The sequence below is a fragment of the Acidimicrobiia bacterium genome, assembly GCA_035471805.1.
Taxonomy (GTDB): Bacteria; Actinomycetota; Acidimicrobiia; order Spongiisociales; family JAHEDJ01; genus JAHEDJ01.
This window is the reverse complement of record DATIPS010000008.1, coordinates 57,672-114,907: the sequence shown is the minus strand read 5'-3', so window position 1 is coordinate 114,907 and position 57,236 is coordinate 57,672. Positions and strand designations below refer to the sequence as shown.

Here is a 57,236-nt window from a genome sequence, read left to right as displayed (position 1 = left end):
AAACCGACGGTTCGAACAGGAATCCGATCTCGTTGCCGGTTGAGTTCGAAGCTGTGATCGTTGCGTTGGTCGTCCCGTTGACGAGGTAGAAGCCGATTCGGCTGTCCGTCACTTCAACATTCTCGACCACCGCCCCGTTCGTTCCGCTGAGCCCGACACCCGTGTTGAACCCGGAGACGAAACAGTTGCGGACCGTTGAGTCGTCGGCCATGGCGACGCCCACTAGTGAGGAGTTACCTCGGATCGCATGACCGTCGCAGTCAAGAACTGCACCCGGTGCCATCAGCACGGCGCCGTCCACGTCGGCATCGAGGGTCACAACCCCCACAACCAATCCTGCAACGCCTTCGGGGAGATCAACACCCGGGACCACCCTCTGCAATGCGGCGGGACCGTCGCCGGCGGCGGCCCCCACTGAGACAGCCAGTGCCGAAGCCTCTTCTGCGGTTAGGCATGACGTTGAACGGGCGGGATTGGCGTACATATCGAAACCTTCGCGGAAACTGATGAGTTCCGGCGGGGGCGACGCAGAACGCGATTCCAGAGCCTCTTCTATCTCCGACACGCTCGCATCGTTGAGGACGTCGACGTAGCCACCACTCCTCAGGCCGGATTCAATACAGTTCCACGCCTCGTCGGAGATACCGCCGGCAGTCATTTCCGCTTCCAAGGAGTCAAGTACTTGTTCGCCCGTCGGGTCACCTAGAAGATCGGCGGCGAACCCGCCGCGGGCGAAGACAAAGATCGCGACTGCAGCCACCCAAACCAATCTGCGAATCCCGGCCCCTTTCAGCCTGGATCCCTTCGCGACGGGTTGCCCCGGCACTTCTGTCCCACCGCCGGGTGGCGGCGAGGCGTCGTAGTGGATCGGAACGGTCCGTGCCAATGGCTCGGCCTCGGACTCACTTTCGAATCCCCCGGCGGAACCCTCATCCGCCCTTGTCTGGCCGGCGGCCAACTCGACGGAACGGAGGTACTCCCCGACGTCGAAGTCACCGGCACCATCAGACTCTGACTCTGGTTCGTCAGGACCTCCGGCGTTCGAATCATCGGAGCCGACCCACTTCCACGCATCGCTCACACGATCTCTACTAGACCGCGGCCTGTCCTTGTCGTCAGCCATGGCTGCCACACCTCCGCAAGAGACTCACGCCGAAACCCACCGACGAGGGAGAGATCCGGGCCACACCTGAAACGCAACGGCACCTCGGAAAGATGCCGGCTCGAGGCCAACCACGTTCAGCCGAACGGGTGGAAGACTCACAAATCCTCCCATCACCGTGAGGGCTTCAACCCTACGCCTATCGAGCATTGCTGTGAAGCCTTGGGGGGCGGGATCCTGGAGAAAGGTACCGAGGCACGCCCGTTCCGGCTCCCGGGCAGACGCTTCGGCGACTGGATTGCGACCTTTTTCGATGGGCGATGGCGGGCCATCGAGGCGACCGGGCGGACGCGTCGTTGGATCGACGCTGGAGTTTGCGCATCGTGGAGCGCACGAACTGAAGGTGCTCATGGCGAGTGGACACTTTCGGCGGTCGCGCGATCCGGCCGCGTGAACGAGGGTCCTCCCGCGTATCGGCGGGATCCTTTCCGGGTCGGCGAAGGAACCCCCGGACGGGACTCACCCTCTGGTTGCGGTTCGATTGGAGAGCGGCGCGGCTCGCAACAACTGTGCCGGTCGAAGACCAGATCCAGGTCCTTCTCGGGCAGCCCGGCGCCCTAGCCCGACGGTTGACCGCAGTCGGTGAACCAGTAGATCTGGTCATCGACGGGACGGACGTGCATGGGGACCTGTTGCCTGGTTCCTCCCAGCGTCACATCTATGAGCAGATTCCACGCATCGGGGACGTTCGTCGAGACCCCGTCGGTGAGGTAGTCCCATGGTTCGGCACCGGCGCTCACCAGCGTCGGATCGGCGAAGCTCCCCGCCACCTGCTCCACGTATGCTCGACACTGATCAGAGCCGTAGCGATCGATGGTGGCTTGATCCAATGATCCCAGAAGAGCATCGACATCGCCCGACTGGTGGGCGATGTCGAGACTGTCGAGAAATACCTGGAAATCCGGGGTGTCATCGTCGTCGGTGGGTTCATCGGGTGTTGAGAGCGGCCCATCACCGAACCAGAGTTCACCGCCGAACCCGCCTGCCAAACCTCTGCCGGAAGCCAGCGCCTCAGCGGGAGGTTCGCAATCGCCGACCGAACCCTCGGAGGAGTCCACGATTACGGGTTCGATCAGGAACTGGACCTCGATGGGTCCATCAGGCCCTTCGGCGGTGATCGACGTCACCGGGTAGGAGCCGTAGCGGTCGATCGGGATCGGCACGTCGGCCAGATACCCTCTGATCGGTGCGCTGTTGGGTGCAAGTCCGCCGGCATCGACCGTCAGGGTGGTCCCTTCGGGGATGATTCCATCGACACCGCCGACAAGCATCGAGAGCATGAAATAGCTGAGTGAGTTGGAGAACCCGACGAGCGAAGAATGGATCACCTCGGCACAGGAGTACGGGATTCCGATGCTCGTCGCCACGGCGGGGGAAGTGGATTGGAGGGCCTTGTCGTCGGTACCGGTCACGTCAGCGCCATCCGCCGGAATGACGACGGACGCACTGGTCGGCGTCTCAACTGCGACCGCGGAGGTTTCCTCCGTCGACTGGGTCGTTGGAGAGATTGCGACAACGGGTGTCGAGACGTCATCCCGGCTCACCAGGAACAGGACCACGAGACCGATTGCGATGAGGGCCGCAATGGCTGCGAGGGCGGGAATGCCAAAGCGCGCTTCGGGCCGCCGACTCTGGGCGCCGGACAGTCCGCGCAGAAGTCCCGGGGCACCATTCGGCAGGTAGTCCAGTCCCAGCCGCCGATAGACCCGGCGCAGGAATGCCTCTTCCACCGCAGCCCGACCCTTCCGGTCACCGGGAAGCCCGACCTCGAGGCCGCTTCCCTCGAGTTGGGAGCGGACCCGAGTGCGAATGATGGTGGCCAGGGCTTCGAGAGCATCGTTCAGTTCCTGCTGGACGGCAGCCTTCTGCGCCTCGAGGTCACGCAACTCACCCATGATCCGGGCACCGACCGCGATCGCTGCCCCTCCGGCAGCATTCGGACCGCCGCCCTGGGCAGTCTGGCCGTCGAGGACACCCCTGGCTTCATCCAACCGGGCGTTCAAACCGTCGATCCGGCTTTGGACGGCGTCGAGCCTGTCCTGTATGCCGTCGATCTTCTCGCCGGCCCGTTCGATCCCTTCGAGTTCGGCATCGGTGAATCCGTCGGGACCTCCGGCTTCTGCCCATGCCTTGTCGGCCTGGGCAGCGGTCAGCTCGTGGTCGAGACGGTCGACCCGAGCGCGCCACTCGAGCTGTTCCTGCAAGTCCTCCGCCGTACCGCCGACGACCTTGCCGTCCTCCATCCGCACACCCGGATGCGGCGGGTTGTCTCGGAGTTGCCCCAGTTGATGCTCGAGTTGATCGATCGTCGATTCGCCCGGATCGGGCGCCCTGAGAGGTGGCTCGCTGGGGGCCGAAGAGGCATCGCCACCGGAGGGAGAATCCGTGGGTGGCCGATCGCCACCCGGGGTGCGGCCGGTCTCCTCGATGGAACGCTGCACCTGATTGCGACGGTTGATGGCGTCGTCGAGCTTGTTCCAGTCGTAGTCGTCACTTCCCGAGTCACGCAGTTCGTTCTGACGCCGGATCGTCCGTGTCAGTTCGTCGTACTCGGTCTGGAGATCGTCGATGTCGGGCATAGGATCCTTCCCGAAGTCGCTCTTGGCCGGCGGCAACCGTCCCCGTCCACCCGAATATGATCGGGCAATGCCCGTCGGAACTTGAGCAAACACCTCCACCGGCAGATCCGGAAGCCTTCGCCCACCGATCCACCCGACAGCCGACCCGGCGGCACGACGAGCCACCTCCGGTGTCGGTACGAAGACGGCCCCGGCGGCAACTCCATCCATGTCGCCCGGTCGAACTTGATCGCATTCGGAGATGCCCGGGCCCGATGGATGGACGTTGCCCGCCGGACGTCTGCGTCCGGGGAATCCGGGCCGACGCGTATCACCCCGGGCCCTGTGAAGGAGCGGCCCGGGGTGATCGGTGGGAGACAACTCGCTCGTTACGGCTAGCCGCTGTTGTCGGAACGGACCCTGACGCGAACCTCACCGTCTTCGAGCTGGGCATTGAACTGGATGCGTCGGGTGCCGTTGCGGAAGTCGGCTTCGACCTCGACACCCGAGGAAACCTCGATCTCGAACGACCACCCGGGCGCCGGGTCGACCGAAGTGATGGTGAGGCTCGAACCGTTCGAAGCGATCGTCACAGTGCCACCGTCCCCGGCGTTGAACGTCGCCGAGGATGCACCGTCGTCGGCGGCCGGCGGGACCGTCGTCGACGGGCTACCCGAATCATCCGGGACCGTCGTCGACGTGCTACCCGAATCATCCGGAGTCGTCGTCGACGTGCTACCCGAATCATCCGGGACCGTCGTCGACGTGCTTCCGTTTCCCACACTGTCATCGGCGACCCCGGTTTCGACACCGCCGGTGACGGAGGGTGCAGTCGACGAGGTGATCGAGGTCGTCGACGTCGAGTCGTCGGTTGCCGGGCCGATTGCTGCATTCGCGATTCCGACCGCCATGAGCCCCGCCACGACGGTGGCGAGGAGTGCTGCAATTCGTCTGGACATTCTTCAGTCTCCTTCATAGAGCGGATGCTGGAGTCAGAATGCCCGAGCCGGTGTTTGAGGGTCCTCCGCGGTTGGTTAGGAAAACCTCTTTTCTGGACAGGGGTTGGAGGGACCCGGCTAGCGGAGTGGAGCCGGGCTGCTGCCGGCCTCCGGCAGGACAACGCGCACCAGCGTCCCGGCGGGATCGCCCGACTCCCAGTGGGCCTTGCCACCGGCTGCCTCTGCCGTTCCGCGGACGATGTCAACTCCCAGGCCGGTCGACCGGCCCCCGCTCGCCCCTCGTTCCAGCAACCCTTCGTCGGCAATCCCGGGCCCCTGGTCGGCGACCACCAGCTCAACCAAACCGCGCTCCGGCTCGCGCAGAATGATGCGATATCCGGTGCCGGCCGGGGTATGGGCAAAGACATTGCCCAGCAAAGCGTCCAGCATCGCCTCGAAATCACCGGAATGCCCGTTCACCGAAGCCCGCCGGACCTCGATGTCGAGGATCCATCGACGGTCCTGATCGGCTGCCAGCCAGCCCCAGTACTCCGCCCGTTCGGCGACGATCTCGACCAGATCGGCAACCACGCCTACGCCTTCCCGCACCGATCGGCGGGCTTCGTTGATGACGTGGCTCACGACTCGCTCGAGTTCGTCCACGTCGTGGTGAAGCCGGCTCACGTCAACGTGCTTGCCCAACGCCTCTATATCGAGCTTGAGAGCAGTGAGCGGCGTCCGAAGCCGGTGCGAGATATCGGCAGCAGTCTCCCTTTCCCGATCCATCAGCGTGCTCACCCGCCCCGTCAGCGTATTGAAGGCCGCTCCGACTTCTGCCAGTTCGCTCGGGCCACCAGGATCCACCGCCACCGTCAGCTCACCCTTGCCCAATCGATGGGTCGCTTCAACGAGGTCTCTGATCGGCTTGACGACGGCCCTGCCCATCCGATCGGCGACGACGAACGCCAATCCGATCAGTCCCAACCCGAGCGCGCCGAGCACCAGCCACGCCGACGCCACGCCCTCGGTGAGAGACGCGGAGGGAACGGCAATGACAATGACCCAAGGAGCACCGGCTCCCCGCAACACCGGCACCACCACCGCTTCGCTCTCGTCGAGTGACTGCCGGTAGGCCTGGCCCAACTCCCGGGCCGCTGCCAGATCGACACCGGCCGGCAGGGATGCCCCCAGCACGGTCCCGTCGGAGAGCATCACCGAGGTGCCGGGTGCAGCCGCCAGCGTATTCTCGAGCGCCGCGATCGATTCCGGCGAGTCATCGATGGTCGACGCGAAGCGAGCCACGGTCTGAGCCTCACGCTCGGCGGCATTCATCGCCCGATCCACAGCCAGATCACGGATCAGCACGGCCAGCGGCACCAGGAAGGCGATGATCACGATCGACGTGATCGACAACGCGTACAGGGAGAGCCAGCGCCTCACGAATCAGGGTTCACGAGCTTGATGCCGACACCGTGAACGGTCTGAAGGTAGCGCGGCTCGGCCGCACTCTCCCCCAACTTGCGACGCAAGACCGACAGATGGACGTCTACCGTTTTATCCGCACCGCCGTACGGCTGCCTCCACACTTCAGCCAGGAGCTCGCGCTTGGAAACGACGACTCCGGCCCGTTCGGCGAGATAAGCAAGGAAGTCGAACTCTTTCCTCGTCAGGTCGAGGAGGTCACCGTCGAGAGTCGCAACCCGCTGCCCGACATCAACCGTGAGTTCGCCCACGATCATCGGCCCGCGAACAGTCCCGCTCTCGACCCGTCGCATGACGGCCTCGATTCGGGCTTGCAGTTGAGCACCCGAGAAAGGCTTGACGACGTAATCGTCGGCGCCGTCACGGAGGATACGGACGATCTCGCCTTCCTCGTCGCGGGCGGTCGCAACGATGACGGGAACGGCGCTGATCGATCTGATCATCTTGAGTGCTTGACCCCCGTCGATATCGGGCAGCCCGAGGTCGAGAATCACCACATCCAGTCCGCCCTCAGCAGTGCGCTGAACACCTTCCATTCCCGAGGACAGCGACTCGACCGAGTGGCCCTCGCCGGCCAGGAACTTGGCAAGGCCTTGCCTGATCGATTGGTCATCTTCGATAATCAGGATCGACGACATAAAAGCATCCTATTGCCGAATCGCGACCCACAACCATGTGATCCGGCCGAATTGAGATTTCCCTAACGCTTCTCGGAGAGAGCCCTAACGGGAGACCTGCGATAGTTGTGTCATGCCGAAGTGGATGAAGCTCGCAGCGGGTTGGGCACTGGCCGTCACGATTGCCCTTGCTTTCTCCTGGGGAGCGGTTGCCCGGGTGCGCAACACGGTAATCCAGCCCAGCGTTGAGATCCCGACGGCTGCGGCCTCTACCTCCAGTGCGGCTCCGGTGAATCCGACGAGCGCTTCGGTCGTCGGACCCGAATCAGAAGTCACCGGTTCGTCGACCTCGACCACAGGGACGACCCCGGGCACTACCCAAACGACCGCATTTCAGTCATCATCTACCACCACTACCGCGCCGGCTGCCTCGTCGACGGCTCCACCCCCGGCACCGGCGGAAACGGCCAGCTACACGCTGGTCGGCGGCGTGGTCACCATCAGCTACTCGCCGGGCGTGGTCACGTTCGTGTCTGCAATCCCTCAACCCGGGTACAGCACCGACCGCAGAGCCACAGGACCCGTCGAGGTCAGAATCCGATTCGACAGCGAGAGTCACACCTCCGACTTCCGGGCCAGGTGGGAAGGCGGCGCCCTCCAGATCTTTCAGGACGAATCCGGTGGAGACTGATCGGGCCCGTTCGCCATCGGAGACGAGTCGTGCAAAGCCGGTGGCGCTCCCTGCTGCCCGGCGGCACGGGCTCTTCGAGGAGATCGACTTCCAGGCCGGCACGAATCCGGCATGGGGCAAAAGCACCCGCTGCTCCTGATCCGGCAGGAGATCTGCTCTACCGGCTCCGATGCCGCCAAGTAGCTTTCGTGGTGTCATGGTCGCTTCCCAAGGACCGGAGGAAACCGAGCAGGCGCCGGCGCAAGCACGGCTGGCATGGATCGACAACCTCCGTGTTACGGTGATCGCCGGCGTGATCGCCGCCCATGTCGGAACCGCCTACGTCGTGGACATCGACTGGTACTACATGGAACGAACCGACAGCGAGTTCGTCCAGATGGTCGGATGGGCGGTGCTGGGAATGGGGCTGCTGTTCGGCATGGGGCTCCTGTTCCTGGTAGCCGGCCTCTTCACCCCTGCTTCGTTTCAACGCAAGGGCCCCGGCCGTTTCGTTCTCGATCGGTTGTTGCGTCTGGGGCTGCCGGTGGTGCTGTTCGTGGCCGTCGTCGACCCGGTCACCGATTACCTCGGATACCGGGGGATGGGCGAGGGAAGCGAAGGATTTGTCGGCTACCTCGATAGATGGTGGCGCGAAGATGCCGATCTCGGACCGGCATGGTTCATCGCCACCCTCCTCGCGTTCTCTCTCATGTACGCGGCATGGAGACACCGGTCGGGTGGGCGTCACCCGGGCGACGGTCTGAGCCGGCGCCATCTTGCAGCCGTCGGCACGTTCATCGCACTGGCGACCTATCTCGTTCGTCTCGTGTGGCCCTTCGCTTCGAACGCCGTATTCGGGATGAACTTGTGGGAAACACCGCAGATGGTCGCCCTCTTCGCCCTGGGCACGGTCGCAGGAGAGCGAGGCTGGTTCGCCGCAGGGGTGCCCGAGCGCTTGCGACGAGCCTGCGGCGGGATGACGATCGCGGGTGTCGTGATGATGCTCGGTGTGCTCGCCGCGATCGACCCTACGGACCCTGACCTGGCTTTCACGGGCGGGCTCACGGCCAAAGCGGCGCTCCTGCCGATCATCGAGGCGGTCATCGCGGTCGGCATGTCGCTCTGGATGATGGAGTGGTTCCGGCGGCGATGGAACCGTGCCGGCCCGCTGGCCGCGTCGCTCGCCCGGGCCTCCTATGCCGCCTATCTGATCCACCCGCCCGTTGTCGTCCTGTTGAGCGTGGCGATGCGATCGCTCAACTTCTCGCCTGAGTGGAAGTTCGCCATCGTTGCCTCGCTCGGAATCGCCGCATCTTTCGCGTTGGGCCGGTTGGCCACCCGCCTCCGGCTGCTGGCCCGCATACTCTGAACGTCACCGACGTTCCGGGCGTGCGGCATCCGGTCGCCTTGCTCTCCGATGTGGTCGGCACCGGCTGGACGGGAGAATCGCCACCACCACGGCCACACTCCAGAGAACCGGCCGAGAACGGGGCTTCTCAACCCGCACAACGCAGAAGCGCTGCTACCGCCCTCTCGACGTCCGACTCATCTGTTGCCCAGTCGGCCACGGAGATCCGCATGTGCCGCTTCCCGTTCCATGTCGTACCGCTGAAGAACGCCGTGCCGTCGGCCTGGACCCGGGCGAGCAGGCTGTCGGTGAACGCATCCTGATCGCCGTCGGGCGCAAGCCAGCGAATGAGAACCTGGTTGAAGACCACATCGTTGACGACCTCGACCAGACCACTCGCCGACAGGCGATCGGCGAACAATCGCGCCAGCCGCCAGGTTCGACTGATCATGTCGTCAACACCGGACCGGCCGAGAGATCGCAACGCGGCATAGACTCCGAGCCCTCGTGCACGCCTCGAGAAGTCCGGGTTCCAATCCATCTGGTCCCTCACCTCGCCGTCGGCCTGGATGAGGTACGCGGCGTGCACGCTCATGGCGGCCCGGTGGGCTGCCGAGTGTCTACAGATGGCCAGCCCCGAGTCGTACCCGACATTCAGCATCTTGTGGGCATCAGTCGACCAGGAATCCAGCCGTTCCAACCCGTCGGTGAGATGTATGAGAGCAGTGGATGCGCGCGCCCACAACCCAAACGCTCCGTCTACGTGAACCCAGCTCGGGTTGCCCCGCGCGCGGTGCCGGTCGGCGATGTCTGCCACCGCCTGAAAGTCGTCGAAGGACCCATGATTGACGTTGCCGGCCTCGACACAGACAATCGTCGGTCCCTCCAGGTCCAATAGTGTTCGCTCCAGAGCTTCTGGGTCTATTCGGGCCTGTGAGTCCGAAGGTACCTCGATGGCGGTCGAGTCGCCCAAACCCAGGTGGCGCAAAGCTCGAGGCACCGTCGAGTGCCGCTCGGTCTTGACAACGACGTTGACTTTGGGCGCTCCCTGGAGTCCATCAGCTTCGACGTCCCATCCGATCTCGCGGAGTACATGGTGGCGGGCGGCCGCCAGACATGTGAAGGTGGCCATCTGTCCTCCGGTCACAAACCCAACCGAGGCGCTGCTGGGGAGATTGAGGGCATCAAGAATCCAGCCCTCCGCTACCTCTTCGGCGATTGCCACCCCCGGGGCGACGGCATACAACCCGGCATTCTGGTCCCAGGTGGAGGCGAGCAGTTCGGCGCCGTAGGCTGCCGGGTGAAGGCCGCCGATCACGAAGCCGAAGTAGCGACCCGACGAGTGGGCACTCAAATAGGGTTCGAGGTCACGGGCAAGCGCCGCGACCACTTGCTCGGGGTCCGTCCCGTCCTCAGGTAGAGGACCCGCGAGTAGTGCTCGTATCTCTTCGGGATCGGTGGGTCGATACACCGGACGGTCGGGCAGTGAAGCGAGGTAGCTCGCGGCCGGAACCATGGCGGCTCGGATTACAGCTTCCCAGTCTGAATATCGCACGGTTCCCCAGTCTTGCCGCGATCGTGGCCACTGACTCTACGTGCCGCGCGGCGTGGACGCGGGAGCCACCTCCAGACGCCGCAACACCAGGACGGATCCCCTTCCTCCGACCTCTCCGGACGAGGCTCGACACGACTTGGGCGGTGGACCCCGACGGGGCAACCCGCAGCCCCCATTCTGCGCCGTCTTCCGCCAGCCGACATCCGGGGCGCTACCGGCGATAGCATGCAATCCCAGCCGGCGGACGGGGTGTATGGAGAACAACCTGGAGGATCACAAGACCGGCCTATTGCGCCTGTACCGGACCGAGTTGGGTCTCGGCGCTCGCGAAACGGCTGTGCTGGCCGCGACGATCTTCGTCGCGGCCGTGATGCCGCTTGACGTGGTACTCGGCTCGCCCGATGCGGTTTGGATCACAGCGGCGTCTCTCATCACTGCGCTGCTCTTCGCCGGTGATGTGGCGGTGCGGTTCTCAAAGCCGATTCTGGTGGAGGGCATCACGGTCACGGAACCGGCATTGATCCGTCGCCGCTACCTGCGCACCTGGTTCGTGGTCGACGTGCTGGCCGCAATCCCGTTCGACGTCATCGCGGTGGCCCCCGGGATCGCCGGGGGTTCGACGGCGCAGGTGTTTCGGCTGCTCGGGCTGTTGCGGGTCCTCCGAGTAGCTCGCATCCTCTTGTTGCAGCGGGAGTGGCGGGTTCGCACGTCGTTCAATCCGGCGCTGCTGCGCCTGGCTTCCTTCTGCTTCTGGATAGTCCTGATCTCCCACTGGATAGCCTGCGGGTGGATAGCTCTCGATGGTCTCGAAGCCGGGCACGCGGAACTGCATCCGTACCAGCAGGCCCTCTACTGGACGATCACCACGCTGACCACGGTGGGATACGGCGACATCGCCCCGGTCGGCGGACCACAGGTCTTCTACGCGATGGTCGTCATGGGCCTGGGCGTGGCGATGTACGGCTACATCATCGGCAACGTCGCCAGCCTGCTGGCCAATATCGATGTACTGCGCTCGCAGCACCTGGGCCGGATCGAAAAGATCAACCACTTCCTGCGTGACCGCGACGTGCCCCGTGAGCTCCAAGGCCGGGTGCGGGACTACTACAACTACCTCTGGGAGAGCCGGATGGGGAACCAGACGGAGATTCTCGACGATCTCCCCAGTTCGCTACATATCGAGATAGCGCTGCATCTGCACCGCAGGGTGCTGCGCAAGGTGCCGCTCTTCGAGAGCGCCAGCGACACCTTCCTGCGCGAGCTCGTATTGCACCTTGCCCCGCAGGTCTGCATTCCGGGAGAGACGATTCTGCGCCGCGGACAGATCGGCCATCAGATCTACTTCATCAACAAAGGGTCGGTAGAAGTCCTGGGCCCCGATGAGGAGACGGTGATCGCCACCCTCAGAGATGGGGCATTCTTCGGGGAGATGGCTCTGCTCACCAGCCAACCGCGCGCCAACACCGTCATCGCCGTCGACTACTGCACTCTCTACACGCTGGAACGTGAGAGGTTCGACCAGGTTCTGAGAGACTTCCCGGAGTTCGCCGCCCAGGTACGCAGCATCGCCGAGCTCCGCCGGAATGAGGCGCAGCCCGACCCGTGATCGTCCCCGCACACGCCCATCCTGCGGGCGTGTGCGAGCACGATGCTGGGGTCACCGGCGCCGGTTCAGGCTGATGCGACCGAGTTCCCCACCAACACACCGTCGACGAGGTCGCCGGACAGCTGAACCGGCTGCTCTGTCCACGACGATATCGGGATCTCACCGTCGACGGAACCCTCGACGAGGGGAAGTTGCATCAGGTCGACTCCCTCGACCGGGATCTGCGCTCCGGCGGGTTGAGGTGGATACGACTCGGCGATTCCGTCGGCGATAACGACGCTTCCGTCGGTGCCGACGAACACGTACCCGTTGACCAGGAACGGGCCGTCGACCGTAGCAGCAAGCAGTTCGGCGACGCTGATGCCGGGGCCCATCCCCTCGGCCATCGTCCCACCCGCATCGCCGGCGAGCGGAGTGTCGCCTCCCGTTTGGGGAGGTTGGGTGGTGGGAGCATGGTCGACATTCGGCTGTTCGGTGCCGGCGTCGCCCTCGCCGCAGGCGGCCAGAACCAGTAGGGCGGCTGCGAGCAGGACGGTGATTCGTTTCATGATTCCTTGCCTTTCCTTGATTCCCCTGTCAGACGTCGCGCGACCATGCCCTGGTTCCCGCGCTCCTGCCGCGGGGCCGGGGCGGTCCTCGAGATACGGGTGTCTGGTTCCGCCGGCAACCTGCGAAGAAGTCACCTGATCGGTACAAAGCCGCCGGGCGGCTTCTCCGAGCAACTCGATCGGCAGCCGGTCGCGGATGCCTTCTCGGTTCCCACGTCCCGTCCGCCGACAGGCTCTACCTGCCTACTCCCGAATGATCTCGCCCAGCCTCTCGAGCAGGGCGGTCTCCTCGGAATAGATCTCGTCCAAGGCGCCGACCAGCATCGGATTGAGCGCAGTGCCGCCGCGTAGGAAGTCCGTAGAAAGGCCGATCATTACGCGACTCTGATTCCGGTGAAGACGGTCGGCGTAGGCGAGGCCCATCTCCACGGCCATCCCCTCATCCGGCACGCGTCCGTCGAGGATGCACAGCAGCACATCACACGCCAGAACCTGGCCCTTGTCGAGCTGGAATATCTCCTGAGCCACCTCAGTTCGTCTGATTACCTCAGGGTCTTTGGGGCCCTCGTACCCGTCTCGCTGCGGAAGGAAGACGTCGAAGCCGAGCGCTTCGATCGAGGCCGCCAGACGCATGTTGAACTCACGCTCCTGGACGCTGAACAGGGGGCCGGCGAAGTAGAGCCTCATCTGCTACCTCTCTGCCAACCGATGCTACCCCAACCCTGCCGGGAGTACTCGGCCGGATGTCGATGAGATCCCTCGGGCAGGCATGTCCACTCCGGCCTTCGCCTGGGGAGGTGTTGGAGACCGGTCGTCAGGACCCTGTCGGACCTATCGCGGTATCGGAGTTGTTGACCACTGCGATCTCACCGTAGGCGTTGTCGACGCACTCGGCGGCGAGTGCCGACGCCTGCGATCCGGCGATACGTTCAACATCCTCGACGTAGAGATATCCGCCGCCTCCGTATACCTCGTCTCCGACCCCCATCGACTCACCCTGGGGCGGGACCACTACCTGGGCGTCGGCGTCCCATCGGGTACCGGCGGGCCACACGACCGGGTAGCGTTCACCGACCTCGTCGAGCGCCACATAGAGACACTCACCGTCGAGTTCCAGAACACCGCGCACCTCCGCAGCCATCCCCTCCTGACTGCTGGATCGCTCGGGATATCGCATCACCGGCCCATCGACTCCGGGACTGCCGGAGGATCCGCATCCGGCCAAGAGCATCACAAGAGCGATGCGGCCCAGAACGGAAGACGGGCGGACAACTCGAAAACCGCCATCCTCGTCAAAGGGTTTGAGGGCACGAATCTTCATGGGATTGAGACGCTCAGTGAACCCAGCCGGTTCCCGCTCATTCAACCGGACCCTCCCCAAGAACGCCCATCGTCCGTGTGAGTCGTCCGGCGGGAGCGGACTCATCGGGTTGATGATCCGGATGATCCCCTTGATCCGACTTCCGACCGGAGGGGCCACTCGCGCCACTGCTTCTGTGGGGGCTGAGGTGGCAATCGCTCAAAACTCAGCCGCACCGACCGTCGGCGGATGGTTCGGTCAGATCCTCGGCGGCCCCGCCAGCACCCGCTCGCGAAGCTTCTCGGTATTCCATGGTTCGGTGAAGCCCTCGTCATAGCGGTAAGGGGCGATCGGCTCGAGCCACCACGTTGCGCCGACATCCGCGAAAGACCCGACGATCTCAGCCGCTCTCGTCGGATCGTCCCCGGGCGTGACGCCCGAGTACACGACATCGAAGGGGTCCCCCGTTTCCCGGTGCGACGAGATGTAGGTGACACAGGCTCGCAGGGCCTCCGTCTCGCTCTGGCCCTCATCGAGCCGCAGCAACGGCATCACACCGTCCCAGCGAGCGGCTCTCCGCATCGGCCTCGTGTAGGGCCAGACGCCTCCGACCCAGATGGGGATACGCGGACTCTGAACAGGGGCCGGCCGGAACCTGGCACCTTCGACCGTGTAGTACGTGCCGCGATGAGTCACGCGCTCGCCGGTCCAGAGTTGTGTGATCACGTCGAGCGCCTCGTCCAGCATCGCACCGCGCTCCCTATGGACGGTGTTCTCGCCCATGTTGTCGAACTCCGGCGCACCCTCACCGCTTCCAACCCCGAACACGAACCGACCTCCGGACAGGCGGTCGACGCTTGTGCATTCCCGTGCGAGCTTCTGCGGACGCCTCCTGGGCACGGGCGTAACGGTCGTCCCGATGGTGATGGTGGTGGTTGCCTGTGCGACGGCACCGAGCGCGACCCAGGGGTCGACCATCGTGTTCTCGAATCCCCCGATGTGGTCCCAGATGAAGAAACCGTCCCAGCCGCTCTCCTCCGCCTCGATCGCCAACGACACCATGGCGGTCGGATCGCCCCACGAGCCGAAGTTGGGGAGGTAAAGCCCTGAGTTCATCCCCTCACCCTAAGTGTCAAGGTTCCAGGAACCTTCCCCGCACGCCTGGTAAGGCCAAATCGAAGACATGCTTGCCAGCAATGCTGCAGACCAGCGCGCCTCCCGGTTCTCCCGCATGACAATCCACACCAGCAGCTCGCCGTCGACGGAGGGGGCATCTTCGGAGGACATCTCCGCCTCCACACACCAGGTCTCCATCGACGGGCCGCTCGGGCCGTCAACCTCTTCCGGTGTCTCTCCGGGCCAGACCCTGACAATCCGATTCTCGACTCCGGAATGAGACGGGAGTGATTCCCAATAGGCTTCCAGCGCCTCCCTTGCGCCCTCTGGGAGTTCCTCCGGCTCCGAACACGCGGAAAGGCCGAGGCTCGCTCCAAGAACAGCAAGAACCACAATCCTGGCCGACACCTCGGCCCAACGGCCATTGAACATCCGCAAACGCCCCTTGCTCGAAGCCGGAAGACTGTCTCTAACAAACTATCAGCAGCGAGCCGGCCGAGCGGCGAGTTCACCAACGGCACAAGGGTGTTTAAGCCCTGGACAATGACCGTTCTTTCTCATATACTTTGCATTGCAAAGTACTTTTCACAGGAGTTTGCAATGACCACGCTGAACGATCTGGAGAGACGCACCTTCCGTGCCGCCAGAGATGATGGCCTTTTCGATGTCATGATGGCGGCCTTCCTCTCGATGTTCGCTCTGGCTCCGCTGCTGAGCGACAGCCTCGGAGACTTCTGGAGTTCGGCCATCTTCGGCCCGATCTGGTATGTCACATACCTGGTCATGCGCTTCACGCGCGAGCGAGTCGTCGCTCCGCGGCTCGGGACCATCGAACCGGGCGGCGATCGCAAAGCCCGCCTGCGCCGGGTCAACCTGATCCTTCTTGGAGTCAACTCATTGGCTCTGGCAGTCGGCATCGCCGCAAGCGCAGGATGGCTGTCGAACCGAGTCGACCTTGCCGGCCTCACATACCCCATCACTCTGGGGTTCGCCGGATTGGTGATCTTCTCACTGGTCGCCTACTCCACCAGCACCGGGCGCTACGCGGTGTACGGGCTGTTGGTGGCGCTTGCCCCCCTCGCCGGAGAGTTGCTGTGGCAGAACGACAAGGCCACGCATCACGGGTTCCCGATAGCGTTCGGTTCCGTGTCGACGATCATATTCTCCGTCGGGATTCTCAGGTTTGTCACTCTGATTCGCCGCCATCCTCTGCCCGACCAGACTGCCGCGGTCTGAGTCGATGACGGCCGACAGCCCTGCTGATCCCTTCGCCGCGATCGACCCTGTCATCCATGCACCGGCGAGGCTTCGGCTGATTGCCCAGCTGAGCGTCGTTGACGCCGCTGATGCCACGTTTCTGGTGAATGCCACAGGCCTCACCTGGGGCAACCTGGCGACCCATCTGAGAAAGCTCGAGGACCACGGTTACGTGAGCATCGACAAGGGCTACCGCGGCCGTAAGCCCCACACGGCCGTGAGCCTGACCGAGCAAGGTCGTGAGGCATTTCAAACCTACCGGACGCTCATCATCGAGGCCCTCAACGACATAACCGAATAGAGCCCCGGACGGAGCTCTGGCGCCTTCCTACTCGATCAGTCGTCGACGTAGTAGGCAAGTCCCAACAACCCGGGCCCGGTGTGGGCACCCATGACCGGTGTCAACTCGGAAACATAGAGCTCCGCACAGTTGAAACCGCCGGCCACGCGGGCCCTCAACTCCTCGGCGTCGTCGGCTGCATCGGCTTGCACCACAGCAGCATGGACCGGACGGTCACCGACCTCCCCTGCCATGATGTCCAGGAGGGTTTCGGTCGCTTTGCGTCTCGTACGAGGTTTCGCATGGGGCTCGATCATCCCGTCGACGATGTGAATGACCGGCTTGAACTGCAACAAGCTTCCCATGAAGGCGGCCGCTCCCTTGATCCGGCCTCCCCGGTGGAGATACTCCAGGGTCTCGAGGAAGCCGTAGAAGCGGACTCTCGATGCCATCTCGGTGGCTCGTTCGGCCACGGCATCCAGGCCGTCACCGAGCGCGGCCGCCCGGGCCGCTTCTATGACCACGAAGCCCTCGGCCATCGTCGCCGTACGGGAATCGACGACGCGGACCGGCACCCCGAGCGATCGGCCGGCCAGCACCGCTGTTTCGTAGGTGGCACTGAGCCGTGAGCTCAGGTGAATGCCGACCACCCCGCTCGCTCCACGCGCCGCAGCCTCATAGACCTCGATGATGTCGCCTACCGATGGGGTCGAGGTAACCGGAGGCTCCTCGCTCGAACGCAGCAGCCGGAAGAACTGAGTCGGGGTGAGGTCTTCTCCATCCCGGTATGAACGGCCTCCATGGTTGAGGATTATGGGCACGACGGAGATGCCGAGTTCGCCGATCAGTTCCTCAGGAACCGTTGCGACGGAGTCGGTCACTACGGCGATCTTGGTCACAACCCCGGGTATAGCAGATCGGCAATCGTCGCCGGCTCTCGGCGGCGGACTTCGCCCTAGCCCGACCCGGTCGACTCGTCTGGGGGCCATGACCCGGAAAGCAACTGGAGGCGCCGGGCTCGGGTCGCCGGCTGGTCCTTGCGGCAAGAGTCTTTTGACTCTGGTTGAGACCGGTCCGGCTATGGAGGATTCGAATCGCGGCTTCGGTGGCTGATTCAGGGAGGTCAGAGTTGCAGCGGCCCCTATTGCTCTCTCTATTCTGCGCGCTTGTGATGCTCGGCTGTTCCCCGGTTGCCGACGTAACCGCATCCGAACTGTCGGCCGTGGTGCAACGAGACGGTATTCCCTTCGAAGGCGCCGCCATCCCCGAAGAAGTCGTCGACCTCCTGGGGGACCACAAGGTCGTCCTCCTCGGGGAAACGCATCACCTGCGTGAACACTGGGCCTTTGTGGCCGACCTACTCGGCGAACTCCACTCCCGGGGCTTCCGGCAGTTGCTGATCGAAGCACCGCAGATGGTCGGCTGGCTTCTGGACGACTACGTCCAGGGTGGACAGCTCGTTCCCGAGTGGGTTCCACCACGGTTCTATGAAAGAAAGATGTCTGCGATCCGCGCATACAACGAGACGCTCCCACCCGATGAGCGAATCCACGTTCACGGGATCGATGTGAACGAGGAGTGGTACGGAGGAGCCCGGAGTTTCCAATCCATTCTCGACTATCTCCTCCTCAGCCTGCCGGCGCCCGGGCCGGAAGGCGCGTCGATCGGAGCCGACTACTCCACCGCCGCACCGGACGTCCAGACGGAGACGATCGAGACGCTGCTCGCCTCGCTGGAGGCCGGCCGTGCGGCGTTGACCGCGTCATGGGGCTCCGGCTGGTACGAGGAGGTAGTCGAGATGGCTGAGGTGGAGTTGGAAAGCATCGACATCAGGTCCGAGGACGGCGATGCCGCGTCAAGGGCACGAGAAGAGGTCATCAAACGCCTCACCGACAAGCGGGTTGCCGCGTGCTCGTGCAACACCGTGATCAACGTCGGCGGCCATCACGCCCAGAAGTCGCATCTCAAGGGTACCGAACAGCAGTGGATGGGCGACTACCTTGCCCACGAGAGCACGGTGGTCGGGCGTTCGATCATCGTGGTTGGCTTGAGTTCGGCCCGGACCGTGTTGGAGACGGGAGCGGGCGGCACTCCCTGGGACATTCTGCAGAGCGCCTCACCCGACAACGAGTTGCTGAGGCTGATGGCAGAAGCATGGCCCGGGAAGACCGTCTTCCTACCGCTCGACGACCCCCTCTTCAGCGAGCGACGAGTTGCCTACAACTCGGAAGACATCATCTACGCGACAGCTCTCAAAGAACAATACGACGCCATCATCCAATACGGCCTGGCAAACCGGATGCCCGAAAACTGAGCGCGCACCGGACTCAGCTCGTTTCGATCGAACAAGCATCGACTCGTCTCCGAGATCGTGCCGCAACCCGGCCGTTCACGTTCTCCACCTCCACCGAGACGGACACAGCCTGCAGACCGACGGACGTCTAGGCGGTATCGGCAGCCGCCGTTTCGAGGAGCGCGAACGGCTCGGCGTACAGGTCGAGCAGGGTTCTCAATCCTGCCTTCTCCCAGTTGGCGCGGACCACACCCGCCCATTCCCGTGCCCTGGGATGATCACCGCCGAGGTAGAGCGGCGTCGACGCCCGCACCATCCCCCCGTAGATGGGACCCCAGATGCCGTCGCCGATCTCGATAGCCGCCTCGAATCGGGCCTCGGCCTCGGCAATGTCTCCCGCCAGCGCGGCGAGTGCTCCCTCGAGACAGTGCTCACGGAGGTTGGCAACCGGTAGTCGGGGCAAATCCGCTTCCGCGCCTCTCACCAACTGAAGCTTCTCAGCGTCCATCATCCGGAGCGCGAATATCGTCGCCCAGTTGTACTGGTGACCGATCGGTGATCGATGGTTGCTCCCCAGGGCAAGCTCGACGCCGGACGCCGGGTCGCCCCGATAGAAAGCGTGTACGGCCCTGGAGACCTCGCGATTGGACTGGATCTGCTGATCGCCCGTTCCGTGTCGCTCCCAGCGCTCTTCATCGGAGGCGATCGCACTCTCCACTTCACCGCGCAGGAGGCTGACGCCGGACCGCAGTTCCTCGACCTGGTCGGCCATTGCCGCATCCATGGGCAAGGCCATCACCTCCGCCATCGTCTCGAAGTGCTCGTCCATGTCGAGGGTTACGTGCCAGCGGCCGGCCTTGTCGATGAGCGCTTCGAGGAGGAGGCGCTGGTCGCCTATGCGGCGGGCGTCCTCGATACGCTCCTCGACGAACGGATCGAGAGCACTCCCGGAGATGTAGTTGATGTTGGCGGTCACTCGGCGCTTGGTGGCACTCAGCTGATGTTCGCGAGAGAGATCGAGCGCAGCCATGAGGATGACACGCGCCTCGCGCAGGCGCCCGGACGTGCCGAGGCCGGCCCCCTTTGTCGCCCACAGCTCGGCGATGGTGGGAACCATGTCGAGTTCCTCGGCAAGCGCCAGGGCCCGCTCAGTCCACTCCATTCCCTGGGGCTGACCGTCGAGCATGAAGGCACGGGCCAGCTCTGCCATCGCCACCACGTGGTCGGGTGTCTCGCCGGGATCGGCCTCGAGTGCCTCCAGCAGCGCCGGCCAGGCATCATTCGACTCCCCCACGTCGTCCAGGAGCTTTGCATAAACGGCCGCCGCTTTCACGCGGCCGAGCGGGCTGCCGGCTGTGTCGAACTCAGTCACCGCTCGCTGGGCGAGATCCCGCGCCCGTTCGTCGAGGGCGGAGTGGGCGGCGCGTGCCGCCCTGGTGAGTAGCTCGCCCCTCGAGGCCGGATCACCGGCAAGGTCGACGCCGCGCAGACAAAGATTGACTACTTGGCCGTAGGAGCCGAGGAGGTCGGCCCGGTCTGCGGCATTCAACAGGCTGGCGATGACGCGCGAGAGAAGCTCTTCTGCATCGGGACCATCCCCGGCGGCTTCGAGGGCATCGAGATAGTGGCTGGCGATGATCCCGGTGAGTTCGGGCTCGTTCCGGGACTCGTAGAAGGCGGCCACCTGCTGGTGCAGGCGAACCCTATCGGCGCGGCTCACCCGGTCATGAGCGACCTCGCGGATGATCGACTGCACGAACTGGTACTGGCCCTGTTCGGGCGAGCGCGGGTCGCGGTTGAGGCTGAGGATCTCCTTGCGAACGAGTTCGGCCAGCCTCTCCTGAAGCGCCTCCTCCGGCTCATCGCGAAGCGACGCCAGCGCCGCGGCCCGGAATGACTGTCCCAGGATGGCGGCATCGGCGATGAGCGCCCTCGCGCTCGATCCGAACTGGTCGAGACGGGCACCCACGAGGCCGTGCAGAGAGTCGGGGATCTCCACGTCTCCCACCTCGCCCACCATCTCATAGCGAAGATCATCGAGAGGGCGGATGAGTTCGCGGGCGATGAGCATGCGGATCATCTCGACGGCGTAGAGAGGGATTCCACCCGAACGATCGACGAGCTGGTCGACGAGACTCGCCGGTGCGTCGGGGACGACTCCCCGCAACAGTTCCTCAATCGTCGGCGGAGCAAGGGGTGCGAGGTGGAGACTGACGCTGCTGGCCCTTCCCGATCCCCACCCGACTCGCCGCTCGAGGAGCGACGGGCGGGCTAGCGATATGACCAGGATCGGTTCCTCTCCGGCAATGTCGGCAAGATCCTCGATGAAGTCCAGCATGCCGTCGTCGGCGAGGTGAAGATCCTCGAACGCCATAACGACGGGGCCCAGGACGGCGATGTTGGTGAAGAGCATTCGCCACGCAGCGAAGAGCTCTGCCCGTTCCGCCACGGCCTCGGAGATCCCGAGAAGGTTCTCCAGCTTGGGCTCCATCCACGCCCGGTCATCGCCGTCGGGAACCAGTTCGGCGAGAGCAGTACGCAGACGGGTCCGCGTTTTGTGCTCGTCATCTCCCTCAGTTATGCCGCACCGTTGACGAACCATCTCACCGATCGCCCAGAATCCGGCGTTCTCGCCGAACGGGAGCGAACGGCCGTGGTGCCAGTAGACGTCATCGGTGAGACCGTCTACGTAGCTCCACAACTCATCGAGCAGCCGGCTCTTCCCGATTCCGCCCTGTCCGACGATCGAGACCAGGCGCAGCCGGCGGTCCCGCTGCACGGCGTGCAGGTTGTCCTTGAGGAGGCGTAGCTCATCCGTCCGTCCCACGAACGGAGGGACGAGGCCGGCCATCCGACGCGTCCCGCCTATCCCGGCGACGACACGCACGGCTTTGAACGCCTCGACCGGTACTTCCTTCCCTTTGAGTTCGAGCGAGCCGACCGACTCGAAATCGATCGATCTGCTGGCGAGGTCCCTGGTCGATCGTCCAACGAGAACTTCGCCGGCTGCAGCGGAAGACTGGATACGCGAGGCGGTGTTGATGGTGTCGCCGACGATGAGGCCCGTTGTTGCGTTGCCGTCACCACCGACGACGGCCTCGCCCGAGACCACGCCGGCCCGGGCGCGCAGATCGGGAAGATCGAGCTGCTCCCCCACCGCCTGGACTGCATCGATGAGCTCGAGAGCGGCCCGCACGGCTCGCTCGGCGTCGTCCTCGTGCGCTGTCTGTGCTCCCCACACGGCCATCACCGCGTCGCCGATGTACTTCTCGATCACTCCGCCGAAGCGGTCGACGACCTCCCTGGCCCGGTCGAAGTAGACGGTGAGCATGTGCCGCACTTCTTCGGAATCACGGGCTTCGGTGAGCGGGGTGAACCCGACGAGGTCTACAAAGAGCGCCGAGATGAACCTGCGCTCCTCGGATTGCGCGGCATCCGGGGCGATTTCCCGAGCCGGAGAGACGGTCGCCGGGGAGTCTCCGCCGGTCGGGGTTCCGCACTCTGAGCAGAAGCTATCCGACGGGTCCAGGGGCGACTGGCACGACGTGCACGCCAGTGACTGCGGTGTGCCGCACCTGGAACAGAACTTGGCTCCGGGGCGATTCTCCGCTCCACAGCTCCTACAGGTCATATCCCCTCATGACGGGCACGCTAGTGGGCGAAGCAACTGGTGTCACTCCCCGGGGAGCGAAGAGCACGGTTTTCAAACCACAGGCATCAACACCTTCCGCAGCCCGCGCCCCTGATCACTTCCGGCGGCCGGCGGCTTCGAGCACGCGAAGGGCACGAATGGTCACCCAGGGGTTCGTGCGGGTCTTCCCACCAGGACCCCATCCGGCGAAGGTGCAGTTGCTGCAGATCTCACCTGCCGTGCGGGCCCGTCTCACCTCCATCGGGAACCCACCGTCGGGGGTCCGCTTGGAGAGCAGCAGATCGAGAGCGCGCTCACAGCGCGGGTCGTCGAGGCGGTCGATGTCGGCCATTAGCTCCAGGACGAGGAGAACATCGAAGAAACGGATGGGGAATCCGATTCGGTCGGGTGGAGGTCCCCAGTTCGGCACGATCAGGTCGCCGTTGCGATGAAGAAGCAGTTGGTGTTCCAACAGAAGCCCGACCCCGCGTTCTAGGGTCCGGCCGGCGCTCGCGTCGCCCGTCGCATGCACCCATGCCGCCAGCCCCCGCAGGCCCAGCACCGTCTCCACAAAGGACGACCGCCGCGCTTGCGGGCGCACATCACAGTTCCAGCCCCCATCCGGCCACTGCATCTCCCCGAGCCGATCCGCCAGCGCCCGGAGCCGGTCGTCGATCAGGCCCAGCTGCAGGCTGGCCCAAAGCACGTTGCCCTCCATCGAGGCACAGCGCCTGACCCGATCGTGCTGTCCTTCGACATGCAGGGTCCAGTTCGGCTTCAAGAACGCCGGCGACAGGATCCATGAGAACACGATCTCTTGGATCTGTTCGAGGCGTGGATCCCCACCGGGATGCCCCCGTTCGGCCAGCTGCACGAGGACCCAGTGAGCACCTTGCCACTTGCGGTACGGGTGGCGCGGGTCCACAAAACCGCCCTCGATTACCGCCCTGCAGTCCCGACTGGCGCGGATCTCTTCGGCCAGGGTACGCATATCGGCGGTGTCCGGTTCGAGCCCGTCCAACACGAGCCGGGCCTGATAGCGAACCGCCGGGTCGTCCCACGTACGGAGACGGTCGACCAGTGTCTCCATGTTGAGATCATAGGGGCGGCCGAAGGCCGGCACGGTCGTGGATTGACCCAGTCGGGGCGTCATCCGCGGACCGACCCCCGCTATCCTTTCCAAATGGCAGTAGACAAGCGGTCTCTCAAGGGCAAACTGCTCCTCCAGGCAAAGCGATTCGGTGGGGCGGCTCACGGGGCAATGTATCGCCGGTCGGGAGGCCGGATGGGTGGCACCCTGCGGGGCGTCCCGGTCCTCCTCCTGACGACAACCGGCCGAAAGAGTGGACTTGAACGGACGGTGCCTCTCGTCTACGACGAACAAGACGGTTCTTTCGTTGTCGCAAGTTCCAACGCCGGACACTGGGAGCCGGCATGGCTGCTCAATCTTCGCGACGATCCCCGGGTGACCTTCGATGTGGGCCGCAGACGATTTCAGGGCACTGCCGAGATCGTCGACGGCGAGCGCGGGAAGGCCATGTGGGCCCGGTACGAGCAGCTACATCCCACCTATCCCAAATACAGAGAGAGCCGCGGCGTCGACTTCCCGATGGTGGTATTGCACCCCGACACGGCCGGCTCTTCCTGACAACCGCGCTCGAGGAACCTGCACCCGATGATGCTTCGAGCATCCGGGACGCAACGCTTTGAACAGGCATCGCTCCTGGATCGGAGGCCCACTACCCAGCACTGTCTCTTACACCGGCCGGCAGGACGCCATATGATGGATCATCGGATGAAAGGGGGACCACCGTGAGCGAAGCTCCGGTCGAAATGGTGGCTCTCAACGCAGACATTGTTGGGTACAGCAGGCTCCTTGCCGACGACCTCGAGGCCACGACGGCGACCATGGAGGACTACAAAGACCTGGTCGAGGATAGAGTCGGCGAGAGCGGGGGCACCCTGGTCAACTTCGTCGGCGACAACTTCATGGCGGTCTTCGATGATGCGACGGATGCAGTGCGCACCGCCATCGCGATCGCCAACGAGATCGAATCCAAGAACGCCGATCGCGCTCGAACCGGCCAGATACGCTTTCGCATGGGAATGGACCAGGGTGGAGTCGCCGTCTCCGACGGTCGGTATTTTGGCGATGCCCTGAACATCGCCGCACGGATTCAAGCCATAGCCCCTCCCGGAGGGCTCAGTGTGTCCGGGAGGGTCTACCAAGCCCTGGACGAGCCGGCCCTGCGATTCAAGCCGCTCGGCAAGCGCCGGCTGAAGAACATTCCGGAGGAAGTGGACGTCTATGAGTTCGCCGACCTCCCCGCCGATGGTCGCTCCGGATCGGCACAAAGACCGCTGGCACTCGAGTCGCCGACGGTCGCGGTTCTCCCCATCCATGCCGATATGGTGGACGAATCTGTGCGGGCAACAGCGGGCATACTCCGGATGGACCTGATCCATCGTCTGACCAGAGTCCCTCAATTGAGCGTGATCGACGCCAAGGCCGAACTGGGCAGTAGCGGCGCACCGGGAACCGCCCGTTACATGATCGAGACCGGAATCCATCAGGCCGGCGACAACGTCAGGATCTACGCAACGCTCTTCGACGTCACATCCATGAACGTCGTCAAGTCACACAAGTGGACGACGACGGTGGCCGGCCTGTTCGCCCTATCGGAGCAGCTGGCGGATGAGGTGGCTCGGGCGATAGAAGTTGACCTGGTGGTGGGAGAACCTGCCGGCCTCTACGCGGATCTGGACGATCCGGAAGCGATAGAGCAGGTCTATCTCGGTTGGTACCACCTGACGAGCGGCACAGTCGAGGGATGGTCTCGGGCTGTGGATCTATTCGGCCGGGTCGCCGACTCGCATCCAGACCAGCCCTACGGGCACGTGCTTTCCGCCTTTGCGAACTGGACGGGCGCAGCCAACGGCTGGTCCCGGGAGCCCGAGCAGATGTTGCTCAAGGCGCGAGACCAGGCTCGGATTGCACTCGGGCTGGGCGATCCGACCGGTATGGCGCGGACGGTCGAGGCCGCCGTTCTGATGTCTCAGGGTCGCGCCGAGGAAGCTTTGGAGGCCATAGAGAACGTCGAAATCATCAGACCCACCTGCGACGTCACCTTCGGCCTGGAGGGCAGCGTCCGGCGATACCTCGGGCAATGGGAGAAAGCGATTGATCTCACCGATGTTGCCATGCGCCTGACGGGGGTCAACAAGCCGTGGTATCCGACGGTCAAGGCATGTTCGCTGTACATGGGGGGCAGAGTCGAGGAGGCGGCGTTCGTGGCCGAGATGGTTCTCGAGCACCAACCACACAACCTGGAGGCTCTGCTCGTCCTGACCGCGGCCCAGGTCGAGTTGGGGCTCGATCGACGGGCCCGGGCGACTGCCGAACTGATTCGGGAACGCTACCCCGCGGTGGACGTAGCGCAATGGATCGAAGCCAACCCCTATCAGGGTCGGGATATGGTCGAACGGTGGAAAGCAGACCTCGTTGCCGCCGGAGCGATCGACCTCGATCGGGAAAACGGCACCGGCACATAGCCGGCTTGGCCCGCCCGCCTCCGCCCGCAGTCGACATCGGATGCGGTGCCTCCGGACTCGACGGTAGTTCCGGGTGAAGACGGGGCCGGGTCTTCTTCGCAGCCGCCGTTGCGGCGGCACCACGGCCGGCACACGCTCCGGCGAGGCAGGGCCCGGTGCGCGGCAGGCAGAACCACCGCCGGCCGGTCACTCATCGAGAAGCTCGATCACCGGGCCAATGGCATCCAGGCTCTCCTCGGTTCCCGGCCACGGGACCAGCTCCACCCTCGTCACACCGATCTCGCCGAACCGGGCAATAGTCTCGGCAATCTCGGCCGGCGACCCCGAAATCGGCACTCCGAGCCCGGTTGCTTCCGCGCTGTGATCGTCGGTCGGCTCGACGAAAACTCCAATCGAGCGCCCCAGCGTGGCCGGGTCGCGATCCACGCTGACGCACGCTTCCTCCAGCCGGTCGAGCATCGGGGCGAACCACTCAGGCAGGCTGCTCTCGGTGGCGAATGCGCTCCAGATGTCCGCATGCCGTGCCGCCAGTCTCATCGTGCGCGGCCCGTGCGCACCCAGCATGAGAGGGATGACGCCCGGACGAGGACCGCGCGGACGGATCTCCAGCTGTTGGGCGTGGTGGTAGCGGCCCTCGCTTGAAACGATCTCGCCGCGCAGCGCCGGAACAACGATCTCGAGGGCTTCCTCATAACGCGAGACCGTCTTGTCCGGCGGGTAGCCAAAGGTTGCTCCCTGATCGCCCGCGTGACCGGCGCCCAGACCCAGGATGAAACGGCCGCCGCTTATCTCGTCGAGCGTCTCGGCGACCTTGACCGTCAGACCCGGATTTCGATGCAGTGCCGAGAGCACCCAGGTCCCGACACCGACCGTCGAGGTGCTGGCTGCCACCGCTCCGGCCATCGACACGCATTCCCACCATCCGCGCGGACCGGGCCAATCCGGGATACGCCACAAGAGTTCATCAGCCACCCACACGGTGTCGAAACCGAGAGCTTCGGCGTGCTTCGCCATATTCCTGATCTCGGGCCACGAAGGCTTCTCACCCGACAGGGGCTTCTCGAGCATCGGCAGCACCAGACCGACTCCTGAACGACCTACCGACACCGCAAACTCCCTTCGCTTTGAAAGCCGAAGCCGACTGCGGCGACTCTACATGGGCCGCCCGTTCGGTACCCGCGGCCGATCGCCGCCGGCAACGGTCATCGGCAACATGACCGAGTGCGGAGGAATCCGCGCCCAGGCAGATGCCGTGGCGATGGGTCTGCTTGACTGGCTACCCAGACAAGAGGCTCCACCTTGGTCTAGAGCGATGGGGAGCCCGACCGCATGAGGAGGGACCAATGGCAGCTGTCACGGCCGCCCGCAGCGGCTTGCCGGAGAGACGGGTTCTGGCCGCCTTCGGCTTGTTCGTACTGGCCGGCGGCGGCGCCTCCGTCGCCATCCGCATCACCTACGAGGAGATGGCCCCGTTCTGGGTCGGAACAGCGCGATTCGGGTTGGCAGCACTGGCATTCTGGGCACTGTCCGTCTCCAAGAAGCTGTCATTGCCCCGAGGGCGAGCACTCTTCGGCGCGGTGCTCTTCGGAACGCTCACCGTTGGATTGGCTTTCGCCCTGATCGGTTGGGGCCTCATCGAAACACCGGCGAGCACCTTTCAGACCCTGATGGCACTCATCCCGCTCGGAACGCTGTTCCTTTCTTCATTTCAAGGCCTGGAGGCGATAACCCGGCGCGGGATTGCCGGTTCCTTTCTTGCAGTCGCCGGTATCGCCGTCACCGTTGCAGGCACCGGCGGATCGGGGACTTCGATCCCGCACATCATCGCGATAATCGTGGCATCGGTATTCGTCGCCGAGGGCGGTGTATTGATCAAGAAGTTCCCTCCGAATCCTCCTGTCATGACCAATGCAATTGCCATGACGACCGGCGCGCTCATCCTCGGCGCCGTGTCACTGGCCCGGGGTGAGTCGTGGACCGTCCCCTCCCAGGCGGATACGTGGGTCGCCCTCGTCTACCTGGTGGTGTTCGTGACGATCATCGCCTTCCTGCTCTACATGTTCGTTCTGGAGAAATGGACGGCATCGGGAGCGTCCTATGGATTCGTGCTCGTTCCTCTGGTAACCATCGTGGTTGCAGCAACAGTGGCCGGCGAGGCGATCACGGCGGGGTTTCTCGCAGGCGCGGCTCTGGTGCTGGCCGGGGTCTACGTGGGAGCCTTGATGCCCACCAAGACGAAACAGGAGGAACTCCGGAAGTGCCAAGATCAATCCGTGGGGGTCCTTCATCGTTGCGCTTGACACGTCACGGCACCAACTCGAGAAGCTTCTCCCCCGATACGTCCGGAACCAACACACCGGTCTCACAGCACGACCGCATGGCGGAAGTCAAGGAACGTCCCTCGGATTTGGCTTGTCGGCGTCGGTAGCAGGCCGGCGGCCGGCTGCGGGCGTCAGGATGCGTCGATCGACCGGCCAAGCAATGCAAGCGCCTCGCCCTCGACACCGGCCGCGAGCTTGGTGAGGATCCTGCGGAGGTCTGCCATCTCATCGGACGTGAGGTGTGATCCGACGTGTTCGTCGATGCCGCGGAGATGCATTCGTCCAGCCTTCTTGAACGTCTCTTCACCTTGCGCGGTCAGGGCAACGAAGGTCCCGCGTCGATCTGATCCGCAGGACCGGCGCTCCACCAGGCCGCCGCGCTCGAGGCGGTCGATGAGCCGTGTGGTCCCGCTGCGGCTGAGACCGATCTGATCGGCGACATCCGAGGCTCGCATAGCGCCTCCTTCGGCTTGGGAGAGCATGAGCAGGATGCCGTACCACTCGAGCGACACGTCGGTCTCGGCGTCCATTTCCTCGGCGAGCACTGCGTTGACGCGGGTGAACGCAGTCATCACCGCGCGCCAGGTCTCGGAAGCCTCGGTGGTCTTGAGTTTCACTGCCATAAGAGGAGCGTACAGAAAATAGTTGCGCAACGCAATCAATCTGATATAGTTGCAATACGCAATCATTGATAAGTGCAACAAAAGGAGACCCCAATGACCGCCGCAGCTCATGCGCTCACCCGCACCACCGACGGGAGCAAAATCGTCCCAACCGAGGGCACCTGGCAGATCGACCCCGCTCACTCGTCCGTTGAGTTCCTTGCCCGTCACCTCATGGTCACGAAGGTACGCGGCTCGTTCCCGGACGTCACCGGCACGATCGACGTCGCCGGGAACCCTCTCGACAGTTCCGTTTCTGTGACGATCGCGACAGGCTCGGTGTCGACCGGCGCCCCCGACCGCGACGGACATCTCACTTCGCCCGACTTCTTCGACGTCGCGGCGTACCCGGAGATGAAGTTCGTCTCCACCGGTATTGTCGCCAGCGGCGACGCCTGGGTCCTCAACGGAGACCTGACCATCAAGGGGATCACCAAGCCCGTGGCGATCGACTTCCGGTTCGAGGGCCTCGTGGACGATCCGTGGGGCAACTCCAAGGCAGCCTTCTCGGGAAGGACCGAGATCCTGCGAGAGGAGTGGGGACTGACCTGGAACGTCGCGCTCGAATCCGGCGGGGTGCTCGTTTCCAAGAGAATCACAATCGAGATCGAGGTTCAAGCCACGCCGGCCTAACGGCGACACATCGCACCCCGAGTGCCGATACGAGCCATATAGTTGGGCCACGCAACTAGTTGCCAGAAAGAGTACCCATGCCAGCCATAACCGTTGAAGACCTCTCCAGCCTTGCTCGAGTCGCTCCGGCTTCCATCGACAGCGTGATCGAGCGCCCGGTTCAGTCGATCACGACTGCTCCGCAGGGCTTCGAGGGAGAAGGATTCCCGGTCCGCCGCGCCTTCGCCGGAGTCGACCTCTCGGTGCTCGACCCATTCGTGCACCTCGATCAGATGGGTGAGGTCGAGTATGCCCCCGGAGAGCCAAAGGGCACGCCGTGGCATCCGCACCGCGGTTTCGAGACGGTCACCTACATGATCGACGGCGAACTCCGCCACCAGGACTCCCACGGCGGGGGCGGCAAGATCACCGACGGGGACACCCAGTGGATGACTGCCGGCTCGGGGATCCTCCACATCGAGACCCCGCCGGAGGAACTCGTCGTGTCGGGCGGGCTGTTCCACGGATTCCAGCTGTGGGTCAATCTCCCGTCGCGGGACAAGTGGCTTCCCCCCAAGTACCAGGATCTACGCGCCGGCGACGTCGGCCTGCTCACCAGTCCCGATGGCGATGTGCTGCTCCGCCTGATTGCCGGCGATCTCGGCGGGGTTTCCGGACCCGGCTCGACTCATACGCCGATCACCATGGTGCACGCCACCCTGTACCCCGGGGCACGCCTGAGCCTTCCATGGAGGAGAGACTTCAACGCGCTGGTATACGTCTTGAACGGCAACGCTCGATTCGGAACGGACGGACGGCCGGCCGGCATGGGTCAGTTGGTGGCGTTCGGGCGAGGAGACTCCATCACCATCTCAGCAGACGAACTGCAGGAGTCACGCAGCCCCAACGTGGATGTGCTGATTCTGGGCGGCAGGCCGATCGGCGAGCCCGTCGCCTGGTACGGACCGTTCGTCATGAACAACCGGGCCGAACTGGTGCAAGCATTCGAAGACTACGAATCGGGCAAGCTCGGAACGATCCCCGCCGACCGGATCGACCGCCACCCGCACGATTTCGCATGACAATCGCGACGCGCGGCATCAACCATCCCGCTCTGGTAGGGCGCAACTACGAAGAGACGATCCACTTCTACACGGAAGTGCTCGGGATGCGGCTCGTTCTCGAACAGCCGAACCTCGACGACCAGAGTCAGGTTCACTTGTTCTTCGAGGCAGGCCCCGGACAGTTCGTTGCCTATTTCGTGCCCGAGCAGGGTTCGCTTCCGGAGACCCCGCCGCGCCGGCAGCTGGGCGGCATGCTGCACCTGGCTCTGAACCTGTCTGTGCCGATCGAAGAGGCCATGGCGACACTCGATGCGCACGGGGTGAAGTACCGGGGTCCGGTGGATCGGGGCTACGAGCGATCGATCTACTTTCGCGATCCGAATGGCGCGGTCATCGAGCTCCTCACGTGGATCAACCCGGTGCCCGACGGTATCGACGAGGGCGACCTCATCGTCGCCGCCCAGCAGCACCGCAAGGCACGAGGGGGCGATTTCATCGAACTCGAGGACGTAACCGCCGCCCTCGATGGGATGTAACGGCCGGTCCCGGAACGGTCGAGATCACTCGAGGTCCTCGACCCGCCAACAGCCTGTAAACGGAACGCCTCCATCGCCTGCGCCACGCCTATGCAGCCAAACTCGATCGACAACACTGCTGGGTGCCTCCATCGGCGACAATGGCGGCATGCGTTACCTTGAAGCCGCCGGCGAAAACCTCTCGAAGATCGGCCTGGGCACGTGGCAGTTCGGCTCCAGGGAATGGGGCTACGGCGAGGACTACGCAAACCGCGAAGCGCACTCCGTCGTCGAGCGCGCTCTGGAAATGGGTATCAATTTCTTCGACACGGCCGAGGTCTATGCAAGGGGCCGCTCGGAGGAGATACTCGGTCGTGCGCTCGACGGGCAGCGTGTTTTCGTAGCCACCAAGTTTCTGCCGATCGTTCCACTCCCGGGTCGAATCGAACGAAGGGCACAAGCGAGCCGGCGCCGTCTCCAAGTCGAACAGATCGATCTCTACCAGATGCACTGGCCCAACCCGGCTTTCCCGGCCCGTCTCGGCATGGAAGGAATGCGCAGGGTGCAGTCGGCCGGCATCACGCGTCATGTCGGCGTCAGCAACTACTCGTTGAGCCGGTGGAAGCAAGCCGACGAACTTCTGGGATCCCCGATTCGCTCCAACCAGGTTCTCTTCAACCTCGTCCGCCGCCAACCCATCCGGAAACTCATTCCGTTTGCGGCTTCGAACGACCGGATCATCATCGCCTACAGCCCGCTGGCTCAGGGCTTTCTCTCCGGGAAGTACAGCCCCGGCAACCGGCCTGAGGGTATGCGCCGCAGGAATCTGCTCAATCCGCTCGCCTCGTCGACCAACCTGGCGCGGGCAACGCCCCTGATCGATGCACTTCGCCGGATCGGCTCGACTCATGGGGCTACTCCTGCCCAGGTGGCCCTGTCCTGGGTGTTGTCGCACCCGAACACGGTGGCGATTCCAGGAGCCAGCAGCGCCGCACAGGTCACGCAGAACGCAGAGGCAGCCGACCTGATCCTTGCCGAGGACGAGATCATCCGGCTCAACGACATCGCCGGGAGTCTGGACCTCAAAGGCGGAATCAGGGGAGCAATCGAAGCGATGCGCCGCTGAGGAGCCGGGCCCGGGTGCCCGGAGGGCGGAGGGCGGCAACGGTCTGAGACGTTGCGCCCCGATCCTGCTGTGTAGGTTGGGTATCGACCGACACACCCGGGGAGGAAGAAATGCCGGTTAGGGACCACGCGGTGCCGCGCACGGCCCTTGTCCTCTGTTGTCTGCTCGTGTTGGGAGCATGCACCGGTGGGAATGAGCCGGACCCCACGCAGCCATCCGTGTCATCGACCAATCCGACAACCTCGACAACCACGGCGACCGTGCCCACCACAACGACGGTTGCACCTGCACTGTCGCTCACCGAATACCTCGTCGCCACCATCGAAGGCGCCCGGGAGGCCGGCCTGACCGAAGCAGCCGCCGCCGTCCTCCAATCGCCCACCGAACAGGGCGCACGGGACATGTTCGCCGCACTCGACCGCCACATCGCGACCCTCAGGACCCTGAATCCTCCTGACGAGGCGGCCGACCACCACGAGAAACTCCTCGACAGCCAGATCGCCTGGCTCGAATGGTATTCGGATCTTGCTGATGCTGTGCGCGACGGCGATCAGGATGCACTTGTGCTTTTGCAGGCAGAGAGCCAGGAGCTCACCTTCGCCGAGATCGAAGCCGGCGACTTGCAGCGACAGCTCGTCGGCTCGGTACTCGCCGAACGAAGCGACCCCCTCGCCCGATACGTGTTCGAAGCCTCGGTGGTGGCAACCCAGTTCTCCGGCGATGTGCAAGAGGTGCTGGCCGGCATGCAGGTGCTGCTGTCGGCGAGTGACGCCGATCTTGACGGCCTCCTCGCCTTACTCGACGAGGAAGCCTCATTGTTCACCTCCGCCCGGGCAGTCTGGGGAGCCCTGGAACCGCCCGGCCCGGCTCTCACGTACCACACACACCAGGGGCACTTGATGTCATCAGCGGCTGCGGGCCTGGAGGGCATGGCCGCTGCCATTCGCGCCGAGAACTCGGAGTCATTTCAGAGATCTTTCTTCGAAGTCCTTGCTTCGGTGAACGGAGCGCTGGAAGTCTCCGCGCTCCAGTCCGACATGCTGCTCGCGGCGCTGAAGGGAGAACCCGACAATCCCTCCTCGTCAACAGCCTGGTCGTGGGTCAGAGTTCCCGACCAGATCGCCATCTCGGGTGACCTGGGATTGCCCGCCCGGATCATGGCAGCTGCAGCAGGTGGACCCGGTTTCGTGGCAGTCGGCTCGACGGTGCTGGCCTCCGCGGATGGGATCACCTGGTTGCGTCCCGTGGCAGAGGGCGCGTTCGACGTGAGCCTCATAAGGGAACGGAAGCAGATTGAGGATGTAGTCGTCGGTGGACCCGGGTTGGTGGCGGTGGGGTCGGTATTCGAGGAAGCTGGCAGCAGGCCCGCAGTATGGACCTCAGTCGATGGCGAGTCATGGGTCCGGGTTCAGCACAACGACGCTGTTTTCGGCGGATCAGAAGATCTGACCATTCGTCGTGTCGCCCAGGCCGATACCGGTTTGGTCGCTTTCGGCACAGAAGGCGATGTTCTCGCCGGTGAGTTCGGGGTTGCCTCATGGATCTCACCAGACGGCATCTCGTGGTCGCGGGTTACGCTCGATAGCGACGTGTTCGGCGAAGATGTCGTCGATGGGCTCTTCGCCGGCGGCCCCGGGATGGTGGCTATCGGTACAGCACTGTGGACGTCATCCGACGGTCGTGCCTGGACCAGGTTCGAGGAGGAGGCCGTTCTCGGAGGAGTCGACGCACACCTGAACGATGTGGTGACAACAGCTTCCGGACTCGTGGGCGTAGGGATGGACCGGGCGGACGGCGAAGGCGACGCGGCGGTGTGGACCTCGACCAACGGCGCGACCTGGAGCAGGGTACCCCACGACGCGGCGGTGTTCGGCTCAGACGGACACCAGCTCATGAGCGAAGTCACAGCCGGCGATTTCGGCCTGCTGGCAGCAGGCCGTGATGCCTCCCAGCCTTTGTTCTGGGTATCGGCGGACGGTTCGTCGTGGACTCGGATCGACGGGCCTCCGCTGCCGGCGGGCGAGTCCTGGCATGTCTACGACCTTGTGGCCGGGGAATCGAGAGTTCTGGTCTATGGGGCGAACTCAACGGATTTCAAGCAGGAAATGTGGGTCGGATTCCCACCGGACAATGACGAGCAGACATCTCTCGACCTGAGAGGAGTGTGGCACCGGGACAACTACGGAGAAACGCACGAGATGCTGATCTGCTGGGGACCTGAGCAGACTCTGGAATGCTCGTTCTTCGGGGATGTCGATGCTTCTCGCGCCGTTCGTGGGTCGTTCTTTGGCAGCCTGCAGGCGGGATGCGACGTCTTCGATTCCGAGGCCTGTGACGGTGCAATCGCAGTGATGCTGGGCGAAATGTTGCTCCAGGCGCCGGACGGGACCACCACAGGCACCGTCTCCGAACAGATCATCCTCAACGTGGACGGCTCGATGACCCTTGTATGGGTGGAAACCGACGGCGGTCTTTCAAGCGCTCCCGTTCCATTCCACTGCCCCTGGTACCGGACCTGGTCGGAAGCGCAGGCGAGTCCGCCCGACTGCGTATTCGAGCGGCCGTAGGGCAGAGAAGCGATCGTGTCTCCGGCCAACGCCCATCGTTTCCAATGGGTGTACCGAGCCCCAGATCGTATGTCTCGACCAACCAGCGCGCCGGACTAGCCGCCGACAGCCGCAGCTCGACCGAGAGCTTCATCCGGAGACTCATCCGGTTCGATTAGGCGGCCTCGTCCGGCCCAAACGACGAACCCGACGGCGGCTACGCCGCATCCGAAGAATCCCAGGGCGAGAGGAAGAACCGTCCCGTCGAAAGCGCTATCGAGCAGCGCTCCCAATCCCGCCCCCAGGGACATCGAGATCGTCCCGATCACGGCAGCTGCAGTGCCGGCCAGCTTTCCCATCGGGTTCATCGCCATGGCGTTGAAGTTGGGGATGAGCAGCGCGTGCATGCTCAGCATGATCGCCAGGCCGGAAAGAAAGACCCAGAAACCGGGGGTTCCGTTGGTGGCGACGGCCAGGGCGGATATCGACGCCGAAGCCGCCACGTAGCCAACCAGCACGATGTGCACCATGCGGTCGAGACCCACACGGGAAACGATGGCAGCGTTGACCAGCATCGCGGTACCCATCACGCCCGCCAGGCCACCGAAGATGAAGGGGAACTGCCCGGCACGGTCGAATACGTCCGAGATGATCAGTTCCGAACTCGCCAGATAGGAGAAGAAGACGCCGAAGAGGAGGGTCATAGCCAGCGTGTAGCCGATCGTCTGCCGGTTGGTCACGACGGTCTTTCCTGCCGCCACGATCGAATCGAACCGCAAGGGAAGACGCCTCTCCGGTTTGAGGGTCTCCGGCAGTCGCAGGGTCCAGACCGCCAGCGATGTCGCGATGATTGCACACGCTCCGAACACCCAGCGCCACGAAGCAAGGCTCAGGATCAGTGCTCCCAGGCTGGGAGCGACGACGGGCACCAGAACGAATATCGACATGATGATCGACATCGTTCGGGCCATCGCCTCCCCAGAGTAGGTGTCCCTCACGACGGAGAGGGCGACCACCCGGGGGGCGGCAGCGCCGACACCCCAGACGAACCGGCTGATGAGCACCATCTCCAAGGTCGGCGCCAACGCCGCCGCCAGAGCACTCACGATGTACAGAATCAGTCCTGCATAGAGGACGGGTTTGCGCCCGTAGCGATCCGCCAGAGGCCCGAAGAACACCTGCGCTGAAGCCAATCCCAGGAAGAAGAAGGTCACGATGGCCGCCGGCTGAGTTGAATCGGCTGCCAGTCCGTATTCGGTTCGCACCGCACCGAAGGTTGGCAGCATGATATCGATGGCCAGTGCTGTCATCGCCATGATCATGGCGATCATCACAGCGAATTCCCGGCGTCCAATGGCTGAAGGGGACAAAGGATTGGTCCAGTCGAAAGAGTCGAAGCCCTGGGATGCTACACCTGCTCATCGGTGATCCGGGCAGTGGACCGCGCCATCCGAAGTCGCATGCTCGAGTGATCGGTGGCAGTCCCCGATCGAAGCCTGAGCCATCGCGCGACGACGCTCTCGGGGCCGTCTCCCAACGAGAACGGGACCAGTCCACTCTCACCGTGGGGGAAACGCGGGACTGCAAGGAGGTCGGAGTCCCGGCCATCTACCGCTCATCATTTCGATGCCGGCGAGCGACGGCTAGGTTCGGTGCATGAATATCGGGCTCATCACTGAACTGAACGGGAGACCGGACGGGGAAACACCGCCACCCTCATGGAAGTCGATCAGCGAACGGGCAGAAGCAGCCGAAGCAGCCGAATTCGACATGTTCGTGTTCGAAGATGCGCTGCTGTACCGCAACGAGAAGGCAACGAACGGGGCCTGGGAATCCGTGTCGATCGCAGCAGCGTTGGCGGCTACCACCAGCCGTATCAACCTGGGGCAATCGGTCGTGAACTCTCCGTACCGGTCCCCGGCCATGGTGGCAAAGATCGCCGACACCATCGACGAGATCTCAGACGGGCGATTCGTTCTCGGTATCGGCGCAGGCAACACGGCGGATTCGGACTATGAAGCATTCGGTTTCCCAACCGGCGAACGGTACTCACGGTTCGCCGAAGCGATACAGATCATCCACGGTCTCCTGAAGACGGGAGCCATCGACTTCGATGGCGAGTTCTATACCGCCAAACAGGCCGAACTGGTGCTGCGCGGTCCCCGATCGGAAGGTCCTCCGATCAACATCGCGGCGGGCGGGCCGAAGATGCTGCGACTCGTCGCCAAATACGCCGACGCCTGGAACTGGTGGGGCTGGGACGAGACGGTCCAGGACATCGGGAACCGGTTGACGCCGATCATCGAGAAACTGGAACAGGCCTGTGAGGCCGAGGGCCGCGACCCGGCCACCCTGAGACGGACCTTGGACTTGTACACCGTTGTTCCAGAGGGGTTCAAGACTCTCGATTGGAAGACTGAAGGTCTCGACATGGAACAGCCGGTGACCGGTTCATCCCAGGAGATCGCCGAGCACATCCTCTCAATGGGTGAGCTGGGATTCGAGGAAGTTCGATGCGACGTGTTTCCGAGAACGATTGCTGCTATCGAATCCATGCAACCCGTCGTCGAGATCGTCCACGCCGGCTAGCCGGGACTGCGGGACGGCGACGAGACACTACCCTCGGCTTCCTCCGGGTGAACCGGCATTACTCAGTCGGCCGGTGACGTTTGTGCTGAACCCGTCATCGCCTCTCAGACCAGCAGGGCTATCCCGACGCAGAGAGTGAACATGTGCGCCCAGATCGGAGGCGAGAAGAAGAAGCGGAAACGCTCATAGGCCAACCCGGCAGAGAAGAGCACACCCCACGCGGCACCCGACCAGCCGAGCCAGTCGGGGATCAAGGCCCGCTCGGTGAGGGCCCAGGCCAGCGGAACGGCCGACAAATAGGCCACAAACATGTGCACTGTGTAACCCAAACCCACCCAGTTGAGCAATGGTACAAACAACTTCGGGATCTCCGAACCGCCGGCTACCTGTTCGGCAACCCACTCCTGGACCGTGAGGCGGAACATGAGGTTCACCATCCACAACACCGCACCAACCGAATAGGCGATGGCTGCCGCCCAGGCCGCGGGATGGTCGGCAACACCAGCCGCTGCACCCAATCCGCCGGGCGTGAGGACCAGAGCGACGATCATGGTCCGGTGGATCCACCGGAGCCGGCGCCGGTCCTGGTGCAAGTGTGGCAGCCGCTCGGCGATGGGGGCCTCGTACTCGAGTCTCCACCCGGCCGCGCCGGCCAGAAACACAGTGAACCCGGTCACAAGAAGAGTTCCGGCCGTAGTCATCGTCTCCCGTCCCGTCGGCAACAACCCCAGACCCTACCGTGTGTCCACCTCAACGTCGCGGCAGGGCCAAGTCCAGGCGCGACCACCCCGTGGCAGACTGCGGATATCCGATGAATGCAGACGAGAATCGAGGAAGCACATGCTCACGCCGATGCTGCCCACCGAGGTTGACGCACGGGTTGCCGCCCTCGACGCACTCCGCCGGGCCGTTCGTCCGCACGGTTTTGTTGCCTCCGGCGCGGATGATCACTACCAGTCCATATGGGCTCGCGACGCTGCTATTGCCACCGTCGGCGCTGTCGCGGCGAACGACCCTGAACTCATCCACGCCGGAATCCGTTCGCTGCTGACGCTCGGTTCTTGCGCACGTCCCAACGGCCAGATCCCCAACACCGTTTGGAATCGAGATGCCGGCCTGTACCGGGACTGGCACGAGAACGGCGCAGTCGATGCCAGCGCATGGTTCGCCATTGCGACGGCCTACGTCCTCGAGAGCTGCACACCCGATGAGGCGCGGACCCTGCGCGCTACAGCAGCCGCAGCCATTCGCTGGCTGCGCGATCGCGATCTGAACGGCCTGGGTCTCCTGTGGGTTCCGCCGGCGGGTGACTGGATGGACTCGACATTGCATCGAAGCGGAATGACGCTTCTGGTCAACTCCCTCTGGGTATGGGCCCTGCGCCTGTTCGAACCGATCGCCGACGATCACGGCCTCGACCTCGGTTCCGGACTCGATGCTGACGCGACGGCGGCCGCAGTACGCGCCCTTCTGTGGCCGGCAGAGGACCTCGATATCGCCACATTGCTGTTCGAGGCACCCGCCGGGGTTCGCCGCGGCTGGCCGCATCCGATCCTCGCCGGGGTGCTACGCCAGGCGCACAACCCCGACCGCCGGTGGTTCGGCGCGACGCTCGAAGCCGCACGGCTGCGCGAGAACCTCGACGTACTCGGCAACTGCATCGCAGTCATCGCCGATGTTGCCACCGGACCGCAGCAGCACTTCATCCTCAACGCCCTCGATGAGTTGTCGGTGAGCGAACCGTTCGCGACGAGGACCCTCGGCGCACCCGTCGATCCCAACGCTCGGAACAGCCTGGTGGAGCCAAACGCGGAGGCGCTCCAGGACCCCAGGTGGCGCAACGGGCCGCACCACTACCACAACGCCGGCGCCTGGCCATTCATAGGCGGCTTCCACTCCTGGGCGCTGCGCCACACCGGACGAAACGAAGCAGCCGGCAGAGTCGTGGCCGCCATCGACCGGACCAACACCGTCAACGGCGAATGGGCATATCCCGAGTGGGTGGACGGCGACACGGGTGAGCCTTCGACTACCCGCATGCAGACTTGGTCGGCAGCCGCCCGTCTGTATGCAGGGGGCCCCGGGCACAACGACTGAGGGCCAAAGGGCTGGTCACGACCAGGCAGGCCCGCCGGAACAGGTGCCGGAAGTGAGGAAGGCGGCCCGCCACGAACAACGGCTCCTGTAGCTGGATAAACCGGCTTCGCCGCCACCCCGAGAATTCCCGAGGTGGCGGCGACAAGCCCGATCCGGACTGAGGGCTAGGCGGCTTCCGGCACAGGTATGGGCCGCACCACCGGCTCGCCGCGCCCCTCGATATGAATCTGAGGGAGCCACCCGAGCCAGGCCGGCAGGTACCAGTTGCGCGCGCCGAGGAGCTTCATGGTGGCGGGCACCAGGACCGAACGGACGACCGTTGCGTCCAGGATCACGGACACGGCGAGACCGAAGCCCATCTGTTGGAACATGACCAGGTCGCCTGCGGCAAAGCCGCCGAAAACTGCCACCATTATCAGTGCTGCTCCCGTGATGATCGCCCCGGTGGATCCCAATCCGAAGGCCACCGATCCGTCGTTGTCCCCGGTCAGGTCGTAGTGCTCCTTGATACGGCTGAGCAGAAAGATGTGATAGTCCATCGACAGCCCGAACAGGACCGCAAACAGGAACAGCGGTATCCAGGCTTCGATCACATCGGTCTGCTGGAACCCGAACAGGTCGGCCCCGAAGCCGTGCTGGAACACGGCGACCAGCAGGCCGTAGGACGCCCCGACCGACAGCAGGTTCATCACGATCGCCTTCAGCGGAACCACTATCGACCGGAACACCATCATCAGCAGCACGAAACTGAGTCCGAGTACGAACACGAAGATGACCGGAGTGCGACCGTTGATCACGTCCACATAGTCGACCGTGCCGGCTGCCCCGCCGGTCACGTACACCCCCGTATCGAGTCCGTCGAAAGCACCGGGGATCATCTCGGTGCGCAGGCGGACTATCGAATCGCGTGCTTCAACGGTTGAGGGGTCGAGCTTGGTGACTGCGTCAACGGATACGATTTCGCCGTCGGCGCTGGGCGTCACGTGTACCTCGCCGTAGCCGTCTTCGGCTTCGAGCGCTGCCACAAGCCCACCGACTGCGCCGGCTATTGCCGGATCATCGATGGAGCCATCGACGATTATGGACGTATAGAACGAGCCGGTGTCGAACTCCTCGTTGAGCAGCGTCCACGCATGCCGGGAATCCGAATCGTCCGGCAGGGACTCGATGAAGTTCTGGCCTGTGTTGAGCGTCAGATACGGCACAGCTGCCGCGACGAGCAGCCCTCCGGCGAGGAACATGCTGACGAGCGGCCGGGCAGTCACGACTTCGGTGACCCGATGCCAGAACCGGCCCCCACCCTCGTGGTATGAGGTGCGCCCGAGGAACGGGACGCGACCCCGGTTCACTCGATCACCCAACAGCCCAAGGATGGCGGGCAACAAGGTCAGTGCTGCTGCCAGAGCAGCGATGACGACAACGATGGCGCCGGTGCCCAGGCTGCGCATGACCGTATCCGGCATGTAGAGGAGGCCCATGAGAGCGATCACAACGGTTATCCCTGAGAAGAAGACGGCGCGGGTGGCCGAGTCGCCGGCTCGCTCTATTGCCTCGACTACCGGCGAACCCTTGGCACGTTCCTCGCGGAATCGCTGGACCACGAACAGCGAGTAGTCGATCCCGACGGCCAGGCCGATCATCGTGATCATGTTCATCACAAAAGTCGAGAGGTCCATGACCTGCCCAACGACCGCGGTCAGACCGACGGCCACCAGAATGGAGACGATGGCCAGCAGGAGAGGGATCCCGGCCGCCACTGCCGCTCCGAAGACAACGACGAGGATGACGAGGGCGGCAGGGATCCCCAGCATCTCACCACGCTGCAATGTTTCTTCAGCCAGGGTGTTGAACTCGGTGTTCACCGATCCGTTGCCTATCGTCGTCACCCGGAAGCCGGCTGCGGCGTCGGCCTCATTGACCTTTTCGACAACCGGCGCGGCGAGTGCCGACGAGTCACCGTCGCCGGTGAGGGTGACCACAATGAGGGCCACCGTGCCGTCGCTCGACGTCATGCCGGGGGCACCGTCCAGATAAGAAGCCGTGCCCTCGACGGTTTCGAGAGCCGTCAGTTCTCCCACGAGCGCAGTGACCCTTGCAAGGAATGCGGGATCGTCGGTCGTGAGCCCGTCGCTCTCGACCAGCACGTACTCCTGCGGTGCTCCACTTGCTTCGAAGTGCTCACCCCAGATCTGCCCGGCGGTTTCGGACTCGGTTTCCACCGACAGTTCGCCACCGTCCACCAGCACATCGCCGAGGCTCCCGGCCGCGACGAACGAGACGGCGAGTACGACTATCCATGCTGTGATCGTCCGCCATGGATGGACCGCGGCGACCCGCGCCAGCGATCCGGTGAATCCAGTTTTCTTCATGAGTGTTTCCCCTTCAATGTGTCGCCGGCAGATCCGGCACTGTGTCTCATCACCGAGTGTGCGGGAAGAGGGCCGTCTGCACTATTGGGTATGCCCCTCATCGTTCACTGAGAGATAGGGGGATCAATAAGGGTTTACCCCGGTGGAGCAACATGATCCGAACATCCCCGACCGCCAAGGTACGGCCGACCTGGAGTCTGCGCATCGGGGGTGGTTCCCCATTTTGCTCGGAATGCTCCCTATGTTGGCACCCGTTGCCCACGGTCGACCCGGCGGTTGACCTCCGCCGGGGCCCATATATATGGTCGGCCAATCGGAATCGATGACGGGGAGATTGAGCATGGCGGCATACTTGATGGCAGATGTCTTGCCTCATGACGTGGAGGCCTACCGGTCGAGTGGATACCTGGAAGCGGCCGTCCGGACGGCGGCATCACATGGAGGGGTCTACAAGGCCCGCGGAGGCGAGATGAGAGTGCTCGAGGGCGATTGGGAACCCGAGCGGATGGTCATCATCGAGTTCCCATCAATGGACCACCTTCTTGCCTGGTATCACAGTGACGAATACCAGGAGTGGGCACCGACCAGGCAGAGGCTGGCTCCCAACTCCAAGATGGTCGCGCTGGAAGGCGTATCTTGAGGCCTCTGTCCAGAACTCAGAATCTGCTCGTTAGGTGACGCACCTCATCTGCGGCGTTGCCGACAGGCGGTCGAAGGACCGCGCCGCAGAACGGCGCGGTCCTCGAACAACGAACCAGCAGTCGCTCACGCCCCCTTCTCGCCGGACCACGAAGTGGCGGCCGCCTCAGGCGTTCGGTGCTGTCTCCTCCGCCGCAGTATCCACGGCTCCGGCTGACTGTCCACGCGATCCGGCCAGCTGCATCACGTAGTAGCCGATCCCGATCAAGAGGGCGATTCCCATCATGGGTGTGAACACCTGCTTGATCTCGGCGGTGACCGTCAAGAGCCCGACGGCAAATCCGGCAATGCCCACCGACACTCCGCCGAGGAGAACCCAATCGACGGTGTTCAGTTCAGAGCCGCCGCCAACCTGGTTCGAGATGACACCGAAGAGAAGGAACGTCATAACGCCGATGAACATCACGTGATCGAAAGTCAAGATGAGGCCGAACTCCCAGTCCTCGAGCGCGCTGACATCCATCGCTCCCGAGACGAACCTCTGAACGATGACGGTCAGCAGCACGAGATAAGCGATGAGGAAGAGAATGCCCGTACGGGGGTACGCACCCGTACCGGCTCCCTTCCATCCCGACGGCATCAGGAGGCTCCGGGCGCGCCAGATGAGGATGCCAACGCCGGCGATTGCGAGCAGGTTCGCGGGGCCGAGGAGATCCTCGACGTCGAAGATGAAAGCGATATTGACGGTGACACCGCCGATGAAGGCGAACCACATCATCGTGGCTCCCGCCTTGGATTCGGCCCAACTCTTCTCTTCATGCAGCAGCCACTCGATGACCGAGAAAGCCGCAAGAAACAGGAACCCGATCACCATTGCCGGGGGATGAGCCTCGGCGAGCCGTGCCGCCGTATCATCGGAGAGTCCGGGAATCTCGTTCTGAGAAGTGAAGATGCCCAGTAGCACACCGAGCACAGCACCTACGAGCATCGAGATCCAGGCAAGCATCATTCCGAGACGGGCGACACTGCTCCGGTTGTAGGACCGGTTTGCGGAGAAGAGCCAGACGACATACCAGATGACCACAAGGAAGAGCAGGGTGCCCGCTATCGGTCGTTGGATACGGTCGCCCGGCATGCGGTCACCGATCAGAAAAGCGACCACGTACAGGATGATTCCTGCGGTCATGAGCCGTGCGAGCAGTTTGCCGCGTGCCTGCTCGGATTCCGTCAGGTTGCGGCCCTGAGTGAACATAAGCAGACCGGTAGCGGCCGCGGCGAGGCTGATCCAGCCCAGTGTGCCGGCGTGAACGTGGGTCAGCAGCGTGTCGTGGTCCGGATCGTAGATATCGAGACCGTTCAAGATCCCTATCACGATCGTGAAGACGAACAAGAGCAACGCCGAGATGAAAGCGGGCCTGGTATCGGCCCATAACTGTGAACGCGACGAATCGGTCATAGGTCCTCCCCCGTTGTTGCTTTGACTTTAGGGCTACGGTCGCCGACGCGGCCTGAAAACCGCAGCCTTTTTTGGCCCGGCGCCCGGTCCTGCTGATATCGTGTCCGTATTCGCCAAAGGAGCACCGACCGTATGCGCGTGCTGATGTGGATTGTCGTCGCAGCCGTCGCAATATCGGGCTGCGGAGAATCGAGCGACGGATCTCCTCTGGCCGAGGGAAAGAGGATCTACGCCGACCTGTGCTCGGTGTGCCACGGTTCTACCGGCGACGGCGGAGTTGGACCGGCCCTGGACGGTGTGGCCGTCACATGGCCTTCCTGCCGGGACCAGATTGCCTGGATCCGTCTCGGTTCAGAAGGATGGAAGTCCGAGGTCGGGGATACCTACGGCGCCACCGGGAAGCCGGTCAACGGGGGCATGCCTGCCCAAATGGGAAAACTGCTCGACTCGGAGATAGCGGCCGTTGCAGCGTTCGAGCGAGTTATCTACGGCGGAGTCGAAGAATCCGCAGCACTGGCAGACTGCGGCCTTGCAGGAACGTCGAGCCGGGACTGAGCCGGTCGTGGCCTGACCCTGCGGAGGCCTTCCGCAGTCAGCTCCTGGTTGAAACTGCCAGCGGCGTCACCTTCCAGCGGGCGTATCCCAGGTAGCCGGCGATCACCGCCAGCACGACGTTGTTGGCGACATTCCCGCCCTCGCCCCGGCTGATATGCCAGAGCGCAGCGCCAAACATCACCGCCACGAGGCCGAACGCCGCCAGAACCGTCAGGCCGGGCATGATCTTCGTGAGGCCGGGGATTATGAGGCCGAGTCCACCGAGAATCTCAGCTATCCCGCTCGCGACATGCAAGCCGTCGGACAGTTCGTACATCCAACCCATCAACTCGGGTAAGCCATCCGGCACGATGAAGTGCATCACCCCGATAGCCACGAAGTACAAACCGAATACGATCTGCAGTATCCAGAGAGTCCGATTAGAACCCATTACAGTCCCCTCCTCGTTTGCTCACCGACACACATCGGACCGGCGCTGCGACTGTAGCCGAGAGCCGCGCAGCGGGTCGGAGAGACCTATCGCAAACGTCCCCGTGCCGGCGGGCAGTTACTCCGCAACCGCTCAGCTCAAAGCCCAAAACGGGCCGGTCAGTCCGAACCGACTCAGGACCGTCTGCGCCTCGGCCGGGCCGGACCGCCTCCAGTCCGGGTCGAATCTCCCGCGGTACCAGACCTTCGCCATCTCATACATAGTCTGAACGTCGACCACCGCTCCGCGCGCGTGGCCCGTTCGAGTCAGCCACTCACCGAGTTCTCGTTCCGACCGGAACGCCAGTATGTTCGCTCAGGTGTGGACTATGTCATCCCAGAACTCTCGTGCAGGTACGAGCAAGTGAACCACTCCACCCGGAGACACGTTCCCGCCCTCGACGATCCACTCGACGTCCCCGCCATCGATCGGAGATTGGGTCGCGTAGGATCCATCACCCAGCAACGCGAGGATTGCCAGTCCGTCCCAAGCACAGTTGGCGAACCAGGTTCGATCGCCGATCGTCACCACATGGTCGGTCCGGACACCTGAGAACGGGTGAGCCATCCAGACGGCCGGCTCACCCGGGAGGAGGGTGATGGTATGCGAATCTGCCAGCCGTCGGAGACCTTCCGCCACCTCTGGAGTTGCGAGGCCGAGGGTTTCGGCCGTCTGCTCCGCGGACGGCGCACCGCCGTGGTCGCGGAAATGCTGGTAGATGTGCGTCCGCACGCTCCGCTCGACAGAGTCCATGCCGTCAGGCTAACCATCGGGATGGCGACGACTGCCGGAGATGGGTTGATGTTCGACGATTCAGCCCTATGGGATGTTCAAGACCGCAGAGCCGGCGACACAGTTTTCGGCATCGCACGCTATTCCACCGATTCTGTCTATACAATGGAATACGTTCTCAACAGGAGAGCACTGCATCTTTACTTTCCTGGCCGCGCTCGCGGCACGAGAGCAACAAGGAGGAATCCATATGAGATCATCCAAAGGACCCTGGCTGCGGTTTATCGCGGTCATCACGGTGTTGATGCTGATACTCGCCGCATGCGGCGACGACGCCGCGGTGACCGAGACAACAGCAGCAACAGGAGACACGACGGCCGACACCGGCTCGGACGATGGAGGCACCACCGCGACGACGGCCACCGACTCCACGGAGCCCATGGCTGCCCCGGAGGGAGTGTTCTCGACTTTCATCATCGAGCCTGAGCACCTGACGCCAACCACGTCCAACGAATCGGAGGGCGTTGCAGTGCTGCGGGCGCTGTTCAGCGGTCTGGTTGCTTACGACGTACGCACATCGGAGCCGCGCAACCAGGTGGCCGAGTCCGTTGTCTCAGACGACGGTGGCGTCAACTGGACGATCACCCTCAAGGATGGTTGGACGTTCCATGATGGAAGTCCGGTCACGGCCAACTCGTTCGTAGACGCCTGGAACTTCGCGGCGTACGGACCCAACGGCCAGCAGAACAACAGCTTCTACAGCATCATTGCCGGCTACGACGAAGTGAACCCCGCCGAGGGCGACCCGACTGCCGAGACACTATCCGGTCTGGCGGTTGTCGACGACCTGACCTTCACAGTCGAGTTGGCGGCAGCCGATCCACAGTTCCCGGTCCGGCTCGGATACGGGGCCTACTTCCCGCTTCCGGCCGCATTCTTCGAGGGTGACCTCACTCCGGAGGAGCGGGTCGCTGCCTTCGATGAATCCCCGATCGGTAATGGGCCGTTCATGATGGACGGGGTGTGGGAGCACAACGTCCAGATCGCCACGACCTACTACCCGGACTACGCGGGAGACGACTTCCCGCATGCCGCCGGGATCATCTTCCAGATCTACGCGGATGAGGCGACGGCCTACAACGACCTTCTGGCCGGCAACCTGGACGTGATGGACAACATCCCGTCCGAGCAGGTCCCGAATGCAGCCGCCGATTTCGGCGACGCCTACCAGACCTCGTCGCAAACTTCGTTCACGTATCTGGGCTTCCCGTCGTATATCGAGGAGCTGACCCCGGATCTGCGCAGGGCATTCTCCATGGCAATCGATCGTGATCTGATCATGGAGACCGTCTTGAACGGAGCCTTCTTCCCGGCGAAGTCGGTAATCCCGCCGAGCTTGCCCGGCTATCGCGAGTACGTCTGTGACTACTGGGAATACGACCCGGTTGCCGCCAAGGAGTTGTACGACGCAGCCGGTGGCTGGACGGGCCCGATGACGATGTGGTTCAACAGCGGCTCGGGGCACGATCTCTGGGTCGAAGCCGTTTCGAACATGTGGCGCGAGACCTTCGGGATCGAAGAGTTCGTGTTCGAGCAGCTTCCGTTCGCGGAGTACTTGCCGTTCATCGACGCGCGCGAGATAACCGGCCCATTCCGCCTTGGTTGGGGAATGGACTATCCGTCTCCGCAGAACTTCCTGGAGCCACTGTTTGCTTCGTACAACGCAGCACCCGTCGGATCGAACAACGCTATCTACGACAGCGCCGAGTTCGACGCTGCTTTGGCCGCGGGCAACGCTGCCGCAGTGGACGGCCTCGACGCAGCGATCCCTGACTATCAGCGGGCCGAGGACATCCTCTGCAACGACGTCCCCGTTGCCCCGATCTACTTCAGGCAGAACCACTTCGCCCACTCGGGCGGTGTTGAAGGCCTGTGGGTGGATGCGCAGGGTGACATCAACTACACGGAGATTCGCGTAGTCCCGTAACCGAACCAGACAGGAACAAGAAAGTAGAGGGGCGGTCTAGATCGCCCCTCTACTGTTCCATCATCGCCCCGTCCGGCACACTAGGGTGACACCGCGCATTCGAGAAGAGAGACAGTATGGGCCGATACTTGGTTCGCCGTGTGTTGCTTTTCATACCAGTCTTTCTCGGCGCGACGTTCCTGATCTTCGCGCTGGTCTTTCTGATTCCGGGTGACCCGATCAGGGCGCTGGCCGGAGACCGCCAGATGTCCCAATCGACCCTGACCGCTTTGCGGGATCGCTACAACCTCGACGAACCATTCCTCACGCAGTACGGGTTGTACGTGGGTGGAATCGTCCAGGGAGACTTCGGTACCGATTTCCGCGGTCGTGAGGTCACCGAAATCATGAGCGAGCGAATTCCCGTCACTTTTCGTCTTGCTCTCTATGCGTTCATCTTCGAGTTGATTCTCGGGATCCTGGCGGGGATCCTGGCCGGGATCAGGAAGGGGGGATTCATGGACAATCTCGTCCTTGTCTCTACCACTGCCGTGATCTCGATACCGATCTTCGTCCTCGCCTTCATCGCGCAGATCTGGCTGGGTGTGGAGTGGCACATCTTCCCTGTTGCGGGCATTCGAGAAGGCAACTGGAGCTACTTCCTGCCGGCGATCGTGCTCGGCTCCGTCTCGCTGGCCTACATCGCCCGGCTCACCCGTACGAGTCTCGTCGAGAACTTGCGTGCCGACTATGTGCGGACGGCCACGGCGAAAGGGCTGCGACGACGCCGGGTGGTCGGAGTCCATGCATTGCGCAACTCGCTCATTCCGGTGATCACCTATCTCGGCGTCGACCTGGGTGCACTGATGGGAGGTGCGATCATCACGGAAACAGTTTTCAATTTGCCGGGACTCGGTCGAGCGGTGTTCGATGCCGTCGGCCGGCAGGAAGGGACCGTGGTGGTCGGAATCGTGACGTTTCTCGTGCTGATCTACATGGTCTCCAATCTTCTCGTCGACGTTATGTACGCAGTTCTCGACCCACGGATTCGCTATGACTGACGATCAGAGGTTCGACTCAACCGACCCTGCGGTCACGGAACTCGAGGTCGAGTCGGCCGGCAAACCCGCCAGTCTGTGGAGCGATGCCTGGAAAGAGTTGCGCACGAGTCCGATATTCATAGTCTCGGCGTTGCTGATCATCGTGTTCATCGTCATGGCGATCGCCCCTTCATTGTTTACCGGCGCCGATCCCTTGGCCTGCAACCTTCGCAACTCTCTGGAAACTCCAAGCGCAGAACATTGGTTCGGATTCGATGTGCAGGGTTGCGACTATGTGGCCAGGACCGTGTACGGGGCGAGGGTGTCGATCTCGATCGGACTGATCGTGACCGTCTTCGCAGTACTCATTGCCCTGGTCCTGGGTTCGCTGGCCGGATACTACGGAGGGATCCTCGACACGATCATCGCCCGCATAACCGACATCTGGTTTGCGATCCCGACCATTCTGGGAGGAATCGTCGTCTTGAGCCTTCTCCAGGAACGTGGGCTTTGGCAGGTCAGCCTGGTACTCGTCTTGCTGGGCTGGCCGACCATGTTGCGGCTCTTGCGGTCGGCCGTCCTCTCGGCCAGAGAACAGGACTACATCGACGCGGCCAGGGCACTCGGCGCCAGCGACTTCCGGATCATCGTCCGGCACATTCTTCCAAACGCGATTGCTCCGGTCATCGTGTACGCCACCATCACCGTCGGTGTCATCATCTCGGCTGAGGCGGCACTCTCATTCCTCGGAGTCGGGCTCCAACTGCCGGCAGTCTCCTGGGGATTGATGATCTCGGGCTCCCAGACCCGGATCCTTCAATACCCTCACCTGCTGCTGTTTCCGGGAGTGTTTCTCAGCATGACGGTGTTCAGCTTCATCCTCATGGGCGACGCCCTGCGGGATGCTCTCGATCCGAAGTTGAGATGAGTATGGCCTCCAACCGAGTCATCGCGGACGACCTGTTCGATTCAACAGCCCGGTTGCTGGAAGTCGACGACGTCAAGGTCGAATTCCGGTTGCGGGCCGGAGTGGTCAAAGCCGTAGATGGAGTCAGCTACACACTCGACAGGGGCGAAACCCTCGCCATCGTGGGGGAGTCGGGTTCGGGAAAGACGGTGAGCGCCCAGGCGATAATGGGCATCATCGATTCGCCACCGGGCTTCATCACCAACGGCCAAGCTCGTTTTCGCGGCGTCGATCTCTTCTCTCTTCCGGAGGCCGAACGTCGCAAGGTGCGCGGTGACAAGATCGCCATGGTCTTTCAAGATGCCCTCACAGCCCTCAATCCGGTATTCAGTGTCGGCTGGCAGATCGGTGAGATGTTTCGCAAACACCGCGGCACTTCCAGGTCCGAAGCCAAAGAGAAGGCGATCGAGTTGATGGAGCGCGTGCGGATTCCGGATGCACGCCGGCGCGTCAACAGTTACCCGCACGAGTTCTCCGGAGGAATGCGGCAGCGCGTGATGATTGCAATGTCGCTGGCGCTCGACCCGGACATCCTGATCGCGGACGAACCGACGACCGCGCTCGACGTGACCGTCCAGGCGCAGATCATGGAACTACTGGCCGAGTTGCAGCAGGAGACGGGGATGGGCCTGATCCTGATCACGCATGACCTGGCCGTGGTGGCAGAGGTGGCCGATCGGGTGGCCGTCATGTACGCAGGCAAGATCGTGGAGACGGGAGACATCGGTCCGGTCTACCACGAACCCTCCCACCCCTACACGCTGGGTCTGATGGGTTCTCTGGCGCGGCCCGACATGAAGCTGGGCGAGCGGCTCCAGGCCATCGTCGGATCACCCCCCGATCTGCTCCATGTACCTCCGGGCTGTTCCTTCCATCCCCGCTGTCCCTTCATTCGGCCATTGTGCCGAACGGACGATCCGGCACTCACCCAGATAACACCGGGGCGCAGCACCGCATGCCATTTCGCCGAGGAGGTTCTCCGTGGCCGCTGACAACTCGGTGATCTTGCGGGTGGAGAACCTGGTCAAGCATTTCCCGATCACCCAGGGGATCGTGCTGAGGCGCCAGGTTGGGACGATCAAGGCGGTCGATGGTCTTGACTTCGAGTTGCGCAAAGGGGAGACCCTCGGCCTGGTCGGTGAGTCGGGATGCGGGAAGTCAACCGTCGCCCGAACACTGTTGCGCCTGGAACAGCCGACCGGCGGACGGGCGATCTTCAAGGAGCGCGACATCTTCGAGTTGCGCCGCAGGGAGCTTCGCGAGATGCGTCGCAACATTCAGATCATCTTCCAGGACCCGTACGCGTCTCTCAATCCCCGCATGACTGTGGGTGACATCGTCGGCGAACCGTGGGCGATCCACAGCGGAGTTGTCCCCAAGAAGCAGCGGAGAAGTCGGGTTGCCGAACTGCTCGAACTGGTCGGCCTGAACCCGGATCACATAAACCGGTTCCCACATCAGTTCTCCGGCGGGCAGCGGCAAAGGATCGGCGTGGCGCGTGCTCTGGCTCTCAACCCCGAGATCATCATCTGCGACGAACCGGTATCCGCGCTGGACGTCTCGGTGCAGGCCCAGGTGGTCAATCTCCTCGAGGATATCCAGGACGAACTCGGTCTCTCCTACATCTTCATTGCGCACGATCTATCCGTGGTTCGCCACATCTCCGACCGTGTTGCCGTCATGTATCTCGGGAAGATCGTGGAGTTCGGTTCCGAGGCGGAGATCTACGAGCATCCCACCCATCCGTATACCCAGGCTCTTCTCTCGGCAGTGCCGATTCCCGATCCGGCTCTGCGCCACACGGGTGAAGGAAGGATTCTCCTGGAGGGTGACGTGCCGAGCCCGGCCGACCCGCCGTCCGGATGCCGGTTCCGCACGCGCTGCTGGAAGGCACAGGACATCTGCGCGCAGGAGGAACCGGCATTGATCGATCGGGGCACCGGCCACCTGAGCGCCTGTCACTTCGCAGAAGAACGGGAAGTCTTCGAGCACGCGGAGAGCTAGCCCTCTGCTGATGGAAGCAGGGTCGACCGTCAGCCCCCCGGTGAGTACCGGTCGTCTCCTGTGAATCTGGTCCGCCTCGTTCGACATGCGGCAGGCTGCAGCCTCTGATCGCCGCTGTTCGAGGCTCTCATATCCCGCGGGCTCGCAGAGTCGAGTGCCCACTTGTGACGGGCGACCAGATAGGAGAGCGTGTTGATCGACGCGTGAGCCAGCCACGGTGCCGCAACGGTGCCAGACCGCTCACGAAGGACGGTGAAGCCGATTCCGGCCAGGCCGGTGACCACCGCACCGATGCACGCAGCGACGCTCCGCTGCCCGACCGAAGGTGTGGAGCCGGCGGCCGCACCCATCTCTGCGTACTGCCGGTAGGTTGGGAGGATGTGCCAGGTCCCAAACGCGACGGCGGAGACGAACCGGGCGGCACTCGTCCCCGATCTCCGTCTCCACAATGCGTCGAGCACTCCACGAAACGCTACCTCCTCGAAGAGCGCCGTTCCCAGAGGAAAACGGGCGATGACCCTGTAAGCCGCTTCGGCGCTCCCGTGGCCGCGTGCTCGCCTGTCCAGCAGCCAACGGTCGAAGCGGCGAGTCGAGGACGCGCCGAGGGCGGCGACACCGGCACCAACCCCGACCGCGCCGCCGAGTCTCAGGCCCTCCCGCAGCCCGGCCCGACCCAGTCCGAGAGACTCGAGGGACGTTCCCGACCGATGGGCGAACGCCACCAGGCCGGCAGTCATCGCCAGGTTGGCCGGCACATAGGCCCGTTCGGGGATGACCACGTTCTGGACGAAGTTATAGGCGGCGAGGACTCCAACGACCGTCGCGGCGGGATCGGGAGAGACCATGAGCCGACACTAGGCGGATGAGCCGCAGATGCCACCGGCTGCGTACGCAGGGGCCTCGGTTCAAGACCTGCCGGGCACCGGCTCCAGATCCATCGCCTTGTCCGGGGTCAGCATCTCGTAGAACTCGATCCACGAGTCCACGGTCAGGTCTCGCAGCCGGGCACCCAGCTCGGCAGCCTCGGGAATCGAGGGCTCATTGCGACCGTAGGGTGAGCGGATCACATCGTCGGTCCACTCCATGTAGACGACATCGGTCTCGCCGGGCAACGTGGTGCCGTTGAAGTACACCGTGACTTCCGACCGGCGGCCGGCCTCGTGATATAGCTCACCGATGCGTGCCGCGATGGTGGCCGCCTCGCGAGCCGAGCGGGGCTTCACCTGATAGACGCGCCGGATAACGTACATGGTTCCCTCTCTCGTTGGGTAGTGGGACGCTACTCACACGTTCTCGCACTCGTATCTGCGATTGATCGTCGTACGCGCAGGATGGCCGACCCGGGAAGAGCGCGCTCTTCTACAAATGAACCGGACAGGTCAGAGTCCGGGTCACCCCGTCGACCGCCTGAATCTTGCCGGTGACCAGTTTACCGAGGGACTCGAACCCGTCCGTTTCAACATGCGCGACTGCGTCGTAGGGCCCGGCCAGAACGTGGGCATCCGTGACACCGTGGATCTTCCTCAACTCCGCGATGATCAGCGGGAGTTTCTTGATGTCGGTTTGGATGAGTACGAACGCCCTTGTCATTTCCCCTCCTCAAACGCCTGTGTACGGCAAACGGTACTCGCGCCGGGCTCGACAGGGTGGGCACACGGCGGATTAGGCGGGAAGCGGTCGGCTCTCTCGGGGAGCCGGGAGGAGATTCGGCGGCCGGGGTCGCCGACTTCGGTGTCTCAGTCAGGCGGCGTCTCCGCTACCGCCGTTCGCAACGTCACGAGAAAATCATCGAGCGGCACACGATGAACTCTTGCGGCCCACTCGACTGTGAGGGCTTTGGTGATGAACTTGCGAATGTTGTATCCCGCGACTCGCTTGACGCCGAATACTTCCATCACTTCGGCGATGTCCCCATATTCCTGCAGTATCTCGGAGACCTTCGTGTCTTTTGTGATCTCCATTTCGACCTCTTCCCGCCGAACGACCGGGCCGGCCGTCGAGACCCCAGGCGAGCACCCGCTCCTATGCCCGTCCGTCTCGCGGATATCGAGCAAACGACAGAGGGGCCCCAAATCCGGGACCCCTCTGTCGTGGGAGGACTGCGTGGCTCAGGAGACGAACTCGATCGTGAACGGGTATCGGTAGTTCTCGCCGTTGGCTGCCTTCACCGACGCCACGATCACCAGCACAAACCAGGTGACCAGGACTGCCGGAAGAGCAAGCAGACCAATCAGGAGAATGATCGAGATCGCGGCAGCGATGCCGTAGATCAAAAACGATATGTTGAAGTTCAGCGCGTCCTTGGCCTGCTGTTCAACGAACGGATCGTCACGATTCAGAAGCCACACCACCAGCGGGCCGACCAGTGACGGAATGCCCACGAATGTGATGAACGCCGACAGGTGGCCCAGCATCGCCAGCTTGCGCGATTCGGAAGACACCTCGTATGCAGCGGGATAGGTATCGGAGGTCATGGAGTTTCTCCTTGTAGTGTTTTCGTCTGTACGTCCTCACCATCCCGCATTCCGCTCGCCGGGTCCATCGGGTATCTCCCCTGAAGATCCCTGACATTCGCCTCGCCCTTCAGGGGATTACCCGAGCAGGCGCCACCCTGCCCCGAACGCCGTAATCAGCCTCGGTCGCAAGCGCGAGGAGTCCCACTGAATACCCGATTCGACTCTGAGGGGAAGCCATCAGCTTCGCCGGAGGCCCGCGACGAAAGACGGCCTCCACGGGCGCGTCACCGCTCAATCGGGGGCGACCAGGAATATCCCGATATTGCCGCCGGCCACGATCTTCTCCCTCTCGAGTTCCAGGCCGGCTCCGTCGATGATGCCGGGGACGCCGCCGGAGGTCCGGAAGGTCCGGAAATGCGCGTAGTGCCCGGCCAACCGCTCCATCACCACAGACAGCATGCGCAAGGCCGGGCCCTTCCACCCCCGAAGCGACCCGATGTGGAAATCGGTGAACAACAATCGCCCATCCGGCCTGGCTACGCGAGCCATCTCAGCGACGAATGCGCCCCTCGCCTCTGCCGGCACCTCATGCAGCACCATCGAGGTCGTCACGAGATCAAAACGACCATCGGTGAATGGAAGACCCTTGCCGTCGACGTGGAGTAGTTCCGCACCATCCCCGAGTCGCTTCGAGGCCTCTCGAAGCATCGCCGCAGACACATCGACACCGGTGACCGCACAGCCCGCATCCACAAAGGCCGCCATACCCGTCCCGGTCCCGCAGCCCACATCGAGCACCTGCCAACCGGGTACGGGCGAGACGAAATCGACACCGACCCTCCGAACTCCAGCCTGGACCGGTTCTATGAGGCGGTCGTAGAACCCAGCAGAACGCTGATAAGGATCCACAGACTTCATTCGAGAAGCGTATCCCATTCGGTGCTCACCGGAGCGATCTCCCAGGCCGCGCCTCTTCCCTGCCGGCAGCGGGACGAAAGCGGCGGCCTACGGGCCCAACTCCTCTAGCGGACCGCAAGGCGGTTTGACGCGATGTGAAGAGGAGGTGGCACCAGTGTCATCATTCACTTCCGAACAAGCCGAAGAACTCGGTCGCCTGATCGGAATCGACTGGGGTCAGGCACGTTTCGACGTCGAACAGCTTCGACGAGGCCTCGACGTGGAACTCGAGCACGGCACGAGAGATCCGGCCACGAACGTATCCGACGACGACCCGCTGACGACGGCCAGAATCGCCCTGGCGCACCTCAACGAGTTCCCCGACTACTACACGCGCCTCGCCGTCATGGAACGCGAGGCGGAGGCCTATTGGGAAGACAAGTGACCGGGATGGGCCGCCGCGCCGTCCCGGTTCTCGAGTAACTCGCCCGCCGAGAAGCAAGAGTGTGGGCGGCATCGGGAGATCGCACGAATCCCCGGGACGCCGAGGCGACGGCGATCCACCCGACCGAACGACCGGACCCGCACTCTCATCGGGGGGCCAACCGTCCACGCTGCGGTGCCGGGGGGACAGAGATTCCCTATATGCTTCTGGGGCCTTCTACTGAGAGATTCTTCATGAGTTTGTTCGCCCGTCGGATCGACGACCTCGGCACGGAGAACGCCTTCACCGTTGGCGCCCATATCGAGCGCGCGGAGCGGGCAGGTGTAGACGTCATCCGCTTCAACCTGGGCGAACCCGACTTCGACTCGGCGGAGCACATCAACCGGGTAGCCATCGAACAGATCGGGGCCGGGAACAGCCACTACACGGATCCGCAAGGGATCCTCTCACTGCGGCAAGCGGTCGCCCGACATGTGGCCGTTACGCGCGACGTCGAGGTTGATCCGGGCCGGGTCGTCGTGATGCCCGGTGCCAAACCCCCGATCGGATACGCGATGGCCGCATACGTCGACCCCGGCGACGAAGTGGTCTATCCGAGCCCCGGATTCCCCATCTACGAGTCTCTCGCCGTCTATACCGGAGCGACCCCCCGCCCGCTTCACCTCCGCGAGGACCGATCCTTCGCTTTCACGGCAGCCGACCTGGCCGAAATACTCACCGACCGAACGAAGCTGATCATCCTCAACTCCCCTTCCAACCCGACGGGGGGCGTTCTCGACGGAAGCGACCTGGACGAGATCGCCGAGTTGATCCGCGCGCGGTGCAGTCCCGATGTCCGTGTATTCAGCGACGAGGTATACGAGCACATCGTCTTCGACGGCCTGGTCCATCATTCCGTCATCAGCCGTCCGGGTATGGCCGAGCGCACGGTGCTGGTGAGCGGCCACTCCAAGGGGTTCGCGATGACGGGATGGCGGTTGGGTTGGGCCGTCCTCCCGACGGTTGAAGAGTCCGAGGTGTTCACCAGGCTCAACATCAACACGATCTCCTGCGTGCCTCCGTTCATTCAGGAGGCGGGACGCGCCGCATATGAAGACCCGGCCTCGGGTTCCACCGTGGCGGAAATGGTCCAGGCATTCGAGGAACGGCGGAACTGGGTGGTCCCGGCCCTGAACGCCATCGACGGGATCCATTGCGCGATGCCCAAGGGAGCTTTCTACGTGTTTCCGAACATCGGCGGAGTCTGCGAACGACTGGGGGCGATCGAGGCGTGGGAGGCCCTTACGCCCGCCGAGCGGGCGCGAACCAGTCCCGCCGGACTAGTGCAACTCTTCTTGCTCTACCGATACGGAGTGGCAACCGTCGATCGGAACTCTTTCGGTTCGATAGGCGCCGCCGGCCAGCACTACCTCCGGATCTCAGTGGCCGCCCGCCTCGACCTGATCCAGGAGGGAGTCCGGCGTATCGGCCTCGCCGCCGGAGATGAGGAAGGTTTTCGAGCGTTCATGGAGAGGGAAAGACCGTGGGCGGAGCCGGAGCGATCATGACGGGAGACACAATGGATCCCAAGCGGCGTGCAGCCGGCCATTTCGAATCTGCGGCCGGGAAGCTGGAGGACATCAGCCGCTGGATGTATGAGCATCCCGAACTGTCGATGGCGGAGTTCGAAACGTCGGCCGCGCTCACCGCTTTCCTCTCCGAGCACGGCTTCGAGGTCGAGCATCCCGCCTACGGAATCGAGACGGCCTTCGCCGCTCGCGCCGGTACCGGCGGCCCGGAAGTCATCGTTTGCGCCG

At 63.6% G+C, this 57,236-nt stretch carries 55 protein-coding genes (1 of these 55 only partly in view); 27 read left to right on the top strand and 28 right to left on the bottom strand.

Annotated features, from left to right (window positions below; genetic code table 11):
- The 5 genes from VLT15_02010 to VLT15_01990 form a co-directional block, all read right to left on the bottom strand.
- A partial coding sequence (locus VLT15_02010; protein HSR43991.1) for a right-handed parallel beta-helix repeat-containing protein occupies nt 1-1,123 on the bottom strand: 1,123 nt, incomplete at its 3' end.
- Nucleotides 1,124-1,719: 596 nt separating this feature from the next.
- Nucleotides 1,720-3,741 (bottom strand): hypothetical protein, encoded by a 2,022-nt coding sequence (locus VLT15_02005; GenBank protein ID HSR43990.1) that lies wholly within the window; start codon nt 3,739-3,741, stop codon nt 1,720-1,722.
- A gap of 374 nt (nt 3,742-4,115) precedes the next feature.
- The gene (locus VLT15_02000; protein ID HSR43989.1) at nt 4,116-4,679 is read right to left on the bottom strand and encodes a hypothetical protein; all 564 of its coding nucleotides are present in this window, start codon (nt 4,677-4,679) and stop codon (nt 4,116-4,118) included.
- Nucleotides 4,680-4,796: 117 nt separating this feature from the next.
- On the bottom strand, nt 4,797-6,098 hold the full coding sequence (locus VLT15_01995; GenBank protein HSR43988.1) for a HAMP domain-containing sensor histidine kinase: 1,302 nt from the start codon (nt 6,096-6,098) through the stop codon (nt 4,797-4,799).
- Nucleotides 6,095-6,778 (bottom strand): response regulator transcription factor, encoded by a 684-nt coding sequence (locus VLT15_01990; protein HSR43987.1) that lies wholly within the window; start codon nt 6,776-6,778, stop codon nt 6,095-6,097. Before VLT15_01990 ends, VLT15_01995 begins: the two co-directional genes overlap by 4 nt.
- 112 nt (nt 6,779-6,890) lie before the next feature.
- Between VLT15_01990 and VLT15_01985 the strand changes: the two genes are divergently transcribed.
- Together VLT15_01985 and VLT15_01980 are read left to right on the top strand one after the other, a co-directional pair.
- Nucleotides 6,891-7,448 (top strand): hypothetical protein, encoded by a 558-nt coding sequence (locus tag VLT15_01985; protein ID HSR43986.1) that lies wholly within the window; start codon nt 6,891-6,893, stop codon nt 7,446-7,448.
- Nucleotides 7,449-7,644: 196 nt separating this feature from the next.
- Entirely contained in the window at nt 7,645-8,796 is a 1,152-nt protein-coding gene (locus tag VLT15_01980) for an acyltransferase (protein HSR43985.1), read from the top strand.
- 127 nt (nt 8,797-8,923) lie between these two features.
- On the opposite strand, the gene VLT15_01975 is transcribed toward VLT15_01980, so the two are convergent.
- Entirely contained in the window at nt 8,924-10,330 is a 1,407-nt protein-coding gene (locus VLT15_01975) for a pyridoxal-dependent decarboxylase (GenBank protein ID HSR43984.1), read from the bottom strand.
- A gap of 253 nt (nt 10,331-10,583) precedes the next feature.
- Here VLT15_01975 and VLT15_01970 point away from each other — a divergent pair, with 253 nt between their 5' ends.
- Complete coding sequence (locus VLT15_01970; protein ID HSR43983.1) at nt 10,584-11,936, top strand: ion transporter; 1,353 nt, start codon at nt 10,584-10,586, stop codon at nt 11,934-11,936.
- Between the two features lie 65 nt (nt 11,937-12,001).
- Here the strand turns inward: VLT15_01970 and VLT15_01965 are convergent, their stop codons facing one another.
- The 5 genes from VLT15_01965 to VLT15_01945 all read right to left on the bottom strand — a co-directional run bounded on the left by VLT15_01965 (nt 12,002) and on the right by VLT15_01945 (nt 15,098).
- Nucleotides 12,002-12,484: a hypothetical protein gene (locus VLT15_01965; protein HSR43982.1), complete on the bottom strand. Its 483-nt coding sequence runs from the start codon at nt 12,482-12,484 to the stop codon at nt 12,002-12,004.
- 243 nt (nt 12,485-12,727) lie between these two features.
- On the bottom strand, nt 12,728-13,171 hold the full coding sequence (locus tag VLT15_01960) for a nucleoside 2-deoxyribosyltransferase (protein HSR43981.1): 444 nt from the start codon (nt 13,169-13,171) through the stop codon (nt 12,728-12,730).
- A gap of 127 nt (nt 13,172-13,298) precedes the next feature.
- Entirely contained in the window at nt 13,299-13,805 is a 507-nt protein-coding gene (locus VLT15_01955) for a hypothetical protein (protein ID HSR43980.1), read from the bottom strand.
- A gap of 237 nt (nt 13,806-14,042) precedes the next feature.
- Nucleotides 14,043-14,900, bottom strand: coding sequence for an LLM class flavin-dependent oxidoreductase (locus tag VLT15_01950; GenBank protein HSR43979.1), 858 nt, complete (start codon nt 14,898-14,900; stop codon nt 14,043-14,045).
- Nucleotides 14,901-14,909: 9 nt separating this feature from the next.
- Entirely contained in the window at nt 14,910-15,098 is a 189-nt protein-coding gene (locus VLT15_01945) for a hypothetical protein (protein ID HSR43978.1), read from the bottom strand.
- Nucleotides 15,099-15,500: 402 nt separating this feature from the next.
- Here VLT15_01945 and VLT15_01940 point away from each other — a divergent pair, with 402 nt between their 5' ends.
- Nucleotides 15,501-16,136 (top strand): hypothetical protein, encoded by a 636-nt coding sequence (locus tag VLT15_01940; protein ID HSR43977.1) that lies wholly within the window; start codon nt 15,501-15,503, stop codon nt 16,134-16,136.
- A 4-nt stretch (nt 16,137-16,140) separates the two neighbouring features.
- The gene (locus tag VLT15_01935) at nt 16,141-16,458 is read left to right on the top strand and encodes a transcriptional regulator (protein HSR43976.1); all 318 of its coding nucleotides are present in this window, start codon (nt 16,141-16,143) and stop codon (nt 16,456-16,458) included.
- 35 nt (nt 16,459-16,493) lie between these two features.
- Here the strand turns inward: VLT15_01935 and VLT15_01930 are convergent, their stop codons facing one another.
- Nucleotides 16,494-17,336, bottom strand: a complete 843-nt coding sequence (locus VLT15_01930; GenBank protein ID HSR43975.1) for a DegV family protein — start codon at nt 17,334-17,336, stop codon at nt 16,494-16,496.
- Between the two features lie 230 nt (nt 17,337-17,566).
- On the opposite strand from VLT15_01930, the gene VLT15_01925 reads away from it, so the two are divergent.
- A complete protein-coding gene (locus VLT15_01925; GenBank protein ID HSR43974.1) occupies nt 17,567-18,751 on the top strand; it encodes a hypothetical protein in 1,185 nt (394 codons plus the stop codon).
- Nucleotides 18,752-18,878: 127 nt separating this feature from the next.
- Here the strand turns inward: VLT15_01925 and VLT15_01920 are convergent, their stop codons facing one another.
- Nucleotides 18,879-22,136, bottom strand: coding sequence for an adenylate/guanylate cyclase domain-containing protein (locus VLT15_01920; GenBank protein ID HSR43973.1), 3,258 nt, complete (start codon nt 22,134-22,136; stop codon nt 18,879-18,881).
- Between VLT15_01920 and VLT15_01915 the strand changes: the two genes are divergently transcribed.
- Nucleotides 22,062-22,235, top strand: coding sequence for a hypothetical protein (locus VLT15_01915; GenBank protein ID HSR43972.1), 174 nt, complete (start codon nt 22,062-22,064; stop codon nt 22,233-22,235). The genes VLT15_01920 and VLT15_01915 overlap by 75 nt on opposite strands.
- A 241-nt stretch (nt 22,236-22,476) precedes the next feature.
- Here the strand turns inward: VLT15_01915 and VLT15_01910 are convergent, their stop codons facing one another.
- A complete protein-coding gene (locus tag VLT15_01910; GenBank protein HSR43971.1) occupies nt 22,477-23,451 on the bottom strand; it encodes a hypothetical protein in 975 nt (324 codons plus the stop codon).
- 93 nt (nt 23,452-23,544) lie between these two features.
- Between VLT15_01910 and VLT15_01905 the strand changes: the two genes are divergently transcribed.
- Both VLT15_01905 and VLT15_01900 read left to right on the top strand, forming a co-directional pair.
- Nucleotides 23,545-24,009, top strand: a complete 465-nt coding sequence (locus VLT15_01905) for a nitroreductase/quinone reductase family protein (protein HSR43970.1) — start codon at nt 23,545-23,547, stop codon at nt 24,007-24,009.
- 164 nt (nt 24,010-24,173) lie between these two features.
- Complete coding sequence (locus VLT15_01900) at nt 24,174-25,913, top strand: adenylate/guanylate cyclase domain-containing protein (GenBank protein HSR43969.1); 1,740 nt, start codon at nt 24,174-24,176, stop codon at nt 25,911-25,913.
- Nucleotides 25,914-26,099: 186 nt separating this feature from the next.
- Here VLT15_01900 and VLT15_01895 read toward each other — a convergent pair whose 3' ends face one another.
- On the bottom strand, nt 26,100-27,020 hold the full coding sequence (locus VLT15_01895) for an LLM class flavin-dependent oxidoreductase (GenBank protein HSR43968.1): 921 nt from the start codon (nt 27,018-27,020) through the stop codon (nt 26,100-26,102).
- A 236-nt stretch (nt 27,021-27,256) separates the two neighbouring features.
- Between VLT15_01895 and VLT15_01890 the strand changes: the two genes are divergently transcribed.
- Nucleotides 27,257-28,213 carry an EamA family transporter gene (locus VLT15_01890; protein ID HSR43967.1) on the top strand — a complete coding sequence of 319 codons (957 nt, stop codon included), beginning with the start codon at nt 27,257-27,259 and terminating at the stop codon, nt 28,211-28,213.
- A gap of 152 nt (nt 28,214-28,365) precedes the next feature.
- On the opposite strand, the gene VLT15_01885 is transcribed toward VLT15_01890, so the two are convergent.
- Nucleotides 28,366-28,857 (bottom strand): MarR family transcriptional regulator, encoded by a 492-nt coding sequence (locus VLT15_01885; protein ID HSR43966.1) that lies wholly within the window; start codon nt 28,855-28,857, stop codon nt 28,366-28,368.
- 93 nt (nt 28,858-28,950) lie between these two features.
- On the opposite strand from VLT15_01885, the gene VLT15_01880 reads away from it, so the two are divergent.
- The 5 genes from VLT15_01880 (at nt 28,951) to VLT15_01860 (ending at nt 34,780) form a co-directional block, all read left to right on the top strand.
- Nucleotides 28,951-29,529: a YceI family protein gene (locus tag VLT15_01880; protein ID HSR43965.1), complete on the top strand. Its 579-nt coding sequence runs from the start codon at nt 28,951-28,953 to the stop codon at nt 29,527-29,529.
- Between the two features lie 77 nt (nt 29,530-29,606).
- On the top strand, nt 29,607-30,590 hold the full coding sequence (locus tag VLT15_01875; GenBank protein HSR43964.1) for a pirin family protein: 984 nt from the start codon (nt 29,607-29,609) through the stop codon (nt 30,588-30,590).
- On the top strand, nt 30,587-31,108 hold the full coding sequence (locus VLT15_01870; protein HSR43963.1) for a VOC family protein: 522 nt from the start codon (nt 30,587-30,589) through the stop codon (nt 31,106-31,108). The genes VLT15_01875 and VLT15_01870 overlap by 4 nt, the downstream gene beginning before the upstream one ends.
- 148 nt (nt 31,109-31,256) lie before the next feature.
- Nucleotides 31,257-32,213: an aldo/keto reductase gene (locus VLT15_01865; GenBank protein ID HSR43962.1), complete on the top strand. Its 957-nt coding sequence runs from the start codon at nt 31,257-31,259 to the stop codon at nt 32,211-32,213.
- 218 nt (nt 32,214-32,431) lie between these two features.
- Nucleotides 32,432-34,780: a hypothetical protein gene (locus VLT15_01860; GenBank protein HSR43961.1), complete on the top strand. Its 2,349-nt coding sequence runs from the start codon at nt 32,432-32,434 to the stop codon at nt 34,778-34,780.
- Between the two features lie 95 nt (nt 34,781-34,875).
- On the opposite strand, the gene VLT15_01855 is transcribed toward VLT15_01860, so the two are convergent.
- The gene (locus VLT15_01855) at nt 34,876-36,090 is read right to left on the bottom strand and encodes a multidrug effflux MFS transporter (GenBank protein HSR43960.1); all 1,215 of its coding nucleotides are present in this window, start codon (nt 36,088-36,090) and stop codon (nt 34,876-34,878) included.
- Between the two features lie 325 nt (nt 36,091-36,415).
- On the opposite strand from VLT15_01855, the gene VLT15_01850 reads away from it, so the two are divergent.
- Nucleotides 36,416-37,348 (top strand): LLM class flavin-dependent oxidoreductase, encoded by a 933-nt coding sequence (locus VLT15_01850; protein HSR43959.1) that lies wholly within the window; start codon nt 36,416-36,418, stop codon nt 37,346-37,348.
- Nucleotides 37,349-37,452: 104 nt separating this feature from the next.
- Here VLT15_01850 and VLT15_01845 read toward each other — a convergent pair whose 3' ends face one another.
- Entirely contained in the window at nt 37,453-38,049 is a 597-nt protein-coding gene (locus VLT15_01845) for a DUF4386 family protein (protein ID HSR43958.1), read from the bottom strand.
- A gap of 139 nt (nt 38,050-38,188) precedes the next feature.
- On the opposite strand from VLT15_01845, the gene VLT15_01840 reads away from it, so the two are divergent.
- Nucleotides 38,189-39,445, top strand: coding sequence for a glycoside hydrolase 100 family protein (locus VLT15_01840; GenBank protein HSR43957.1), 1,257 nt, complete (start codon nt 38,189-38,191; stop codon nt 39,443-39,445).
- A 164-nt stretch (nt 39,446-39,609) separates the two neighbouring features.
- On the opposite strand, the gene VLT15_01835 is transcribed toward VLT15_01840, so the two are convergent.
- Complete coding sequence (locus tag VLT15_01835) at nt 39,610-41,814, bottom strand: MMPL family transporter (GenBank protein ID HSR43956.1); 2,205 nt, start codon at nt 41,812-41,814, stop codon at nt 39,610-39,612.
- A 340-nt stretch (nt 41,815-42,154) separates the two neighbouring features.
- Here VLT15_01835 and VLT15_01830 point away from each other — a divergent pair, with 340 nt between their 5' ends.
- A complete protein-coding gene (locus VLT15_01830; GenBank protein HSR43955.1) occupies nt 42,155-42,454 on the top strand; it encodes a DUF1330 domain-containing protein in 300 nt (99 codons plus the stop codon).
- A gap of 165 nt (nt 42,455-42,619) precedes the next feature.
- Here the strand turns inward: VLT15_01830 and VLT15_01825 are convergent, their stop codons facing one another.
- A complete protein-coding gene (locus VLT15_01825) occupies nt 42,620-43,909 on the bottom strand; it encodes a hypothetical protein (protein HSR43954.1) in 1,290 nt (429 codons plus the stop codon).
- 144 nt (nt 43,910-44,053) lie between these two features.
- Between VLT15_01825 and VLT15_01820 the strand changes: the two genes are divergently transcribed.
- Nucleotides 44,054-44,464, top strand: coding sequence for a cytochrome c (locus tag VLT15_01820; GenBank protein ID HSR43953.1), 411 nt, complete (start codon nt 44,054-44,056; stop codon nt 44,462-44,464).
- Between the two features lie 37 nt (nt 44,465-44,501).
- Here VLT15_01820 and VLT15_01815 read toward each other — a convergent pair whose 3' ends face one another.
- Nucleotides 44,502-44,894, bottom strand: a complete 393-nt coding sequence (locus VLT15_01815) for a DoxX family protein (GenBank protein ID HSR43952.1) — start codon at nt 44,892-44,894, stop codon at nt 44,502-44,504.
- A gap of 354 nt (nt 44,895-45,248) precedes the next feature.
- Nucleotides 45,249-45,686: an organomercurial lyase gene (gene merB, locus VLT15_01810; protein HSR43951.1), complete on the bottom strand. Its 438-nt coding sequence runs from the start codon at nt 45,684-45,686 to the stop codon at nt 45,249-45,251.
- A 229-nt stretch (nt 45,687-45,915) separates the two neighbouring features.
- Between merB and VLT15_01805 the strand changes: the two genes are divergently transcribed.
- The 5 genes from VLT15_01805 (at nt 45,916) to VLT15_01785 (ending at nt 51,642) form a co-directional block, all read left to right on the top strand.
- The gene (locus VLT15_01805) at nt 45,916-47,652 is read left to right on the top strand and encodes an ABC transporter substrate-binding protein (protein ID HSR43950.1); all 1,737 of its coding nucleotides are present in this window, start codon (nt 45,916-45,918) and stop codon (nt 47,650-47,652) included.
- Nucleotides 47,653-47,768: 116 nt separating this feature from the next.
- Nucleotides 47,769-48,692, top strand: a complete 924-nt coding sequence (locus VLT15_01800) for an ABC transporter permease (protein ID HSR43949.1) — start codon at nt 47,769-47,771, stop codon at nt 48,690-48,692.
- Nucleotides 48,685-49,599, top strand: a complete 915-nt coding sequence (locus tag VLT15_01795) for an ABC transporter permease (protein ID HSR43948.1) — start codon at nt 48,685-48,687, stop codon at nt 49,597-49,599. Before VLT15_01800 ends, VLT15_01795 begins: the two co-directional genes overlap by 8 nt.
- A gap of 2 nt (nt 49,600-49,601) precedes the next feature.
- Complete coding sequence (locus VLT15_01790; GenBank protein ID HSR43947.1) at nt 49,602-50,630, top strand: ABC transporter ATP-binding protein; 1,029 nt, start codon at nt 49,602-49,604, stop codon at nt 50,628-50,630.
- Entirely contained in the window at nt 50,620-51,642 is a 1,023-nt protein-coding gene (locus VLT15_01785) for a dipeptide ABC transporter ATP-binding protein (GenBank protein ID HSR43946.1), read from the top strand. The genes VLT15_01790 and VLT15_01785 overlap by 11 nt, the downstream gene beginning before the upstream one ends.
- A gap of 29 nt (nt 51,643-51,671) precedes the next feature.
- Here the strand turns inward: VLT15_01785 and VLT15_01780 are convergent, their stop codons facing one another.
- From VLT15_01780 to VLT15_01755, 6 genes are all read right to left on the bottom strand, one after another.
- Entirely contained in the window at nt 51,672-52,487 is an 816-nt protein-coding gene (locus VLT15_01780) for a CPBP family intramembrane glutamic endopeptidase (protein HSR43945.1), read from the bottom strand.
- 60 nt (nt 52,488-52,547) lie between these two features.
- Nucleotides 52,548-52,892: a hypothetical protein gene (locus VLT15_01775; GenBank protein ID HSR43944.1), complete on the bottom strand. Its 345-nt coding sequence runs from the start codon at nt 52,890-52,892 to the stop codon at nt 52,548-52,550.
- A 109-nt stretch (nt 52,893-53,001) separates the two neighbouring features.
- Nucleotides 53,002-53,232: an Lrp/AsnC ligand binding domain-containing protein gene (locus VLT15_01770; protein HSR43943.1), complete on the bottom strand. Its 231-nt coding sequence runs from the start codon at nt 53,230-53,232 to the stop codon at nt 53,002-53,004.
- Nucleotides 53,233-53,378: 146 nt separating this feature from the next.
- Complete coding sequence (locus VLT15_01765; GenBank protein ID HSR43942.1) at nt 53,379-53,603, bottom strand: DUF1858 domain-containing protein; 225 nt, start codon at nt 53,601-53,603, stop codon at nt 53,379-53,381.
- A gap of 147 nt (nt 53,604-53,750) precedes the next feature.
- Nucleotides 53,751-54,116, bottom strand: coding sequence for a DUF4870 domain-containing protein (locus VLT15_01760; protein HSR43941.1), 366 nt, complete (start codon nt 54,114-54,116; stop codon nt 53,751-53,753).
- 273 nt (nt 54,117-54,389) lie between these two features.
- Nucleotides 54,390-55,016, bottom strand: coding sequence for a class I SAM-dependent methyltransferase (locus tag VLT15_01755; GenBank protein ID HSR43940.1), 627 nt, complete (start codon nt 55,014-55,016; stop codon nt 54,390-54,392).
- Nucleotides 55,017-55,170: 154 nt separating this feature from the next.
- On the opposite strand from VLT15_01755, the gene VLT15_01750 reads away from it, so the two are divergent.
- The 3 genes from VLT15_01750 to VLT15_01740 form a co-directional block, all read left to right on the top strand.
- A complete protein-coding gene (locus tag VLT15_01750) occupies nt 55,171-55,440 on the top strand; it encodes a DUF5661 family protein (protein HSR43939.1) in 270 nt (89 codons plus the stop codon).
- A gap of 233 nt (nt 55,441-55,673) precedes the next feature.
- Entirely contained in the window at nt 55,674-56,987 is a 1,314-nt protein-coding gene (locus tag VLT15_01745; protein ID HSR43938.1) for an aminotransferase class I/II-fold pyridoxal phosphate-dependent enzyme, read from the top strand.
- On the top strand, nt 56,963-57,236 hold the 5' end (the start) of the coding sequence (locus tag VLT15_01740; protein ID HSR43937.1) for a M20 family metallopeptidase. 929 nt of this gene lie beyond the right edge of the window; the window shows 274 of its 1,203 coding nt (coding positions 1-274); its start codon is at nt 56,963-56,965; its stop codon lies beyond the right edge, outside the window. Before VLT15_01745 ends, VLT15_01740 begins: the two co-directional genes overlap by 25 nt.

What these genes read in the sequence shown, in the direction of transcription:
- VLT15_02005 (HSR43990.1), bottom strand. Translation starts at nt 3,741, where the DNA reads ATGCCCGACATCGACGATCTCCAGACCGAGTACGACGAACTGACACGG.
- VLT15_02000 (HSR43989.1), bottom strand. Translation starts at nt 4,679, where the DNA reads ATGTCCAGACGAATTGCAGCACTCCTCGCCACCGTCGTGGCGGGGCTC.
- VLT15_01990 (HSR43987.1), bottom strand. Translation starts at nt 6,778, where the DNA reads ATGTCGTCGATCCTGATTATCGAAGATGACCAATCGATCAGGCAAGGC.
- VLT15_01985 (HSR43986.1), top strand. Translation starts at nt 6,891, where the DNA reads ATGCCGAAGTGGATGAAGCTCGCAGCGGGTTGGGCACTGGCCGTCACG.
- VLT15_01980 (HSR43985.1), top strand. Translation starts at nt 7,645, where the DNA reads ATGGTCGCTTCCCAAGGACCGGAGGAAACCGAGCAGGCGCCGGCGCAA.
- VLT15_01970 (HSR43983.1), top strand. Translation starts at nt 10,584, where the DNA reads ATGGAGAACAACCTGGAGGATCACAAGACCGGCCTATTGCGCCTGTAC.
- VLT15_01965 (HSR43982.1), bottom strand. Translation starts at nt 12,484, where the DNA reads ATGAAACGAATCACCGTCCTGCTCGCAGCCGCCCTACTGGTTCTGGCC.
- VLT15_01960 (HSR43981.1), bottom strand. Translation starts at nt 13,171, where the DNA reads ATGAGGCTCTACTTCGCCGGCCCCCTGTTCAGCGTCCAGGAGCGTGAG.
- VLT15_01955 (HSR43980.1), bottom strand. Translation starts at nt 13,805, where the DNA reads ATGAAGATTCGTGCCCTCAAACCCTTTGACGAGGATGGCGGTTTTCGA.
- VLT15_01950 (HSR43979.1), bottom strand. Translation starts at nt 14,900, where the DNA reads ATGAACTCAGGGCTTTACCTCCCCAACTTCGGCTCGTGGGGCGATCCG.
- VLT15_01945 (HSR43978.1), bottom strand. Translation starts at nt 15,098, where the DNA reads ATGGAGACCTGGTGTGTGGAGGCGGAGATGTCCTCCGAAGATGCCCCC.
- VLT15_01940 (HSR43977.1), top strand. Translation starts at nt 15,501, where the DNA reads ATGACCACGCTGAACGATCTGGAGAGACGCACCTTCCGTGCCGCCAGA.
- VLT15_01935 (HSR43976.1), top strand. Translation starts at nt 16,141, where the DNA reads ATGACGGCCGACAGCCCTGCTGATCCCTTCGCCGCGATCGACCCTGTC.
- VLT15_01910 (HSR43971.1), bottom strand. Translation starts at nt 23,451, where the DNA reads ATGGAGACACTGGTCGACCGTCTCCGTACGTGGGACGACCCGGCGGTT.
- VLT15_01905 (HSR43970.1), top strand. Translation starts at nt 23,545, where the DNA reads ATGGCAGTAGACAAGCGGTCTCTCAAGGGCAAACTGCTCCTCCAGGCA.
- VLT15_01890 (HSR43967.1), top strand. Translation starts at nt 27,257, where the DNA reads ATGGCAGCTGTCACGGCCGCCCGCAGCGGCTTGCCGGAGAGACGGGTT.
- VLT15_01885 (HSR43966.1), bottom strand. Translation starts at nt 28,857, where the DNA reads ATGGCAGTGAAACTCAAGACCACCGAGGCTTCCGAGACCTGGCGCGCG.
- VLT15_01880 (HSR43965.1), top strand. Translation starts at nt 28,951, where the DNA reads ATGACCGCCGCAGCTCATGCGCTCACCCGCACCACCGACGGGAGCAAA.
- VLT15_01875 (HSR43964.1), top strand. Translation starts at nt 29,607, where the DNA reads ATGCCAGCCATAACCGTTGAAGACCTCTCCAGCCTTGCTCGAGTCGCT.
- VLT15_01870 (HSR43963.1), top strand. Translation starts at nt 30,587, where the DNA reads ATGACAATCGCGACGCGCGGCATCAACCATCCCGCTCTGGTAGGGCGC.
- VLT15_01865 (HSR43962.1), top strand. Translation starts at nt 31,257, where the DNA reads ATGCGTTACCTTGAAGCCGCCGGCGAAAACCTCTCGAAGATCGGCCTG.
- VLT15_01855 (HSR43960.1), bottom strand. Translation starts at nt 36,090, where the DNA reads ATGATCGCCATGATCATGGCGATGACAGCACTGGCCATCGATATCATG.
- VLT15_01850 (HSR43959.1), top strand. Translation starts at nt 36,416, where the DNA reads ATGAATATCGGGCTCATCACTGAACTGAACGGGAGACCGGACGGGGAA.
- VLT15_01845 (HSR43958.1), bottom strand. Translation starts at nt 38,049, where the DNA reads ATGACTACGGCCGGAACTCTTCTTGTGACCGGGTTCACTGTGTTTCTG.
- VLT15_01840 (HSR43957.1), top strand. Translation starts at nt 38,189, where the DNA reads ATGCTCACGCCGATGCTGCCCACCGAGGTTGACGCACGGGTTGCCGCC.
- VLT15_01835 (HSR43956.1), bottom strand. Translation starts at nt 41,814, where the DNA reads ATGAAGAAAACTGGATTCACCGGATCGCTGGCGCGGGTCGCCGCGGTC.
- VLT15_01830 (HSR43955.1), top strand. Translation starts at nt 42,155, where the DNA reads ATGGCGGCATACTTGATGGCAGATGTCTTGCCTCATGACGTGGAGGCC.
- VLT15_01825 (HSR43954.1), bottom strand. Translation starts at nt 43,909, where the DNA reads ATGACCGATTCGTCGCGTTCACAGTTATGGGCCGATACCAGGCCCGCT.
- VLT15_01820 (HSR43953.1), top strand. Translation starts at nt 44,054, where the DNA reads ATGTGGATTGTCGTCGCAGCCGTCGCAATATCGGGCTGCGGAGAATCG.
- VLT15_01815 (HSR43952.1), bottom strand. Translation starts at nt 44,894, where the DNA reads ATGGGTTCTAATCGGACTCTCTGGATACTGCAGATCGTATTCGGTTTG.
- merB (HSR43951.1), bottom strand. Translation starts at nt 45,686, where the DNA reads ATGGACTCTGTCGAGCGGAGCGTGCGGACGCACATCTACCAGCATTTC.
- VLT15_01805 (HSR43950.1), top strand. Translation starts at nt 45,916, where the DNA reads ATGAGATCATCCAAAGGACCCTGGCTGCGGTTTATCGCGGTCATCACG.
- VLT15_01800 (HSR43949.1), top strand. Translation starts at nt 47,769, where the DNA reads ATGGGCCGATACTTGGTTCGCCGTGTGTTGCTTTTCATACCAGTCTTT.
- VLT15_01795 (HSR43948.1), top strand. Translation starts at nt 48,685, where the DNA reads ATGACTGACGATCAGAGGTTCGACTCAACCGACCCTGCGGTCACGGAA.
- VLT15_01790 (HSR43947.1), top strand. Translation starts at nt 49,602, where the DNA reads ATGGCCTCCAACCGAGTCATCGCGGACGACCTGTTCGATTCAACAGCC.
- VLT15_01780 (HSR43945.1), bottom strand. Translation starts at nt 52,487, where the DNA reads ATGGTCTCTCCCGATCCCGCCGCGACGGTCGTTGGAGTCCTCGCCGCC.
- VLT15_01775 (HSR43944.1), bottom strand. Translation starts at nt 52,892, where the DNA reads ATGTACGTTATCCGGCGCGTCTATCAGGTGAAGCCCCGCTCGGCTCGC.
- VLT15_01770 (HSR43943.1), bottom strand. Translation starts at nt 53,232, where the DNA reads ATGACAAGGGCGTTCGTACTCATCCAAACCGACATCAAGAAACTCCCG.
- VLT15_01765 (HSR43942.1), bottom strand. Translation starts at nt 53,603, where the DNA reads ATGGAGATCACAAAAGACACGAAGGTCTCCGAGATACTGCAGGAATAT.
- VLT15_01760 (HSR43941.1), bottom strand. Translation starts at nt 54,116, where the DNA reads ATGACCTCCGATACCTATCCCGCTGCATACGAGGTGTCTTCCGAATCG.
- VLT15_01755 (HSR43940.1), bottom strand. Translation starts at nt 55,016, where the DNA reads ATGAAGTCTGTGGATCCTTATCAGCGTTCTGCTGGGTTCTACGACCGC.
- VLT15_01745 (HSR43938.1), top strand. Translation starts at nt 55,674, where the DNA reads ATGAGTTTGTTCGCCCGTCGGATCGACGACCTCGGCACGGAGAACGCC.